Below are 57,671 nucleotides of genomic sequence, written 5' to 3'. Positions count from 1 at the left end.
CGTTCGTGACCATCTCGCTCAGATGCGGCGCGCTGTGGGCCATCAGCCCGGGCACGATCATCAGCGTCCGGCCATGGCGCTGGCCACGCCGGGCAGGTATCGCCTGCAGGCCCGGCAGCGGCGCGGGCAGTGCCCGGCCATTGCCTCCGATGATTTCCCACGTCAGCAGATTCGATTCGCCAGGCCGCTGCAATTGGGCGACGCCGGCCGCTGTGCGCAGCACGTCGAGCGCGCCGAACAGCGTGCCGGGCATCGCATCGGGCAGCCATAGCAGCTTGACGTGCAGCGGGTGATTGGACGTGGTAGCGGGATCGGCCATGCGTGGGGGCGAGAAGGACGAGAAGGACGAGAAGGACGAAAAAGGGAGAAAGAAGGGGAAAGGCGAGGAGCGAACGGGCTGTGGCGGGATCGGCTTTGGGAATGGCGATATTGAGCCTCCCCGCGAGATATCGCAAGGGCTACATTTGAGACTTCCATCAGAACAGGAGACGTCATGCTGCTTTCCCTTCGCCACCTTGCCATCGCCGCTGCTGCTGCCGTGGTCTGCAATGCCGCCGTGGCTGCCGGCGCCGATACCGGGTTGCTCGATGCCGCGCGATCCGCCCAGCCGGCCGTGGTGCAGTCCCTCAAGGACATGGTGTCGATAGAGTCGGGCAGCGCCAATATCGAAGGGCTCGACCGCATGGCGGACTACACGTCGAAGCGGCTCCAGGCGTTGGGCGCCAAGGTGGAGCGTGTGCCGGCAAGCTCGGGCAAGAGCCCGATCGTCAAGGCGACGCTGACCGGTACGGGCAAGCGCAAGATCATGTTGATTGCCCATATGGATACGGTCTATCCGGCCGGTATCCTCAAGACGCAGCCGATCCGTGAGGACGGCAACCGCCTCTACGGTCCCGGCATCGCCGACGACAAGGGCGGCATTGCGGTGGTCCTGCATTCGCTGGAAATCCTCAAGGCGCAAGGATGGAAGGACTACGCGCAACTGACCGTGCTGTTCAACGCCGACGAGGAAGTCGGTTCGGGCGGATCGGGCGAAACGATTGCGGCGCTGGCCGATCAGCAGGACGTGGTGCTGTCCTGCGAGCCGAACGTGGCCAAGTCTGTCGCCAAGTCGGAGTCGCTGCTGCTGGGCGCTGCCGGCACGGCGACTGCAACGATGCAGGTCAAGGGCCGCTCGTCGCACGCCGGCGCGGCGCCGGAGTTGGGTCGCAATGCGCTGATCGAACTGGCCTATCAGTTGCAGCAGACGCGTGATGTGGCCAAGTCGGTGCCCGGCTCTCAACTGAACTGGACCATGGCCAAGGGCGGCGACGTGGGCAACCAGATCCCCGAGTTGGCCAGTGCGTATGGCGATGTGCGTGTCACGGCCAATGGTGCCGCGCAGAAGCTGCAGACCGCGCTGCAGGAGAAGGTCAACGCGGGTCACCTGGTTCCCGATACGCAGACCACGGTGACGATGGAAGAGGGCCGGCCCGCCTATGTGGCTGACGCCCGCGCGAAGGACCTGGCCAAACGCGCGCAGCAGGTCTATGCGGAACTCGACGGCCGCTCGCTGCTGCTGATCCCCGGCACGGGTGGCGGCACGGACGCTGGCTATGCTGGGCGGTCGGGCAAGGCGGTGGTGCTGGAGAGCTTCGGCCTGTCTGGCTTCGGCTACCACGCTCGCGACGAATACGTGGAGCTCGATTCGATCGTGCCCCGTCTGTATCTGATGACGCGGATGCTGCAGGAGATCGGAAAGAACTGAGCGTATCGAATGCTGCGGCAAGGTTCCCTCTCCCGTGCTAACGGGAGAGGGAACAAGCAGGCGGTGACAACTACGCCGCTACCGCCTGCGGGGCCGCGCCGAAATGCGGATGGCGCGAGAACAGTTCCGCTGCCCAGTTCACGAAGACCCGCACCTTGGCCGACAGATGCCGGTTCTGCGGGTACATCGCCGAGATCGGCAATTCATCCGTCTGCCAGTCGCTCATCACCTCGACCAACCGGCCGCTGTTGACGTACGGTTCGGCCATCGCGCGCGAGATGCGGGCGATGCCATGGCCTTCGAGCGCGCAGGCCATGTAGACATCGGCATCGTTAGTCGAAATGGCCGATGGCAGCAACACCTCGGTGCGTTCGCCGCCGCGCGACAACGGCCAGGGCATTTCACGGCCGGTGCGGTTGGACAGGAAGTTGACCGCCTTGTGCTGTGCCAGCTCGGTCAGATTCTGCGGCGTGCCAACGCGACGCAGATAGATCGGCGACGCATAGAACGCCAGCTTCAACTGACCGATACGTCGCGCCACCATCGACTCGTCGAGCGCACCCACGCGCAGCACCACGTCCACGCCTTCCTTGAGCAGATCGATCGGCTTGCCATTGATGGTCAGCTCGAGCTTCAGGTCCGGATAGGCTTTGAAGAAGTCGTGCAGGTGCGGCAGCAGCACCATCTGCGCGAGCCCGCTCGTGGTGTCGACGCATAGCGTGCCGCGCGGCGAGTTGTTGTGTCGCGTAAGCGATTGTTCCGCTTCCTCGACGTCGGCCAGGATACGGACGCAGCGTTCGTAATAGGCAGCGCCATCGGTCGTCACGCTGATGCGGCGCGTTGTCCGATGCAGCAGCTTGACGCCCAGATGGGTTTCCAGATTCTGGATCAGGCGGGTGAGGGTGGCCTTTGGCAGGTCTAATGACTCCGCCGCACGCGCAAAGCTGCCGACATCCACCACCCGCGTGAATGCCTGCATGGAAACAAGACGATCCATGATTGAGAAGCTTTCGAAAGAAGTACGAGCTAGCTTGCGTTCAGAAGGATGTCTGGCGGGAATGGGTCCGCTGCATGTCAAGTGCGCGGCCTGGGTTTGCTGCCGGCGGTCCGCCAGTGGAGGCCGGAGCGGGGACGGGTGGAGGCTGGGGGCGTGGTGGACGCGCATGTTTCCCCAAACTGCGCGGCACCAAAGGACCGGAGTGAATCACATTTTGGGTGACCTTGCCAAGCATGTGGTTTCACTTCAGCGATTATTCCAACTCAGAAATAGTGCGTTGGCAATAGCTCGCTTTATCCCATCATCGTCAATCACCATAATTCGGTGCATCGCAACACAGTATCGACGACCCGTGCCGGTCGCCTGAACGCCATGACCAAGACCACCACAGCCCGTAGTTCCGCCGTGCAACCGGCCGCAGAACAGGGCGAACCGTACGTGGTGCAGCATATGGTCGTCAGTGGCGATCGGGAGATCAAGGTCTGCGTGTGTTACCCCGCAGGTTATTGGCCGTTGAGCGCAGGCTCGGCAACCTTGCCATGGCTGGTGTATCTCCATGCCGGTGGTTTTGTCGAAGGTGACGTCGAGGCAGCCAAGGAACTGGCGCGGGATCTGGCGGAGTCGGTCCCGGCCGTGGTGGTGACGCCGGGATACTCGCTGGCGCCCGAAAATCCGTTCCCGGCCGCGCCCGAGGACGCCGTGGCCACCGTGACGTGGGTACTGAAGCAGGCGAAGAAGCTCAAGGTCGACAAGCTGCGCTTCGCGCTGGTCGGCGAAGAGGCAGGCGGCAACCTGGCGATTGCCACGGCGCAGATGCTGCGGGATCGCGGCCTGCCGCAGCCGGCGGGCCAGTGGCTGATTCGCCCTGTCACGGACCCGTGCCTGTCGGCGATGTCTTCGACGCGTCAGGTGCCGATGGAAATGCTGCGCCGGCTGGCCTGCAACTATCGCGAATACCTGCCGACGCCGGCCGACAGCGTGCACCCGTATGCGGCGCCGGCGCTGGCATCGCGGATGTCCGGCCTGCCTGCCACGCTGGTGCAGGTGGCGGAACAAGACGCCTTGCGTGCCGAAGGTGAAGCCTTCGCCGCGAAGCTGGCCAAGGCCGGGATATCGGCCAGGGCCCTGATCATGCCCGGCGCCTGCGGCGACGGGGTGGAACAGTCCCATGAGAAGTGTCAGGCATGGGTCGAAGAAGGTGCGCGGTTCTTGCGCGATTGTTTCGCCAAGGCCGACGACGCCTCGTAACCGGTCCGAACACCGGCCGATACCGGGAGCATGACGGTATCGGATTCAACGGCCAGCGCCCTTTGAGGCTGGCAGCAGCAATCCCGTCCTGACTGGACGGGAACACCCCTGTATTCCCGATTTCCGGGCCACTCGGCTCGGCGGGCGGCGTTCGGCCTCGATTTTTGCTTTTCCAGTTGAAGAAACCCGACGAATCACGGAGTGAAGAAAAATGAATCAACAGTCTCGACGCACGCTGATTGCGATTGCCATCGTGGCGATCCTGGGCACCGGCGTGGCAACCTCGGTTCTGCGTCCCTGGCACGGCGGGGAAGCACAGGCCAATACCCCGCCGCCGGCACCGGCGGTGGAAGTGTCCGCAGCGGTCGGCAAGACCATCACCGAATGGGATGAATTCTCCGGCCGCATCGAAGCAGTGGACCGCGTGGAGATCCGTCCGCGTGTTTCCGGCACGATCGAAACCGTGCATTTCCGCGAGGGCTCGATTGTGAAGAAAGGCGATCCGTTGTTCACGATCGATCCGCGTCCGTATGCCGCCGAAGTGGCACGTGCCGAAGCCGCTTTGGCAGCGGCGCAGGTACGCGCGTCACTTGCGCAGACCGAGAAAGCCCGCGCCCAGCGCCTGCTGGACGACAACGCGATCTCGCGCCGCGAGTTCGATGAGCGGATCAACGCCGCCAGCGAGATGTCGGCCGACGTGCGCGGCGCACAGGCGGCGCTGGAAGTGGCGAAGCTGAACCTGAGCTACACGCGCATCGTCGCGCCGGTGTCGGGCAAGGTGTCGCGCGCAGAGATCACGGTGGGCAACCTGGTGGCCGCCGGCGCGGCGTCCCCGGCGCTGACCACGGTGGTGTCCGTGTCGCCGGTGTACGCGAGCTTCGACGTCGACGAGCAGAGCTACCTGCGCTACACGGCGCCGGGCGCCAGCGGCGGCAAGAATGATCTGCCGGTGTTCCTGGGGCTGGCCAACGAGGACAACACCCCGCACGAAGGCAAGATCCACTCGGTGGACAACCGGCTGGATACGCGCAGCGGGACGATCCGCGTGCGGGCGATCTTCGCCAATGAAGATGGCCGCCTGCTGCCGGGCCTGTACGCGAAGATCAAGCTCGGTGGCGGCACGCCGCATCCGGCTGTGCTGATCAACGATCGCGCCATCGGCACGGACCAGGGCAAGAAGTTCGTGCTCGTGGTGGATCAGGCCAACAAGCTCACGTATCGCGAAGTCGAACTCGGGCCGACGTATGAAGGGCTGCGTGTGATCCGCAAGGGCTTGAAGCCGGGCGAGAGCATCGTCGTCAATGGCCTGATGCGTGTGCGGCCAGGCGACACCGTTGCGCCGAAGCCGGTATCGATGGCCTTCCGCAGCGAGCTCGAACCGCGAGGCAACGCGCCGGACCGCAAGCAGGCAGCGGAAGAGAAGGCCGACAAGCCCAACGTGAGCTAAGCAACCCAGTCTAGCCAGACACAGACAATTTCCCCCCTTCGTGGCATCGAATGGCGTCCGCTTGCGAGCGGACCGCCAGGGGGGGCTGTTTTCGCCGAGACCAAGATGAATCTCTCGAAATTCTTTATCGACCGCCCCATTTTCGCGGGTGTGCTATCGGTGCTGATCTTCCTGATCGGCGCCATATCGATGTTCAAGTTGCCGATCTCGGAGTACCCGGAAGTGGTGCCGCCGTCGGTGGTGGTGCGCGCGCAGTTCCCGGGCGCCAACCCGAAGGTGATCGCCGAGACCGTGGCCACGCCGCTGGAAGAGCAGATCAACGGCGTCGAGGACATGCTCTACATGAACTCGCAGGCCAACAGCGACGGCACGCTGACGCTGACGGTGACCTTCAAGCTGGGCACGGACCCGGACAAGGCCCAGCAGCTCGTGCAGAACCGCGTCTCGCAGGCCGAGCCGCGCCTGCCCGAGGACGTGCGTCGCCTGGGCATTACCACGGTCAAGAGCTCGCCTGACCTGACCATGGTGGTGCACCTGGTCTCGCCGAACAATCGCTATGACATGACGTATCTGCGCAACTACGCGCTGATTAACGTCAAGGACCGCCTGGCGCGTATCCAGGGCGTCGGTCAGGTGCAGATGTTCGGCTCGGGCGACTACTCGATGCGTGTGTGGTTGAACCCCGACAAGATCGCCGAGCGCCATCTGGCGGCCTCGGACGTGGTCAAGGCCATCCGCGAGCAGAACGTGCAGGTGGCAGCCGGCGTGATCGGACAGTCGCCCTCGCTGCCGGGCACCGATCTGCAACTGTCGGTCAACGCGCAGGGCCGTCTGCAGACGGTGGAAGAGTTTGGCGACATCATCGTCAACACCTCGCCGGACGGCGCGGTGACGTACCTCAAGGACATCGCCCGCGTAGAGCTGGGTGCCTCCGAGTACGCACTGCGTTCGCTGCTCGACAACAAGTCCGCCGTGGCGCTGCCGATCTTCCAGGCGCCGGGGTCGAACGCGATCCAGATCTCGGACGATGTGCGCAAGACGATGGCCGAGCTGAAGGCGAACATGCCGGAGGGCGTGGACTACAGCATCGTCTATGACCCGACCCAGTTCGTGCGCCACAGTATCGAGGCGGTGACGCACACGCTGTTCGAGGCCATCGCGCTGGTGGTGCTGGTGGTGATCCTGTTCCTGCAGACCTGGCGCGCGTCGATCATTCCGCTGCTGGCCGTGCCGGTGTCGATCGTCGGCACGTTCGGGCTGATGCACGCGTTCGGGTTCTCGATCAACGCGCTGAGCCTGTTCGGTCTGGTGTTGGCAATCGGTATCGTGGTGGACGATGCGATCGTGGTGGTGGAGAACGTCGAGCGGAATATCGAGGAAGGGTTGTCGCCGAAGGAAGCCACGTACAAGGCCATGCGCGAGGTAAGCGGCCCGATCATCGCCATCGCGCTGACGCTGATCGCCGTGTTCGTGCCGCTGGCATTCATGACTGGCCTGACCGGGCAGTTCTACAAGCAGTTCGCGCTGACGATCTCGATCTCGACGATCATCTCGGCGTTCAACTCGCTGACGCTTTCGCCCGCGCTGTCCGCGCTGCTGCTCAAGAGCCACGACGCGCCGAAGGATTGGCTGACGCGCGCCATGGACAAGGTGCTCGGCAAGTTCTTCGTCCGCTTCAACCAGTTCTTCCGCCGCAGCTCGGACAACTATGGCCGGGGCGTGAAGGGTGTGATTCGTCGCAAGGGCTCGGTGTTCGGCGTGTACGCGCTGATGCTGGTGGCAACCTGGGGCGTGTTCCAGATGGTGCCGAAGGGCTTCGTGCCGGCGCAGGACAAGCAGTACCTGGTGAGCTTCGCCAAGCTGCCTGACGGCGCGACGCTGGATCGCACGGAAGACGTGATCCGCCGCATGTCGGATATCGCGCTCAAGCATCCGGGCGTGGAGTCGGCGGTGGCATTCCCGGGCCTGTCGATCAACGGCTTCACCAACAGCCCGAGCGCCGGCATCGTGTTCGTCACGCTCGATCCGTTCGACAAGCGCAAGAGCAAGGAGCTGTCTGGCAATGCGATCGCGGCCGATCTGAACAAGCAGTACGGCTCGATCCAGGACGCCTTCATCGCGGTGTTCCCGCCCCCGCCGGTGCAGGGCCTCGGTACGATCGGCGGTTTCAAGATGATGATCGAAGACCGCGCCGCGCTGGGCTATGACGAACTGTTCAATGCGACCAACGCGTTCATGACCAAGGCGCGCGCCACGCCCGAACTGGCCGGCATCTTCAGCAACTATCAGGTGAACGTGCCGCAGCTCGACGTGAAACTGGACCGCACCAAGGCCAAGCAACTCGGCGTGCCCGTGACCGACGTCTTCGACACGCTCCAGACCTACCTCGGCTCGGCGTACGTCAACGACTTCAACAAGTTTGGTCGCACGTACCAGGTCAAGGTGCAGGCCGATGCGCAGTTCCGCCAGCATGCAGAGGACATCCTGCAACTGAAGACGCGCAACGTGAGTGGCGAGATGGTGCCGCTGTCGTCGCTGGTGCAGGTCAAGCAGAGCTTCGGCCCCGACAGTGTGATCCGCTACAACGGCTTCACGGCTGCCGATATGAATGGTGGTCCGGCTCCTGGCTTCTCGTCGGGTCAGGCGCAGGCCGCCGCCGAGCGGATCGCCGCGGAGACGCTGCCCAAGGGTATCGGCTTCGAGTGGACCGAGCTGACGTACCAGGACATCCTGGCCGGCAATGCGGGCGTCTGGATCTTCCCGCTGTGCGTGTTGCTGGTGTTCCTGGTGCTGGCCGCCCAGTACGAAAGCCTGACGCTGCCGCTGGCGGTGATCCTGATCGTGCCGCTGAGCCTGCTGGCTGCCATGACCGGTGTGTGGCTGACCCGTGGCGACAACAACATCTTCACCCAGATCGGTTTCATCGTGCTGGTGGGGCTATCCGCGAAGAACGCGATCCTGATCGTCGAGTTCGCGCGTGAGCTGGAGCATCACGGCCGTACGGTGGTGCAGGCCGCGATCGAGGCCAGCCGCCTGCGTCTGCGCCCGATCCTGATGACGTCGTTCGCTTTCATCATGGGTGTAGTGCCGCTGGTGGTGTCCACCGGCGCCGGCGCGGAAATGCGCCATGCGATGGGCGTGGCCGTGTTCGCGGGGATGCTGGGGGTGACGTTCTTCGGCCTGTTCCTGACGCCGGTCTTCTATGTGGCGCTGCGTTTGCTGGCCACGCGTGGCCAGCGCCGGAAGGTGGCTGAGCAGCCTGCAACGGCGTCGCAGCCGGTGGTATCGGCAGAATAAGGGTGAACAATATGAATAACGCAATGAAGCTGGTCTTGCCGAAGCTGGGTATGCTGGCCGCCGCGCTGGTGCTGGCGGGCTGCTCGCTGGCACCGACTTACAAGGTGCCCGAGACGCCCACCGCATCGACGTTCAAGGAAGCCGAAGCCGCCGCTGCGGAAGGCGCGCAATGGAAGACAGCGACACCGGCCGAGGGCCTGCATCGCGGTGAATGGTGGAAGGTCTTCGGCGACGCCGATCTCGATCGCCTGATCGACGCGGCCAACACCTATAACCAGGACCTCGCTGCGGCTGCGGCGCGCCTGAAGCAGGCGCGTGCCTTCACGGGGGCGACCGAGGCGGACCTGTACCCGCAATTGAGCGCGGGGTTCAGTCCGACGCGCGCGCAGCTCTCGGCAGCCTCGCAAGGCTTGCCCGATGGCACGCGGGTGCCGCCGCAGACCGTGTACCAGGCGCGTCTGATCGCCAACTACGAGCTTGATCTCTTCGGCCGCGTGGCCAACAGCGTCAATGCAGCACGCGCCGACGAGCAGGGCGCCGAAGACCTGTATCGCTCGGTGCAACTCGCGCTGCAGGCCGATACGGCGCAGGCGTACTTCGCGCTGCGCACGCTCGATAGCGACCGGGATCTGCTCAACGCGACGATCAAGCTGCGCGAGGACGCGCTGACGCTGCTGCGCAAGCGCTACGAGGCGGGCGAAACGACCGATCTCGATCCGGCCCGCGCCGAGGCCGAGCTTGGCACGGCCCGCGCCGATCTGGCTGGGATCGAGCGCCGTCGTGCCAACCAGGAGCACGCGCTGGCCGTCCTGACCGGAGTGTCGCCGTCGCAGTTCGCGCTGGCGGCGCGGCCGTTCGACACGCCGCCGGTTGCGGTTCCCGCCGGCTTGCCGTCGGAACTGCTCGAACGTCGCCCCGATATCGCCGCGGCGGAACGCCAGATGGCGGCTGCCAACGCGCGGATCGGTGTGGCAAAGGCGGCGTTCTTCCCACGCATCTCGCTGACGGCACTGTTCGGCTTCGAGTCGTCGGATATCTCGAACCTGTTCAAGTGGTCGTCGCGCGCATGGTTGCTTGGGCCGCTGGTGGGTTCCACCGTTGCCCAGACCGTGTTCGACGGTGGCCGCAACAGCTCGAACCTGGCCGGCGCGCGCGCGGCGCACGAGGAAAGCGTGGCGCGATATCGTCAGACCGTGCTGGTGGCGTTCCGCGAGGTAGAGGACAGCCTGGCCGACGTACGCTGGCTGAGCCAGCAGGGCACGGCGCTGGACAGTGCATTGGCCGGCGCGAAGCGCGCGCAGCGCACTTCGCGCAGTCGCTATGACGCGGGCGCGGTGGACTACCTCACTGTGATCGACGCGGACCGCACGGTGCTGCAATCGCAACGCGATGCCAACGCGGTGGCCGGTCTGCGGGCGGCGGCAACGGTGTCGCTCGTGCGTAGCCTCGGTGGCGGTTGGGGCCCTCTGCCGGAGAATGTGGCGAAGAACTGAGAGCCGTACGCCGCAGGTAACATTTGGCGGCAATTTCACGCTGGCGTGGCGTTTCCGGAGCACTACACTGGAAACGTCGCGCCAGCTTTCGTTTGGAGGGCCCATATGCGACATCGAACAAGATCACATAGCGGTACGAATCCGCTTGCGATGGCGGTCGCCGTTGTCGCCGTTGCCGCCGTTGCATTTGGCATGACGGTGTCATGGCCCGCCGACGCGCAGCCGGCGAACACTGGCCCGATCATCGTCGGCGGATCGGCGCGGGTCGAAGGGCCGGCCACCATCATGGGCACGCTCCGCGTTGACGGCAACGTCTTCGCCAATGGCCCGCTCACCGCAGACTGGTTTGCCTCGCCTGGCGGCTATGGCCGCCCTTCCTCCCAGGGCTTGCTCAAGGTGTTCCATGGTCCGCTGACCGTGCAGGGGCCAATGGCGGTGCACGGCGACCTATACGTCAACGGCCCCTTGACCGTGAATGGCGCCCTGGAGGCCGCCGGCAATATCAACGCAAACGGACCGATGGTCGAACGGCAGGGCGGACGCTAGCGCCGCCGCCCGGATGACAGCACAATGGCGGCTTCGCACATTTCATCGATTCCGCCATGGCTCACTCCGGCTCGCCACTGGGGCTCAAGGGTATTGCACTGTTCGAAGCCGCCAAGGGGGCGCTCGTCATCCTGGCCGGTGTCGGCCTGATGGCGCTGCTGCACCATGATGCGCAGGAAATCGCCGAGACCATCATCCGGCGGATACACATCAATCCCGCCAGCCACTATCCCACCATCTTCCTGTCCTTGCTGGCGAACCCAGGCGATGGCCGTCTCTGGGCCATCGGCGGGTCCGCGTTCGTCTACGCGCTGATGCGGTTTGCCGAGGCCTATGGCCTGTGGCGGGGGCTGGCGTGGGGTAACTGGATCGGTGTCTGGTCCGGTGCCATCTATATTCCAGTGGAGCTTTACGAGGCGATCCGGCATCCCACATGGCTGCACGGCGGCCTGGCCATTGCGAATGCGCTGGTGGTCGTTTATCTTGCGCAAGGCCTGGCCCGGCACAAGGTCAGTGGCTGAGCCAGCCATGCGAATCTGCTAAGGTAGACGCCATGTGGCGCACGCCGGCGCCGCGCACCGTATCAGACTCCCGTCGACGAAGAACCTGAAGAGAGATCCATCATGATTCACGAAATCGCCCAGATCACCATCAAGCCCGGCATGGAAGCCCAGTTCGAGGCCGGCGTGGCGCAAGCCAAGCCGCTGTTCCTGCGCGCCCGCGGCTGCCACGGCCTGAACCTGCAGCGTTCGATCGAGGAGCCGTCGCGCTACACGCTGGTGGTGGCGTGGGAGACCGTGGAAGACCATATGGTCCATTTCCGCGAATCGGACGACTTCCAGACCTGGCGCAAGCTCGTGGGCGACTGCTTCGTCGCGCCGCCGCAGGTGCATCACGTCAATACCGTCATCTGATCACTGCTTCAACCGGACCGATTCCATGTCGACGCCTCAACCGCGCCCCCGGCATTTCTCGATGCTGCGCGATCTGCAACTGGCCGATTTCTTCACGCTGGCCAACGCGGCGTGCGGCATGGGTTCGGTGTTCTTCGCCATGTTCTTCGTGGCGGAGCCTTCGCTCCGGACCTTCTATATCGCGGCGGCGCTGGCGCCTGCCGCGTTCATCTTCGATGTGCTCGACGGACGCATTGCCCGCTGGCGCCACGCGCATTCGGCGCTCGGCCGGGAGCTAGACTCGCTCTCCGACATCATCTCGTTCGGCGTCGGCCCAGCCACGCTGGCGTTTGCGGCCGGCATGCGCGGCGGCTGGGATCTGGTGGCGCTGATCTACTTCGTCTGCTGCGGCGTGAGCCGTCTTGCCCGATTCAATGTCACCGCCGAGTCGATGGCCGAGGGCACCGGCAAGGTCAAATACTTCGAGGGCACACCGATTCCGACCAGTGTCGTGCTGACTGGCGTGCTGGCCTGGTGCGCATCCCAGGGCGGGATCGGCGATGCGCTGTTCGGTGGCGCGTGGGAGATTGGCCCCGGCACGCTGCATCCGATGGCGCTGCTATTCGTGCTGTCGGGCTCGCTGATGATCTCGAAGACCCTCCGTATTCCTAAGATCTGATCGTCTTTCTCCCGCGAGTGTCGTCAGGCCGCCCATGGTGGCGGTATCGGTGGCGGTATCGGCACGCCATCTGGCGGGATAGGCTCTATCTGTCGCCCCCCGGTTTGCCTGACCATTGCCGATGGCTCGCGGTGCGCGAGATTGCCCGCCGCAGCCACGACAACAACAAAGCAAACAGGAGAGAGACAGATGACCCCACGCATTGCGCGCGGCGCGGTCGTGCTTGGCACGGCCACGCTGGCGGCTGCGGCCTTGAGCGGTTGCGCCACTGGCAACGGTAACTGGAGCGAGCAGGGCCTCAGCGCCGAAATCCGCCGCACGTCCTACGGCATTCCCCACATCCGCGCCAACGACTACGCCAGCGTCGCCTTCGGCATGGCGTACGCCTATGCGCAGGACAACGTCTGCCTGATGGCCAGCCAGGTGGTGACGGTCAGCGGTGAGCGCTCGGCGACGTTCGGGCCGGATGGCACCACCGAGGTGTCCTTCAAGCCGATGCGCAATGCGGACGCCGATGCGTTCTTCCGCGGCATTCTCGACGACGATGCCTTGCAGGCCAGCGCGGCGAAGCAATCGCCCGAAGCGCATGAACTGCTGCGTGGCTATATCGCCGGCTACAACCGCTACCTGCGCGATACGCCGCCGTCGAAGCGCCCGGCGGCCTGCCGCGATGCGGCGTGGGTTCGCCCGATCACGGCACTCGACATGGCGCGGCTTGCCGAGGAAAAGAGTATTCAGGCCAGCGCCGGCGCGCTCGCGGCAGGCATCGTCGCGGCAGCGCCGCCTCAGGTCACCAAGTCCGCCGCCAAGTCCACCGCGTTGACCGCACGTGTCGATATCGCCGCGATCGATTTCGAGGCGGTGAACCGCGACCTGCAACTGCTCGATCCGCCGATCGGCAGCAACGGCTGGGCGTTTGGCAAGGCTGCCACGGCAGATGGCTCCGGCCTGCTGCTCGGCAACCCGCACTTCCCCTGGACGACCACCAACCGCTTCTATCAGGCGCACCTGACGGTGCCGGGCAAGCTCGACGTCATGGGCGCGTCGATTGCCTCGTTCCCGATCATCAGCATCGGCTTCAACAAGGACGTGGCCTGGACGCATACCGTTTCCACAGCGCGCCGCTTCACGCTGTTCGAGCTGAAGCTGGCCGATGGAGATCCGACCACCTATCTGATCGACGGCAAGCCGCGCAAGATGACCACCAAGACGGTCAGCTATGCGGCAAAGCTGGCTGATGGCCGTACCGAGCAGCGTTCGCATACGTTCTACATGACCGAGTACGGTCCGGTCGTGGCCATGCCGCAGGCAGGGCTGCCGTGGACGGCGCAGAAGGCTTACACGCTGCGGGACGCCAACCAGAACAACACGCGCTCGATCGACACGTGGCTCGATATCGCGCGGGCGCATAACGTGGGCGAGATCCGCACCGCGATCGGCAACCTGGGCATTCCGTGGGTCAACACGATTGCCACCGACCGTTCGGGCCGCGCGATGTTTGCCGATGTCTCGGTTACCCCCAATGTCTCGACCTCGATGCTGGAAAGCTGCGCGCCGGCCGGAGACGGTGCCGTGCTGGCGAAGAAGCTGATGGCCGGCACGGGCATGGTGTTGCTCGACGGCTCGCGTGGTGCCTGCAACTGGACCGTCGACCCGGCGTCACCGGTGCCAGGTCTGGTCCCGCCATCGGCCATGCCGGTGCTGGAACGCGACGACTTTGTGGCCAACAGCAATGACAGCTCGTGGCTGGCGAATCCCGCGCAGAAGATGGAGGGCTTCTCGCCGGTGCTCGGGCCGCAGGCGGTGCCGCAGCGCTTGCGCACGCGTGTTGGCTTGATGGAGATCGGCAAGCGCCTGAACGGTGTGGACGGCCTGCCGGGCAACCGATTCGACATCCAGAACCTGCAGACGGTGCTGTTCCGAGATCGCAATCTGGCTGCAGAGCTTGTGCTGGACGACCTGTTGCGGGCCTGCCGCACCAAGGCTGTTCAGGGCGACAGCGATCTGCGTGACGGGTGCACGGCGCTGGGCAAGTGGGATCGCCGCAGCAATCTGGAAAGCCGGGCCGCGCCGCTGTTCCGCGAGTTCTGGATGCGCGCGCACGTCATTCCGAATGTGTATGCCATCGCCTTCAATCCTGCAGATCCGGTCAACACGCCGCGAGGCCTGCGCATGCAGGACGCTGCGGTGAACGAGGCCGTGCTGAAGGCGCTCAAGGATGCCGTGGGGGCCATGCGCAAGGCTGGCTTCGCGCTGGATGCCCCGCTTGGCGAGGTGCAGGCCGCGAAGTCGCCCAACGGTCTGATTCCGCTGCACGGTGGGGAGGAGTACGAGGGCGTGCTGAACAAGCTCCAGAGCCAGCCGGTGTCGGCCGATGGTCTGAAGGTGTACTTCGGCACGAGCTATGTGCAGACCGTGGGTTTCGATGCCAATGGGCCGGTGGCGCAGGCGCTGCTGGTCTACGGCCAGTCGATCGACCCAGCTTCGCCCCATGCCTGGGACCAGATGCGGCAGTTCTCGGCCAAGCGCTGGATTTCGCTGCCGTTCTCGGAGCAGGCCATCGCGGCGGATCCGCAACTGAGCGTCACCAAGCTGAGCCAGTGACGTAGCTCGGTGACGTAGCCGTATGCCGGCGGCATAAGGTGATATGGGGGCGGCCAGGGCCGTATCCCATGCCGCCGGCAGGGTCAGCAGGGTTTTTCAGTGGCGACTACAATCGCCCGGACCAGAACACCCCCGCAAGGATGGCCCTCATGCCTCATCTCTTCGATCCGTACCGGATCGGCAATCTCGAGCTTGCCAACCGCATCGCCATCGCGCCGATGTGCCAGTACTCGGCACAGGAAGGCAATGCCACCGACTGGCACATGATTCACCTCGGCCAGATGGCGCTGTCCGGCGCGGGCCTGCTTATCATCGAAGCCACCGCGGTATCGCCTGAAGGCCGCATCACGCCGGCCGACCTTGGCCTGTACAACGATGCCAATGAAGCTGCGCTGGGCCGCGTGCTAGACGCCGCGCGCAACCATTCGCCCATCGCGGTGACCATCCAGCTTGCCCATGCTGGCCGCAAGGCATCGAGCGAAGCGCCGTGGGACGGCGGTGGCCAGATTCGGCCCGACCAGCCGCGAGGCTGGCAGACCTTCGCGCCATCGGCAGTGCCACATGCGGCGGGAGAAGTCCCGCCGGCCGCGCTCGACAAGGCCGGTATGAAGAAGATTCGCGACGACTTCGTCGCGGCTGCCAAGCGTGCGGCTCGCCTGGGTATCGAAGGCATCGAAGTGCATGGCGCTCACGGCTATCTGCTGCACCAGTTTCTTTCGCCCATCGCCAATCACCGTACGGACGAGTACGGTGGCAGCCTCGAGAACCGGATGCGCTTCCCGCTGGAAGTGTTCGAAGCCGTGCGAGAGGCGTTCCCGGCCGAACGTCCGGTCTGGATGCGCGTCTCCGCCACCGACTGGGTGCCGAACGGATGGGACATCGAGGGGACGATCGCGCTATCGCACGAACTGAAGGCGCGTGGCAGTGCGGCGGTGCATGTGAGCACGGGCGGCGTGTCGCCGCAGCAGGCCATCAAGATTGGCCCGGGATACCAGGTGCCTTACGCGCAACGCGTCAAGGCGGAGGTGGGGTTGCCGACGATGGCGGTCGGGCTGATCACCGAGGCCGAACAGGCCGAAGCGATCATCGCCAACAATGAGGCGGACATTATCTCGATCGCCCGCGCGATGCTGTACGACCCGCGCTGGCCGTGGCACGCGGCGGCCAAGCTTGGCGCTAGTGTCAATGCGCCGAAGCAGTATTGGCGCTCGCAGCCGCGCGGGCTGGAAAAGCTGTTCAGGGACGCGCACTTCGGCCAGCGTTGATGAACGGCCGTTGAGCGCCTGGCCGGGAACGTAAAAGCGGGAAGGTAGATGCTGCCTTCCCGCTTTGTTCTTTATGGTTTTTGGATCCGACGTGTCAGATCAATATCAAGGGCGCGTCTTGCGCAGAATCGCGTAGAGCTCGTCCTTGATCCGCAGTTTTTCCTTCTTCAGCCTCTCGATCTCCAGCGGTGTGGCGGGGTCCAGACCCGCCTCCATGTTCAGGATCTTCTGGTCCAGATCGTTGTGCATGTCGAACAGCCGGGCGAAATGGGCGTCATGCACCTTGAGCATGGAAATCTGTTCGCGATATTCCGGAAACATTGGCAACTCTCCTGCGATGGATCAATGGATGGGCAAGGCTATGTTTGATTCTAGGCATGTCGCGACGGATGCTGTTTGATATCGGTCACGCCACACCGGGCGAACTGTCGCCGCTGCGCGCCCGCACAATGCCTCCTTGACTTTTCCCGACGCGGAAAGCGGTGATTCCGGCGCCACGAAGTGCCGCGCCGCAACATCGAAAAATGCCAGAAACGAAGGGATTACCATGATTGTCGCCCCAGGGCGACAAGCGCGACCATGGCCTTAATAGATTGCGTTGGGCAGTAGAGACGGGCTCCCCCCCACGTGCAGGCCCGCCTTCACAGAAGTAGTCGAAGAACGAACTCTGGGAGACATCCATGCAAGTCTATGACGGCCTCGTCTTCGTTTGCGCCATGCTGCTGATCTGCATGTACGCCTATCTTGGCGTGCAGTCGCAGAGCATCGCGCTGAAGTATGTTTCGCCGGCGGTGGTCGGCGTGCTCACGGTCGTCTACTCGCTGTTGCCAATGCGGATGATTGGCTGACAGCCGCGTATCTGCGACAAAAACCCCGCCCATGTGAATCGGGCGGGGATGCGTCATGCGCACGCGCTACTTGTGCGCTACTGCGGCGTGCGCTGCTGTGTCAGCGCTCGTCTTATCGCAGCGAAAGCCAGATTGCCTTCGGTTCGGTGAAGTTCTCGATGGCGGCGTCACCGTGCTCGCGGCCGAGTCCGGAGTCGCCGGCGCCGCCCCAGGGCAGACGCACGTCGGTATAGCCGTACGTGTTGATCCACACCGTGCCCGCCCGCAATTCCCCGGCTACCTTGTGCACGCGCGCGATGTCCGCGCTCCATACCCCAGCGGCCAGGCTGAACGCGGTGCCATTGGCGATGCGCACGGCATCGGCGTCGTCTTCGAATGGAATCACGCTGGCCACCGGGCCAAAGATCTCTTCCTGCGAGATCCGCATTTCGTGCTCGACGTTCGCGAACACGGTCGGCTCGACGAAGAAGCCGCGCTGTCCGATGCGCGCGCCGCCGGTCACCGCGCTGGCGCCTTCTCGCTTGCCGATTTCCACATAGTCGAGCACGGTCTTCATCTGCGCCGCCGAGACGACGGGGCCCATCGTCGTGTCCGGCGAGGCCGGATCGCCGACCCGTATCGCGCGGGCGCGGGCAGTCAGCCGTTCCACCACTTCGTCGTACACCTTGCGCTGCGCCAGGATGCGTGACCCGGCCGAGCAGACCTGCCCCGAGTTGAAGAAGATTCCGGATGCCGCGGCACGCGTGGCCGCATCGATGTCGGCATCGGCAAAGATCACGTTGGCGGACTTTCCGCCCAGTTCCAGCGTGACGCGCTTGAAGTTGGCGGCCGCGCCCTGCATGATCCCGCGCCCGACCCCGGGCGATCCCGTGAACGTCACCTTGTCGATTCCCGGGTGCGCAACCAGCGCATTGCCCACCACGCTGCCCTTGCCGGTGACGACGTTGAAGACGCCCGGCGGCACGCCGGCCTCCAGCGCCAGTTCGGCCACGCGCAGGGCCGTCAGTGGCGTAATCTCGGCGGGCTTCACGATCAGCGTGCAACCGCAGGCCAGGGCGGGTGCGATCTTCCACATGCCGATCATCAGCGGGAAATTCCACGGGATGATGGCCGCGACGACGCCGACAGGCTCGCGCACCGTGTAGGTCAGCGCGTCCGGCCGCGTTGGAATCACCGCGCCGTGGATCTTGTCGCACCAGCCCGCGTAGTACCGCACGGTGTCGATAACCGCGGGCAGATCCTGCCGACGGACGGCCGCCAGCGGCTTGCCGGCATCCAGGCTCTCCAGCGTGATCAGTTCCTCGGCATGGGCTTCCAGCAGGTCGGCGAACCGGTTGAGGATGCGGCCGCGATCGGCGGCGCGCATGCCCGCCCAGCCCTTGAGTGCCGCGCGGGCGGCCTGCACGGCGGTGTCGACGTCAGCGGCGCTGCCTTGCGCCACCAGCGCGATGGGTTCCTCGGTGGCGGGGTTGATGTCGGTGGAATACTCACCGCTGCCGGGGGGCAGCCGCTTGCCGTCGATCAGCAGATCGTGCTTCGGCAAGTCGGGGCGTGTGGCGGTCATGGAAGGCTCCTCGCTTGAGTCATGGTTTGAAATGACGTGCGCGTTGGCCGAGGGAATCAGGCCCGCAGTGCCTTGCAGTGTGGTGGGCCGCCAGACCTAAGTCCAATTAATAGGACTGATCTATTCATGCTTTTAATGCATGAATATGGCTGATGCTTATTGTTGGACCCGATACCATTCGGAGCCCCGGAGCAGGGCGCCAATGGCCGAATGGAGTTCGCCCGGGACCACGGGCTTGTGCAGCAGCGCGGTGCCACCCGCGTGGACGTTGCGGAGCTGATCTGCCGCTGTGTCGCCGGTGATGATGATGGCCGGCAGCGCCTGGCCGGTGCGCTCGCGGATCGCGGCGATGGCTTCGTGGCCGGTGCGATGGCCGCGCAGCCGGTAGTCGGCCAGGATCAGGTCGGGGGGGAAGGTGTCGAGCAGGGCCAGCGCCTCGTCCTCGGATTCGGCGGGCCGGCAGTCGCAATCCCAGGCCGCCAGCAGTTCGGCCATTGCCTGGCGGATTGCCGGATCGTCGTCGATGACAAGCACGCGCAGACCATCCAGGCGGATCACGCTGCCGGGGAACGTGACTTCCTCGGGCGCGCCCCAGGCCAGTGGCAGTTGCAGACGGAATACCGAGCCGCGTTCCGCTATCGAATCCAGTGTTACGCGGGTCTGCATCGTGCGCGCCAACCCGTCGACAATGGCCAGGCCTAGCCCAAGCCCCTTGCGCTGGTCGCGCTCCGGGTTGCCGAGCTGGTGGAACTCGCGAAAGATCTCGCGGTGCTGCGCGACGGGAATACCGATGCCGGTATCCCAGACCTCGATCGAGGCATGGAAGCGCCGGGGCCGGCAGGCGATCAGCACGCCGCCGGTGTGCGTGTAGCGGATCGCGTTGGCGATCAGGTTACGCAGGATCAGTTCGACCAGCGCCGGGTCGCCAAACAGCGTGGCAGTGGTGTCGCGGGTGCGATAGACCAGTCCACGCGCATTCGCCTGCGGTGCGAACTCGTTCTCGAGCTTGTGCAGCATCGGCTGGAGCCTGAACGGGCGCGGCCGCGCGGTGATCACACCGGCCTCGAGCTTCGAGAAATCGAGCAGCGTGTTGAGCATCTCCCGCGCCGCGCCGGACGACGCCTCGATGTGGTCCAGCAACTGGCGCTGGTGCGTATCCAGCGGCGTGCGCCCGAGCGACACGAGAAACAGGCCCAGCGCATGCAGGGGCTGGCGCAGGTCATGGCTGGCCGATGCCAGGAACACCGACTTGGCGCGATTCGCGTTCTCGGCCTCGCGCAAAGCGTGACCGGCGCGCGCGGTCTGGTCGCGTAGCTGCGAGATCAGTTCGACATTCTCGAAACGCAGCGCAATCGAATGACGCGCCACGCGCGAGTAGTTGCGCGCGAAGATCAGCAGCACCACCAGATACAGCGGCGTGCCAAAGAACATCGGCAGGTAGGCAATGTCGCGCGTGAGCAGGAATACGATCCACACCGGCAGGATCGCGGGAATGAAGAAACCGATGGCCACCGGCAAGCAGGTGGAGAAGACCGCCAGCGCCGCCGCGCTCATGCCGGCAATCAGCGACAGCACGCAGATCACCACGGCGGGCGACCGGATATCAAGGTAGAGCCAGGCCACCAGTCCCCACAGGCTGCCGATCAGCACCAGCATGACGGTCATGGCGCGCGCGTAACGTCCCGCGCGAGCCTCGGTCAGACGGTCGGGCACGGCCAGCCGGCCGAAATGGGCGATGGCGCAGAGCACGACCATCGACGCGGCCCAGGGCATGGCGCCGGGGTGTCCACCCGTGACCGTCAGGCCAACTGCCAGGATGATCGCCGCAAGCGAGCAGCCAAGCATCGCGATGCCGAAGCTCTGGTCGATCAGCTCCATCTGCGCCGCAAGCAGGCGCGGCTCGTCATAGTGAGGCAGCAAGGAGGGCCACATGCCGGGCGTGGGCGTCAGCGTTGTGCCTGCACCAGACCGCGGCGCTGGGCTTCGAGAATGGCTTCCACGCGGCTGACCACGCCGAGGTGGTCGAGAATCGCCGCCACGTGCACGCGTACGGTGTTTTCCGACAGGCCGAGGTGATACGCGATGACCTTGTTCGAACGCCCCAGATTAAGCTGGTTCAGGACCTCGAGCTGGCGCGGCGTGAGCTGGCTGGGCCTGTAGGCCCGGGTCTGTGGGAGGCAGTCGCAGGGCTGTTCGGTCGGAAAGTACGTGCCGCCCGCCAGGCAGCAGGCAATTGCTTCCTCGATTTCGCGCGGGTCGGCGGATTTCGGCAGGAAACCGGCGACTTCCTTGCGCGCCTCATCGGGGATCGCGTCGATGCCCGACGTGCCGGAGACGATCACGATCGGTGCGCGGGAGAAATGCCGACGGAGCACCTTGATGCCCTCGATGCCATTCAGCCCGGGCATCTGGATATCCAGCAACAGGATATCGACGGGCTTGTCGCCATGCGCCTCGGTGGCCTCCATGACCGACCCCGCCTCCATGATCGACGCGACATTCGGGCTGGCGGCCAGCAACAGCTTCAGTCCGGTGCGGAACAGCGTGTGGTCATCGATCAACAGAAGCCGGGCTTGCGACATGAGAAAGTGCGGGGGGCGACAGACAAGGACGATTGGACTCGATTCCAGCATGCTTGTCCATGATGCTTACCCCCCGGCCGTCTTTCCGGCGTTGCCCCGCATTTGGGGTAGTCCGGAAAGATTATTGGCAACGCGTAAAGTCGCTGCCACGATGCTGACATGGACGAATTCCGCGACTTGTCCATACCACTTTGAGTACCCGCTCCACCCGGCAGCGGGTATTTTTTTGGCCTCGGCGAAATATGCCGATTGGAATCATTCGTCGGCCTTCGCGCCGGAGCGATGCACGATCTCCGCCCACTTCTTGCCCTCGGAGACGTTGTACCGCGCGAAATCCGCCGGCGAGGACCCGACGGGTTCGGCGCCCATGTCGGCGTACTGCTGGCGCACGTCAGGGCGCTTCAGCGCGGCAGCGGCATTCGCGGCCAGCTTTTCGACGATCGGAGCCGGCGTGCCGCGCGGCGCCCACAGGCCATACCACGTGCTGATGTCGAAGCCCGGCAGGCCCGATTCGGCGACGGTGGGCACGTCGGGCAGGGCGCTGGCGCGGTGCGCGGTGGTCACCGCCACGGCACGCAGCTTGCCCGACTTGATGAACGGCATGGCCGACGGCATCGAATCGAACATCAGCTGAATCTGTCCGCCCATCAGGTCAGTCAATGCCGGCGCGCTGCCCTTGTACGGCACATGCTGCATCGGCACCTTGGCCGCCAGCTTGAACGATTCGCCAGCCAGTTGCTGTGCCGATGCATTACCGGCCGAGCCGAAATTGAGCGCGCCACCCTGGCGCTTGGCGTACGCGATCAGGTCCTGCACGGTCCTGACCGGCGAGTCGTTGTTGACCACCAGTACCAGCGGCACCTCGGCCAGTTGCGTGATCGGAACGAAGTCCTTGAAAGCGTCGTAGCGCATCTTGGAGTAGATGCTCGGGTTGATCACGTGCAGCGAGGCATTGGCCAGGATCGTGTAGCCATCGGGCGTGGCGCGTGCGACCGCTTCCGCGCCAATCATGCCGCTGGCCCCCGGCTTGTTGTCGACGACAACGCTCTGGCCCATGCTCTCGCCCATCTTGACGGCGACCACGCGCGCGAGCAGGTCGGTCGGTCCGCCGGCAGGGTAGGGCAAGACCATGCGTACCGGATGTTGTGGAAACGTCTGCGCGGACGCACCGACGGGCAGCATGGCGATGGCCGTTGCCACGACTGCCAGCGCAACATGCAGCCGTGACCATGCCGGCTTCGTTGTAGATGGATGATTCATGTCTCTGTCTCCTTGATTTTTATTGCCACCTTGCCAACAACCTTGCGGGATTCCAGCGCGGCGAGGGCATCCCCCAGGCCGGTGATCGGATAGACAGCGGACACGGTCGGCTCCAGCTTTCCTTCCGCAGCCCACTGAAACAGGGTGGACATGACCTGCTGCAACGCCGGAGCGTGCTCGGCGCGCTCGTCGGACGGCGTCCAGCCGATGTATCGGCCGAAGAAGAAGCCGTGCAGCGTCAGGTTCTTGACCAGCAGCAGGTTGACCGGCGCCTGCGGGATGGACCCGCTGGCAAAGCCGATGCTGAGAATTCGCGCGTTCGGCGCAGCCGCGCGCAGCGCCTGGGCGAACAGGTCGCCGCCGACCGGGTCCACCACCACATCCGCGCCACGGCCACCGGTGAGTGCCTTGACTTGAGCGGCGAGGTCCTGGGGCGCAACCGCGTGCGTGGCCCCGCGGCGCAGCGCGTCGGCGCGTTTTGCCTCGGTGCTGGCGCAGGCAATCACGGTCGCGCCAAGTTGCCGCCCGACCTCCACCGCCGCGAGTCCGACGCCAGCGCCAGCGCCGAGCACCAGCATGGTGTCCTGCGGCGTCAGCGCGCAACGCCAGACCAGGCCGCAATAGGCGGTGCCGTACGAGAGTGGGATCGGCAGCGCGACCTTCGGCGGCAGCGAGTCGGGGACAGGGTAGACGGTGTACTCAGGTACCGTGAATCGCTCCGCGTAGCAGCCCCAGTCGGCGATGGCTACGACCCGGTCACCTGGGCGCAGCCGCGTGACGGCCTTGCCGCAGGCCACCACGCGTCCCACCGCTTCCGTGCCGGGCACGAATGGCAGCGGGGGGCGGCGCTGATACTGGCCGGCGATCATCAGGCCGGTGGCATGGCTGACGCTGGCGAACTCCACTTCGATCGTGACCGCATGGGGGTCGGCCAGGGCGGGCTCGGACACGGTCGCGAGTTCCACATCCTCGACGCCGCCGAACTGCTTGCATACGAGCGCCTTCATCATGCCATCGCCTTCGCCGACGTGACGGTTGCCTGTCGCACCACGCCTAGCCGCAACCATTCGTCGATGGCGTGGCTGCCGAAGCCGGCTTCCTGCAGCAACGCCACAGTGTGTTCGCCATTCTCGGGTGCTGGCCCGGCGGGCCGTCGCATGTCCCGGGCGGGGATCCCGGCGAAGGGCAGAGCGCCCAGCCCTGGTTGCTCGATCGACTGGAATGTCTGGCGGTGCGCCGCCTGCGGGTGCTGCAGCACGTCGGCATAGCCGCGGACCGGGGCGTGAAGCACGTCGTGGCGGCTCAACTGCTCCTGCCACGCACTGGTCGTGCGGGTGACGATGATTTCTCCGACCTGCCGGTTCAGCAGCGCCGCGTGTTCCATGCGACTGGCGTTGTTGACGAAGCGCGGGTCAGCCAGCCAATCGTCGCGGTCGAGGGCGTGACAGAGTTTGGCGAACTGCGCATCGTTCAGGGCCAGCAGCGTCACACTGCCGTCACGGGTGGCAAAGACCCCGTTGGGCGCGCTGACCGGGCCGGCAACGGCCTGGCCCGCGATGGCGTGCTCGAGGAGATTGTTGGCCTGCAGCGCGCAGCAGGCGTCGAACAGATTCAGTTCGACATGACCGCCGCGCCCGGTGCGGTACCGCCGGCACAAGGCGGCGGCGCAGGCCTGGGCCGCGTAGAGGCCGGTGGCGGCGTCCGCCAGCAACATGCCGATGCGGCGGGGCGTTCCGTCGACGCCACGGTTCGCGAACATCAACCCGCTGTCGGCCTGCATCACCGAGTCCGATGCCGGGTAGTCGGCGTAGGGGCCATCCGGGCCGTAGCCGCTGATCGAGACATAGACCAGTTCGGGGCGCAGCGCCGCCAGCGTGGCATGGCCCACGCCAAGCCGATCTGCCACCTGCGGGCGAAAGTTCTGCACTACCACGTCGGCCTGCAGCGCCAGTTGGCGCAGGACATCCCTGCCAGCTTCGACCGTGGCGTCCACGCAGATGCTGCGTTTGCCGCCGTTGTACGCAATGCTCAGCGCGCTGGTATCACCGCGCACGACACCGACCTTGCGCCCCCAGTCTCCGGACGGCGGCTCGACCTTGATGATCTCCGCACCCTGCTGCCAGAGGATATGCGCGCAGTACGGGCCGGCGATGCCCTGGCTGATGTCCAGCACACGCAGGCCGGCAAAAGGTAGGTCAGGCAGATCGGGCAGGCCGGGCAGGCCGTCATCGGTTGGATGGGTGGGGGCAAGGGCATTCGACATGGGCGGTTCGCATGATTTAGCGCGATGCCTATGCTAGGGTTACGCCTCCGCCGTGACAATCCATCGTTTTGTGCCAGTGGTGTTGACTCATGATTGACAATAGCTTGGACCTCAACCTAGTACGGCTGTTCGTGACGATGGTGGAATCGCGCACGTTGACGGCGGCCGCCGAGCGCAGTGGCATGACCCGCTCCAATGTGTCCCACCGTCTGAAGGTGCTCGAACAGCACCTTGGCGCTCAGTTGATGCGGAGGACAACCCGGCACGTCGAACTGACGGAGGCCGGGCAACTGCTCTACGCCCACGCACTGCGGATGCTCGATGAACTGCAATCGGCCAAGACCGCGATCGACAGCCTCGGCACGGTGGTGCGTGGCGACGTGCGCATCCGCCTGCCGACGGGGCTCGGCCATCTCTACCTGACGCCGCTGCTGCTGGAGTTCGCCCGCATCTACCCGCAGATTTCGCTGCGCGTGGTCATCAACGACAACATCGGCGACCTGATTTCCGCGGAGGTCGACATGGCGCTGAAAATCACGTCCCAACCGCCAGATGACCACGTGGCGCGACGCATCTGCGACGTTGGCTGGTGCTTGTGCGCGACGCCGTCTTTCCTGGACAGCCGTGGCCCGATCCTGAGCGTGGCCGATCTGGAGAGTTGCGACATGATCGCGCCCGCATCGCTGGGCCGACGCTTCACGCTCAAGGTGTGGATGGCAGGCACCCCGACGACCTTGCGCGTGTCACCACGTATCCAGTCCGGCGACTATCCGTTTCTGCTGGAATCGATGATTGGAGGCCTTGGTGTGGCACTGCTGCCGCGCTATGCCGTCTGGCGGCAACTCCAGACAGGACAGGTCCGCGAGGTGCTCGCCGAATGCGAGGCGGAGGGTGTGGGGGACAGCGTTTACATGCTGACGGCATCGAATCGCTACCCGACGCTGGCGACCCGCACGCTGATGGATTTCATCCGCGTGCATCTGGAGCGGCAGGCGGAGAGTTGGCGGCGGAGCGGCAATCCGCAGTTGGTGTCGGCGTAGCCGGCATGGTGGGAATGGCCGAGCAGATGTGGCGCTTCCAATCCCCCTACCGCCGCTGCGCCAACCAGATCCCCACCCCGATACAAACAAGGCCCACCCCGTGATACCAATGCGGCGACTCGCCCAGTAGAACGGTGGAAAGCACGGCCGCGAATAGCGGGGTGAGGGTGATGAAGAAAACCGGCAATTGCGCCCCAGCGCGCGAGATGGCGCGATCCCAGACGAAATACGCCAGTAGCGACGGCACGGTGCCCACATACAGCAGGATCCACGCGACCTTGCCGCTCCACTGCAGGGGTTCCGTCAGCCGGCCGAGTTCCCACGCGGCGACGGGAATGCTGGCGATGACGCCTGCAACGATCTGCGCAAGCAGAAGTACCGGCAGCGGCAGGTCGGGGCGGTGCTTGCGCAGTAGCCAGGTGTAGAAACTCCAGGTGATTGTCGCGGCGAGCATGTACAGGTCGCCTGGCACGAATTCGAGATGGGTCAGCCGCTCGGGCTCGCCGCGCATCAGCACGAACGACACGCCCAGCAGGCAGAGCAGGGCGCCCGCCACCTGCCACGGCCGGAAGCGCTCATGGAAAAAGCAGGCGCCGATCAGCAGCAGGAAGAGCGGGGTGGATGCGCCGATCAGGGTGACGTTGATCGGCGTGGAGGTGGTGAGCGCCAGGTACTGGAACGCGTTATAGCTGGCGATCGACAGCAGGCCCATGGTGGCGAGCATGGCGAGATGCTGTCGCAGCGCGGCGCGATGCGTCATGACGCCCCGCCACGCGTAGGGGGCCAGCAGCAATGCCGCGATGATCCAGCGCACAAGATTCAGCGTGATCGGTGGCACGGTGCCCGCGGCGAGGCGTCCGACGATGGCATTTCCGGCCCATGCCAGCGGCGGGAATGTCAGCAGGAACAAAGTGGTCGCGTCGATGCGGGTGGTCTTCATCTTGTGTGAGAGCGCGGCTGACGGGCCCCGCGAGTGAACGGGACAGAGACGTTGCGGGAGCCGGCAATATACGTCCGATACGGTGATCCGTGTTGTATCGGACGGTAGCCATCATGGGTACTCCCGTTCGGAGAGCGCTGGCCGGGAGGAGGCCGGGCGTCGCAGTATACTTCCCGCCTTTGTCACGCCATTCAGGATTCCCCATGAGCGCATTGCCCGCCTGCCCGAACTGTCATTCCGAGTACACCTACGAGGATGGTGGCCTCTTTATCTGCCCGGAATGCGCGCATGAATGGTCGGCGCAGGCGTCCGCGCCGGCCGAGGCGGAAGTCCGGGTTCATCGTGATTCGGCGGGCAACGTGCTGCAGGACGGGGATACCGTCACCGTTATCAAGGATCTCAAGCTGAAGGGATCTGCCGGCACGATCAAGATGGGTACCAAGGTGAAGAACATCCGCCTGGTCGACGGCGATCACGATATCGACTGCAAGATCGACGGCTTTGGCGCCATGAGTCTGAAATCGGAGTTCGTCCGCAAGGTGTGACGGTCTACGAATTCCTTCCCGGGGCAGCGGCTGAGCGCACGCATCAGCCTCCGGAATGATGCCCCGGCGCCTTGCTCAATAGATGCGTTCTCTGGTCCGCGCTGAGCGACAGGTGCCGCTCGTAGTGCCGCAGGATGTCGGCAATGATTTCCTCGTCGCGCAGATACTGTATGTCGTAGCCCTCGCGGCCATCCTCGAAGAACGTGATTGGCTCGAAGACATGAGCGCGGCGATTCTCGGGTTCCGCCGCTTCGCGCACCAGGAACGCGGGCAGGGTGCGGCGGACAGGCCGGGCCCCGTAGAGGAAGTCGCGCACGCCCTCGAATGGAATGGACAGCCAGACCGCGCCGTCGGCCTCGTTGTGCTGCACGCTTGATGCAATGCCGCGGCGCTCCAGTTCCTTGCTGACTTCCTGCATGGCGGCCTGCACCGGGCCGGCAAGGAAGCGGCGCACGTCGGTCTCGGTGGATTGATGGACGATCTGCGTCAACCGGCGGCGCCAGTGCTGGCCGCTCCAGAACGTCGTGGCTGGTGCAAGCTCCTGTGAATAGTGCGCGCGGTCGGCAAGCAGGCCGAGCCAGAGCCCGTAGCAGAGCGCCATCATGATGATGGCGACCGGCAGGGCGGCCACCAGCGTCATCGCCTGCAGCGCCTTGAGCCCGCCTGCCACCATCAGGACGGCGGCCGTGATGCCCAGCACGAGCGCCCAGAACAGCCGTTGCCAGACGGGCGAGTTGACCGCGCCTCGCGACGCGATGGTGTCGATCACAAAGGCGCCCGAGTCCGCGGAGGTGACGAAGAACACCGCGATCAGCACGATGGCCAGCGCGGCCAGACCCTTGGCAAGCGGAAAGAACTCGAAGAAGCGGAACAGCAGCGCGTCGACGTTGCCGGCTGTCTGGGCTAGCGCGCCCATGGCCTGATGGGTGTCGACCCAGATCGCCGTATTGCCAAAGACCGTCATCCACAGCAGGTTGAACGCTGTCGGCACAAGCAACACGCCAAGCACGAACTGACGAATGGTGCGTCCGCGAGAGATCCGCGCGATGAACATGCCAACGAACGGGGACCACGAGATCCACCACGCCCAGTAGAGAATCGTCCAGCCGCCATACCAGCCGGACTCCTGCGGAGGTACGTAGGCATAGGTGCGGAACGACAGGCTGACGATATTCGACAGATAGTTGCCGATGTTGTCGGTCAGCGCGTCGAACAGAAAGCTGGTCGGCCCCTCCACGAGGATAAAGAGCAGTAGCAGGATGGCCAGCATCAGGTTCAGTTCGCTCAGCCGGCGAACGCCTTTGTCGAGACCCGATGCCGCCGAAATGCCGGCCAGGGTAATCACCACTGCGACCAGGCCGATCCGGAAGCCGGCGGATTCCGTTTCCCAGCCCGCTACCTGATGCAGGCCGGCGCTCAGTTGCAGCACGCCGTAGCCGAGCGTCGTTGCGATGCCCGCGATCGTGCCGACCAGCGCGAAGGCATCCACCGCGTGGCCGGCTGGCCCCTCGATGCGATGCCGCAGCACGGGGTACAGGCCGGACCGCATGGTCAGGGGCAGGTTGTAGCGGAATCCGAAGTAGGCCAGCACCAGTCCCATCACGCCATAGACAGCCCATGCATGAAACCCCCAGTGAAAGAAGGTCATGAGCATCGCCTCGCGTGCCGCGAGCGGGGTTCCGCCCTCGACCGTGGGTGGTTTCAGATAGTGTTGCATCGGCTCGCCAACGCCGAAGTACATCAAGCCGATGCCCATGCCTGCCGCGAACAGCATGGCGGTCCAGGACAGGAAACTGAACTCGGGCTCGGCATTGTCCGGGCCGAGGCGGATGTCGCCGAAACGGCTGGCTGCAAGCAACAGCAGGAAAAGGAGGAAGCTGGTGACGGCCAGGGTATAGAACCACCCGAAACGCAGTGTGACCCAGGCTTGGGCGACGGAGAATGCCTGGTCGGCGATCTTCGGATACACGCCGCAAAGCACAAGCAGACCACCGATGATCAAGAGGGATGGCACCACGACCTGTTTGCTGAGCGTGGTGCGAAGCCAGCCGGACGAGGATTGGGCCGCTGGCTCGGGATCAGGTTTGTCCGATGGGGACGCCTTGGGGTCAGGAACTTGCGCTTGCGCCATCGAGGACTGGTCAGGCGCGGCGCGATCGTTTGGGCGTGGTGTCATGACATCCACCTGAGGGCAGCAACACGCCCGTTATCGATCACATGCCGCCAACGCGATATGCGAGGGCCACGATAATGGGCCCAAGCACCGGCAGCATCACGTTGGCGATGGCATACGTCACCGTGTAGCCGAGCAGCGGCACCGAACTCTGGCTGGCGGCCAGCACGGCACTGATCGCCGGCGTGCTGACGTGCTGCCCCGCGATGGCGCCGACCAGCAGTGGCCCCTGGATTTTCAGGAACTTGTGGCCGATCCAGAGTGACATGCAAGCCGGCGTCAGCGACACGGCCAGGCCGACGAGCGGCAGCACGGCGCCATGCTCGCGAATCAGCGTGACGGCATCAGGTCCGGCAGACAAGCCGACACAGGCCACGAACATCGCCAGTCCCAGGTCTTTCAGCAACTGGACCGCGGCGCTTGGCATGTCGCCCACGCCGGGCCGTTTGAAATTGATCCAGCCGAAGACAAGACCGCTGAGCAGCGCGCCGCCGCCGCTGCCGAGCGAGATCGGGATGCCGGCTGCCTTCAGGGTGACGCTGCCGATCAAGAGGCCAATCAGGATGCCCGCGCACAGGAAGACGAGTTCGGTGGTATCGGTGGTGCGTAGATCCCTGCCCAGGTTGCGGGCCGCTGAGGTCAGTGTCGGCTCCACGCCCACCAGGCTTACCCGGTCGCCATGCTGCAGGCGTGTGGCGGGCGTGATCGGCAGGCTCATGCCGGATCGAACGATCTGCTGGACCCAGACGTAGCGGAGATGTTGCTGGGCGGCTTCCCGGCCGAGTTCGGCCAGTGAGCGGCCATTGACAGCGGGATTGTTGACGATCACCTGGTGCTCTTCGAGCCGCAGCACGTCGGACTGGCTCAACGGCAACGACACCTCCTGGCCAATCACCTCGCGAGCCGAGACGAGTTTGTCGCGCACGCCGATCAGCGCCACGATGTCGTCCCGTTCTATGGTCAGATCAGGCACCGACTCCATGAGCTTGCCGTCGCGCACCAGCCCCATCACCAGTGTCCGCCCGCCAAGCGCGGTTTCCAGTTGGCGCACGGTCAAACCGGCCGCATGTTCCACGCGGTGAGCACGTCCCACCAGGCGGGGCAGCACCGGCTGCGTGGCGACGTCATCGTCGGAGGCGGCCTGCAGTTCCTTGGCCAGTTCGCTCGATGCCTCGCGCAGGTTGAAGCGAAGCAGGAAGGGGGCCACCTGGCTGGTGAAGAACACGATGCTGATCAGGCCGACGAGGTAGGTCAGCGTATAGGCCGTGGCGATGTTCGATTGCATCCGGGCCAGTTCCGTCGGGACCAGGTTCAGATGTTTGAGCGCCTCCGCTGCCGTGCCGACCACTGCGGATTCCGTCGCCGCGCCGGCTGCGAGGCCCGCCGCCGTGCCAGGGTCCAGATCCAGCATTCGCACGGCCACCAGCACGATTGCCAGCACCACGAACGCTTCGATGAGCGGCAGAACCATGAACCGCAGGCTGGAGCGGTTCAGGTTCGCGAAGAACTGCGGCCCGCCCGAATATCCCATCGCGAAAATGAAGAGCGCGAAGGCAACGTCCTTCAGCTCGCCGTGCATCTGGCACCCGGTCTGCCCGACAAGCAGCGCCACGATCAGCGTGCCACAGACACCGCCGAGCACGATCGGGCCGACGCGAAGCTTGCCGATGGCGTAGCCAAGGCCGACGGTGATGAACAGCACCGCCGTGGGCATCTGGTTGAAGAATCCGATCGAGCATTGCATGGGCGGGAGATCCTGTAGACACGAGGGTCGTGCGCAAACGCCTGCGGATACCGGAAGAGCCTGACTCGCGGCCGGGGCCGTGGCTGGCGCCCCCTGGCAAGGCCGGACTCTCCCAGTCTCGACAGCATATCAACGCGAGTATCGGCAACCCGGAGGTTGGGCGCCATTGGCACAAAGGGTAATCCCGCTGCCCTAAAGGGCAATCATTCGGTCGCCCACCCACGCCGCAATGCTCAGCGGAGCCCAGCCTCCGCGCTGAAATAGGTCTTCAGCAAGGCGGCGCCGCGCTCGCCCACACGCGTCTGCCAGACGCCGACGGCGCTCAGCCCGGCGGCTTGCAGGGCCTGTTGCACGGCGGGCGCTGGATTGTCGTCGATGGTCACACCGTTGGTGCGCATTCGGGCGGTGTTCTCGGTCAGGCGGGTATTCAGCCGCGACCATTGCTTGTCTTCGGTCGCTTTGGCGGCGGCGGTCACGGCGTCTCGCTGGGCGGATGTCAGGGATTGCCAGGCGGCTGCGTTGACGGTCGTGAACGACAACGGCATGGCGTAGCCGATGGCCGTGAAGTGGGGCAGGTAGTCCCAGAGCTTGCGGCCCGCACCGCCATCGCCCGACGAAAGCACGGCATTGACCGAGCCATCCTTCAGACGCGGCATGGCATCGGCGAACGACAGGTTCTGCGCCTTTGCCCCCGCGGCGCGCATGACGTCGGCGGACGTCTCGTCATAGGCGCGCACGGACAGCGAGCGCAGGTCGTCCAGCGTGCCCACGGGCTTGCGTGTCCATAGGCCCGTTGGCGGCCACGGGGTGATGTAGAGCAGGTGCTGGCCCTGCTTCTCGAATGCCTGCGCGTAGTCCGCGCGGGCCAGATCGGCGAGGCGATGGGCCTTGTCCACCGACGTCGCCACGAATGGCAGCGATGACAGCAGGAAAATCGGATCGACCTCGCCCAGCGCGCCGCCGAATGCATCGCCGGCCTGCAGTTTGCCGTTGCGGATGGCGGCCGGCATCTGGGCGGACTTGATGCCCGCGCTGGCGTCGAAGGTTGGCTGCGGCGCCAATGTGCCTTGCGTGCGGGTGGTGACTTCCTGGGCAAACGTGGTCAGTCCTTCGCCGGGCATCGATGTGGCCGGGTACTCGGTCGCCATCTGCCAGACGACGGGCGCGGGCTGCGCGTGCGCGATGGGTGCGACGAGTGGGAGCAGGGCGGAGGCTGTGTAGCCAGTGGCAATGGCAAGCGTCAGCGTGGCCAGGGATAGACGATGGCGAAGAGGATGCATGGCGGGGCGAAGGATGGGTGGGCGATGTCGGCAAGCCGGGCTTCGCCTCTGCGGGCGACGCCGGCTGCCAGTGCATTATAGGCATCGCCATGGCGGGATGCCGCGTCGTCTCCCCGTCCCCCCCCATCCCGTACCGGGCGCGCCGACTGGGCAAGCGCGGCCTATCGCTTCAGCGAAGCCTGAAGACTGAGCAGATTCTGCGGCAACACACGGATCAGGCCGCCGCGCGGGCTGTCGATATCCGAGATCAGCGCCAGCGACAGCGACACCGTAAACGGAAGCACCAGCATCAGGATGATCTTGGCGTTCTCAGATCGGGCGCCGTAGCCCTGCATCATGCTGCTGAAAAAGGCGATGACGATCATCAGGCCCCAGGCCGAGACCGGAATCCGATTGATCCACGCGGCCTCGGAGTAGCCCTGGCTGTTGATAACGTCGTTCATACCGGACACCACCAGGCCCGTGATCGGCGTGGGTTTCGCGCGTGCCGCCGAGCGCATCAGCTTCCACATCTCGTCCTCGATCTGCGAGGTGGCCGCTTCGATTTCCTGCATTTGAGCGCTGTCGCGCGTGCGGTAGTAGAGAATGCGCTGGTCCAGGTATCGGACCAGAAGCGCCTTGACCTGTTCGGCTTCCGGCCCCTCGATCAGGTCCGCCCGCAGATACTCGGTGCCGATCGCATTCGCTTCTTCTTCCTCGAGGTTCTTGCGCTGATCGTACCGTCCCACGGCCATCGACAGCGTGAATCCGATCAGCAGGGCCAGCAGGGTCAGCGTGGCGCCCTGGACGATGCCGAAGTCGTCCTTGACTTCGGCAGGGAGTGGCCGAATCCGGCGCAGCACCAGCGCGCCAAGCGCCGTGGCCGACGACATGACCACCAGCATGACAACAAAAAGGACGGCTGGATGATTGATGAGCGGGTTCATGGGAATCTCTGCTCGTCGCATCGACGTCGCGCGGTTGCGGGAGTCCTACTTTGGCACGATCCGGGCGTTTTGGCGCGGCTCTTGTTTCTCTTTCATGCGTTTGAATGTGGCGTACCGAACGCGGCATTCCGGCCGGCCACCCCATCAATCAATCAGTTTCCCGTTCGCGTCGAAGAACGGATGCAGCGCGCCATAGTCGCCACTCGCGGCAAGGTGCGTCACCATCCCGTGCACGGGATGCCACCAATGCAACAGGTACCCCGGCGGCTCCATGCGGAAGCGCGACGCGGCCTGGGGGTCGAGATCGAGGGCAACCTGATGCGCGGGCCCCGGCGCGGTCATGGCGATGGTGCCGCCGAAGCGGCGCGTGATATGCCGGTGCAGATGGCCGCAGACCACGCGCTCCACTTGCGGGTGCCGCGCGATGACCGCCTCGAACGCCGGCGCGTTCTCCAGCCCCTGGTCGTCCATATGGCCAATGCCGGTGTGGAACGGCGGGTGATGCAGCATCACCAGCGTCGGTTGCTTCGGTGCCGCCGCCAGTGTGGCATCGAGCCAGGCCAGCCCGGCATCTTCGGCCCGGCCCCCCGGTTTGCCCGGTACCGTGCAATCGAAACCGACCAGCCGCAACGGTCCGGCGTCGATGGCGTAGTGAACCGGCGCGTCGCCATCACCATACGCGAACAGGTAAGCGTGATCGGCGAACACGGCACGCAGCGACGGACGATGATCGTGATTGCCGGGCAGCAGCCTGACAGGCATCGGCAGGGGCTGCAGGAGATCGCGCAGGAAGCGGTACTCCGATTCGCTGCCGAAATCGACCAGATCGCCGGTGACGATGACGATGTCGGGCTGCTGCGGCGCGGCCAGCAGGGTGTCGATGGCGGTGCGCAACGCGCCGGCGGTATCGACTCGGCGGTACGACAGCTTGCCGCCCGCCTTGATATGGAGATCGGTCAGTTGCGCGACCAGATAGGGAGCGGCGTTCATGCTGTCTGTCCAGGTCGTGCGGGTCATGCCGCCTCGTGAAGCGTGATCAGATGATCCGTGTCGATCCGCAGGCCGACACGTTCACCGGCCCGCCATGCATCGCGGCGGGCGGTTTCGACAACCATCGGCTGGCCGGTCCCCACGTCCACCAGCAGGCGGGTGTGGTTGCCAAGAAAGAGCGCGGTGACGACGGTGCCTTCCACATGGGCTTGATCGGCCTGAACCAGCACCACGTCCTCGGGGCGGAACATCAGGCGTGCCTGCGCCGAGACCGGGGCGTCGTTCGAGGGGGCCATCGGCACCGTACCGCCCGGCACGCGCCAGTGTCTGGCTTCGGCCACGGCGGGCAGATGGTTCATCGTGCCGATGAAGTCGGCCACGAAGGCATTCGCGGGCGCGCGGTAGATCTCCTGCGGCGTGCCGGCCTGCGCAATGCGGCCCTTGTCCATCACGATGATGCGGTCACCCAGCGCCATGGCTTCGGCCTGGTCGTGTGTCACATAGACGGCCGTGATGTGCAGGCTGCGTAAAAGCTGGTTGATGTCGGCACGCAGCGCGTCACGCAGCTTGGCGTCGAGCGCGGTCAGCGGCTCATCCAGCAGCAGCACGCGGGGCTGTACGGCGATGGCGCGTGCCAGCGCCACGCGCTGGCGCTGGCCGCCGGAGAGCTGGTCGACGCGCCGGTCAGCGAAAGGCTCCAGGTGCATCATCGCCAGCATGTCATTGACGCGGCGCTTGCGCGTGGCCGCGTCGGTGCGACGCACCCGCAGGCCATATGCGATGTTCTCGGCCACGGTCATGTTCGGGAACAGCGCATAGTTCTGGAACACCATGCCGACGCCGCGCTGTTCGATTGGCTGGTCGGTGACGGCGGTGTCCCCGAACCAGACTTCGCCCCCGGCATCGGGTTGCTCCAGGCCGGCGATGATGCGCAGCGTGGTGGTCTTGCCACAACCGGACGGACCGAGCAGTACCACGGTTTCCCCCGCGCCGATATCGAGGTCGAGTGGCTGCAGGGCGGACGTCCCATCGGCAAAGGTCTTGGCGCAGTGGCGCAGGCGGATGGCGGTGGGCTCATGCATGGCGGGTCTCGGCGGATTGGGGTACGGCAGTCACCGGCAGGTCGGCGGTGGTTTCAGGTTGGGGCGCGTGGCGGCGGGCACGCGCGCCAAGCGCGCTCAGCGCCTGCATGAACACCAGCAGCGGAATAATCATCACGAAGAAGACGATGGTGTAGGCCGAGCCGATTTCCAGTCGCATGGACGCGTAGCTGTCGGCCAGCCCAACCGGAAGCGTTTGCGTGGTGGGCGTATGGAGCATCCATGTCAGGTTGAATTCGCCCACCGACAACGTCACCACCATCAGCGCGCCGGCCAGGATGCCCTGGCGGCAATTGGGCAGCACCACCGTGAAGAAGCGCTGCAGGCGCGTGGCGCCCAGACTGGCGGCAGCATCCTCGAGCGTGCGGATGTCAATGGCGGAGAGAATCGCCAGCACCGATCGGACCATGAACGGCAGCGTGAACAGCACGTGTCCGATCAGGATAAACACCCAGCTCGTCCGCAGTGCCTGCCAGCCGCCGTACAGCAGGATCAAGCCCAGCGCGGTGGCCAGCCCGGGCACGGCGACGGGCAGCATCAGCAGTTCCTCGATCAGCCGGGTCACGCGGTTGCGCCGCAGCGCCATGTAGTACGCGGCCGGCACGCCGATCACAAGGGTGCAGGCCAGACAGGCCAGCGCGATACCCAGCGAAAGAAAGATCGTGTTGCGGTAGAGCGACCAGACTTCGACCAGCCAGCGGGTAGTCAGGCCGCTGGATAGCCCGACAAAGATGTTGTTGGTCAGGCCGGCCAGCACGGACAGCACCACGGGCACCGTCATGAACGCGCAGACCGCGAGTGTGAGTGTCAGTTGCAGCCAATAGGCGGCGCGGCGGGGTTTTGAGATCATCGGACATCCTCGGCAGGCCTGGAGGCGCTATCAACATGCAGCGAGGCGGTTCTGGCTAGACGCGCGGCCGCAGACAGTACAAGTGGTACGGCAAGGCCGCGCAACGACGCCAGAATCATTTTGATAGGGCCTCTCAGGCGGTAGCGGCGACCGCATCGCCGGAGTACCAGCGGGCCAGCGCCAGCAGCATCCAGGTGACAGCACCAAGCAGGATCGACAGGGCGGCGGCCATGCCGAAGTTCGCGTAGTTGGTGAACTCGTTGTAGATCGTCAGCGGCAGCACGTCGAGCTGGGTGGCCAGCGTGAAGGCCGTGCCGAACGCGCCCATGCTGGTGGCAAAGCAGATCGCGCCGCTCGACAGCATGGCCGGCATCAGCGCGGGCAACATCACGTCGCGCACCACATGCCAGCGGCTGGCGCCGAGCGATCGCGCCGCTTCCTCCAGCGAGGTGTCGAGCTTGTCGACGGCGGCCATCACCGTCAGGATCACGCGCGGAATCGAGAAGTACAGGTAGCCAACGAACAGGCCGGCGAGTCCATAGGCGAAGGTCCAGCGTTCGCCGGTCAGCGCATCGCCAATCGAAGCCAGCAGGCCGTTGCGGCCTCCAAGCATGATGACCATGAAGCCGATCACCACGCCTGGGAAGGCCAGCGGAAACGTCAGCATTGCCACCAGCACCGGTTTGCCCGGCACCGGATGGCGCTGCAGGAACGTGCCCGATATGCCCGCGATCACCAGCGTCGCCAGCGTGACCAGCGCCGAGAGCAGCACGGTCACCATCAGGCTGTGCAGGTAGCGGCCGCTGGTCAGCACGGTCCAGTAGACCCCCGCGCCGTCCTTGCCGGTCAGGCTGACTTCGATCAGCCGTGCCATCGGCAGGCAGAAGAACGCCAGGAACACGACGAGCGCGGGCAGCGCGAACAGGAAGAGGGCGGGGGATCGTCTGGTCATGATGGAGTCTGGCGGCGCCTGGATCAGCGGACTTCCTTCAGGTACTGCTCGCTGAAGGCTTTCTGCACCTGAGCCATCTTGCCGAAGTCGACCGGCTTGGCGCGAGCGTACTCGGCGGCGGGCAGGAAGCGCGACTGCACGTCCTTCGGCATCGGCACGTTACGCACCGGACGAAGGTAGGCGTTGGCCCACAGCGCCTGGCCCTGGTCGGACAGCACGAAATCAAGCACCTTGCGGCCTTCGGCGGCATGGGGCGCGTTGTTGACCAGGCTCATCACGTAGGGCACCACCAGCGTGCCTTCCTTCGGAATCACGAACGCCACGTTGGCGTGATCCTTGTACTTGGCGCGATAGGCGTTGAAGTCATAGTCGAGCAGGATGGGAATCTCGCCGGACAGCACGCGCGCATAGGCGGTCTGCTTGGGCACGATCGGCTGGTTCTTCTGCAGCTCGCGGAAGTACTTGAAGGCCGGGCCAAAGTTGTCCAGCGTGCCACCCATTGCCTGGTTCACCGCCACGGCGCCCACATAGCCGACGAAGGCGCTGGCCGGGTCGAGGTAGCCGATCAGGCCCTTGTACTCGGGCTTGAGCAAGTCAGCCCACGATTGCGGCACGGGCTTGCCACGCAGTGCGTCGACGTTGACCATGAACCCGAGCGTGCCGGAGTGGATCGCGAACCAGTTGCCCTGCGGGTCCTTGAGGCCGTCGGGAATGTCGTTCCAGTTGGCCGGCTTGTACGCTTGTGTCACGCCATCGGCCTTGGCCTGGATGCCGAATGTCACGCCCAGGTAGGTGACGTCGGCCACCGGGCTGGCGCGCTCGGCAACCAGCTGCGCCAGCGACTGGCCGGAGTTCTTGTTGTCGAGTGGCACGGTGATGCCGGTCTTCTCCTTGATCGCGCGAATCTGCGCGGCCCAGTCGGCCCATTCGGGCGGGCAGTTGTAGCAGATGGCGGTTTGCGCGGCCACGCCCTGGCTGAAGGCCGCGGCGGTTGCGGTGATGGCCAGCCAGCGCAGCGGACGGCGCCAGAAGGATTGCGTCGACATGTGAAGCTCCCTGGTTGAAGGTTGAGACGGCAAGTGGTGCGTATGGCGCTTGTTGGCAGGTTTTATCGCGGCGCGCTGACGGTACCGTCAAGGCGCAGCATGTGTGGCAGCAGGAAAGCGCCTTCCGCTGCGTCATCGTGGTTCAGGTTGCGATGCTGGAGCCGTTGCAGAAGCTGGTGAACGGCTTGCGCGCCGATCTCGGCGTTCGGCTGCATGACGGTGGCCAGCGGCGGCTCCACCAGCGCGCCAAGCGCGATGCCGTCATAGCCGAGCACCGATACGTCGCCCGGCACGCGGCGGCCCAGCCGCTTGAGATCGGAAATCACGCCGATCGCCAGCAAGTCGTTGGTGCAGAAGAATGCGGTGGGGGCGTCGGCACGCGCCATCAATTCACGAATCTGTGTGGCATTGCTGGCCGTGTGCGAGGGCAGGCAGACCGGCTCGAGCGGCGTCAAACCATGCGCGCGCATCGCGTCCTCATAGCCCGCGAAGCGCTGCCGCGCGCGATCGGAGGCCATGAAGGCGCCGGAGATCACGGCGATGCGCCGGTGGCCCGCGGCGATCAGCGCCTTGACGCCCTCGCACGCGCTGACGCGGTTGTCCACGGACACCGAGTGCCGGCCTGGGACCGATACCTGGTTATAGGCCAGCACGTAGGGCACCGACTCCTTGTCGAGCTGGTCGAGAACGAGGCTCTGGGCGGCATCCGCAACGGTCAGCACCATGCCGTCGACACGGTGACGCAGCAGATACTCGATCCGCTCGCGTTCGCGTTCGGTGTTGTAACCGCTCGTGACAAGCATCAGCGAGTAGCCCGCGACCATCGCCGATTCCTCGATGCCGCGCCAGCATTCGGCGAATACCGCGTTTTCCAGCGTGGGCAGCATGACGCCGAGAATGCGGGTCTGCTGCGCGCGCAGCTTGGCGCCGAGCAGGTTGGGGCGGAACGACAGCCGCTGCGCGGCCTCATGCACGCGCTTGGCGGTGGTGTCCCTGACGAGCTGGGGATGGCTGAACGCACGCGAGGCGGTGGCCAGCGATACCTTCGCCGCGAGGGCGACGTCGGCCAGTGTCACACCGTGGCCGGGCTCGGCGGAGGCAACGCTTTGCGGCAACACGGTTCGGCGGGACGTCGGCATGGGCTTCCTCGTCGGGGGTTGGGGGCACGCAGCGATGAAAACGTTTTCATTGAAGCGCCGAAAAATCAGGCGTCAAGGTTTTCCGTTGCTGCGATGCCGCATTGTCGATGCGGTTCGCCCGGGCCCTGCGCCTGTGATGAACCCGGATTCTGGGATGCGAGTGTGACCGGGCGATGACAGGCCCAGACGGAAAGCTCTCGTAACAGACTCGGTACCTTTGGCCGTCAACCAACCGCATCGTCCAGGCGTCAAACCGGCATTCCCATCTGTATCTGTCATAGAAGAGGGTGTCCACATGGTTAACCCCAAGTCGAACGCGCGGAAGTGGCAGCGCCTGCTGGCGCTACTGGCCACGGCAACGTTCCTGGCGGCTTGCGCCCAGACGCCGCCATCGGGGGCGACGCAGCCCGGCAGCCTGTCGTCGGCCGACTTGCGCTGGCTGAATACGGTCAGCTTCGGCGCTGACCAGGCCAGCGTGCAGCGCCTCCAGGCGATCGGACGTGAGCGTTATCTGGAAGAGCAGTTGCACACGCCGCTGGCAGACCCGCAACCGGTGGCGGTGGCAATCGCGGCGTTGCCCGTCAGCCAGGGCGACGCCGTGCAGCGCCAGCAGGCCGTGCGCGCCGAGCGGGAGCGCATCAACACGCTTACCGACGAAACCGAGAAACAGCAGGCGCGTCAGGCGATCAACCGCCAGACGCGGGAGCTCGTGCTCGACACCGAGCGTCGCCATCTGCTGAGGGCGTTGTACTCGCCCGGCCAGCTGCGCGAGCAGATGACCTGGTTCTGGATGAACCACTTCAGCGTCTATGCGGCCAAGGGGCAGGTCGGGTCGATGTTGCCCGAATATGAGGAGCGCGCGATCCGTCCGCACGCACTGGGCAAGTTCCGGGATCTGGTGATGGCGACGGTGACGTCGCCGGCCATGCTGGTGTATCTGGACAACGCGCAGAGCGCGGCCAATCGCATCAACGAGAACTACGCACGCGAGCTGATGGAGTTGCACACGCTGGGCATATCGGGCGGACCCAGCGGCTCGCGCTATACGCAGCAGGACGTGCAGGAGCTGGCACGCGTGCTGACCGGGCTGGGTGTGAACCTGCGCGGAGAGCCACCGAAGCTAGGGCCGGCGCGCGCGGCCATGTATCGCGGCGACGGGCTGTTCGAGTTCAATCCGAATCGCCATGATTTTGGTTCCAAGGTGCTGCTGGGGCAGCGCATCGAGCCCACTGGCTACAGCGAGGTGGAGCGGGCCGTGACCATCCTGTCGCGCGATCCGGCCACGGCGCGCTTTATCTCGGCGAAGCTGGCCACGTACTTCGTGTCCGATGCTCCGCCGCAAGCATTGGTCGACCGGATGGCCGCCACGTTCACGCGTACCGACGGCGATATCGGCGCGGTGCTGCGGACGATGCTGTTGTCGAAGGAGTTCGACAGTGCCGCGGCCCACGGCGCGCGCAAGTTCAAGGACCCGATGGTTTTCGTGGTCTCGTCGATGCGCCTGGCCTATGACGGGCGGCCGGTCACCAATCTGCGTCCGGTGATCAACTGGCTCAATCAGTTGGGCGAGCCGCTGTATGGCCACGTGACGCCGGACGGCTACCCGGCCGCTGAAAGCGCGTGGGCCAGTTCGGGCCAACTGGTGCGGCGCTTCGAGATCGCGCGGACCATCGGCAACGGCCCGGCGGGGCTGTTCACCGGCGAGGATGGCCAACCCACGCAGCGGCGCGGTTTTCCGATGCCGAATAGCCGCATGTTCTACGACACGATCGAAGCCACGCTGGGCCCCGCCACGCGCGGCGCGCTGGCGCAGGCTGGCTCCCAGCAGGAATGGAATGCCGTATTGCTGAGTTCGCCCGAATGGATGCAACGTTGAATGCGCAAGGAGCATGTCATGAATCGACGTGATTGGCTCAGGACCCTGGGTGGCGCGGGGCTGGCCCTGACGCTGCCGACGATGTCGTCGCGCGTGTTCGCGCTGCCCGCGCAGGCCGATGCGCGCTTCTTGCTGGTGTTCCTGCGCGGTGGCTACGATGCGGCCAACGTTCTGGTGCCGGCGGGCAGCGACTTCTACTATGCGTCGCGGCCGACGATCGCCATCAAGCGTCCGGTGGCCGACGGCGCGTCGCCCGATCCGGCTGCGGCGCTGCCGCTGTCGGCAGACGGTTGGGCGCTGCATCCGGTACTGGGCGCGACGATGTTGCCGCTGTGGCAGCGCCAGCAACTGGCGTTTATCCCGTTCGCAGGGACCAGCGACATGTCGCGCAGCCACTTCGAGACGCAGGACGGTATCGAGGCCGGACTGGCGGGCGATGGACATGGCGGCAGCCTGCCACGCGGCAGCGGTTTCCTGAATCGACTGGCGCAGTCGATGGGTGGACAGGCGGCTCCGGTCGCGTTTACCGATGGCCTGCCGATGGTGATGTCGGGCGCGCTCAGCGTGCCGAACGTGTCGCTGAAGGGCACCGGGCGCACACCATTTGACGCGCGCCAGACCCAGATGCTGGCGCAGATGTACAAGGGAACGCGGTTCGAGTCGCTGATCGCCGAGGGCTTCGAGCTGCGCCAGACGGTTGCCGAGCAGGCCGAGGCGATGCGAAAGCACGAGGCCGCGATGCGCAGCGCGGAAGGCGAGTCGATGTCGGGCCGCATGGAGGAAATGCAGGCGGCCAACCGGCGCGCGCTAAGTGCCCGTGGCTTCGAGCAGGAAGCCCGCCGCATGGCCGGGCTGATGCGCGATAAATTCAATATCGGCTTTATCGACGTGGGCGGCTGGGACACCCACGTCAATCAAGGCGGCGCGCAGGGCCAACTGGCGAACCTGCTCGACAACCTGGGGCGCGGCATTGCCGGATTCGCCGAGGAGATTGGCCCGACCTGGCGCAATACGACGGTGGTGGCGATCTCGGAGTTCGGCCGAACGTTCCGCGAGAACGGCACGCGCGGCACCGACCACGGCCATGGCACGGTGTACTGGGTGGCAGGCGGCAATGTACGTGGTGGCCGCATCGTCGGCGAGCAGGTCGCGGTGACGCAGGCCTCGCTCAATCAGAACCGGGACTATCCCGTGCTGAACGACTACCGCGCTGTGCTGGGGGGTGTCTTCCGTCGTCTGTATGGCCTGGACGATGCGCGTCTGGCGCAGGTGTTTCCGGGGACGCGCTCGCGGGATATCGGTCTGGTGTAGCGCAGCGGTTGTGGTGGAAAATGCGGTGGCAGCCGGGGGTAGGGGGGGCGAAAGTAGGGGGTGATGCCCCCGTCAAGTAGGGTGCGTTGTGGCTCAAGTGGCAGCGGGGTTATGCCGATAGCTGCGGTGGGAGCGGACTCTTCCGATCACAAGATCCGCATGAACCAACGCCAGTTTGAGTGCAAGCCTTGTCGCCACCATGACGCCAACCATCGCCGATTGCCTCGAACAAAGGTACCTGCGACCGGTTTTCCAGCCGATCGGGTCGCTCGCCACTGGCGACATCCTCGGGTATGAGGCACTGATACGCGGGCCGGTGGGCACGCCGCTGGAGAACCCTGTCGCACTGTTCGCGGAAGCGGCCAGGGCGGGAGCGCTGGTGCGCATGGAGCGGCTTGCCGCGCGCACCGCGATTGCCGCATTCATGCAGGTGCGCCTGCCCGGCAAGCTATTCCTGAACTACAGCGCGGACTCCCTGCGTGATATCGAGGACACGCGGGAAGATGTGCGCAACTTCCTGCAGCGTGTGGACATACCTTCGGACCGCATCGTGCTGGAGTTGACCGAGCAGGCACCCCTGGGGCCGCTGGAATCGCTGACCAAGGCGGTCTTCTCGATCCGCGCGCGCGGCGCGCAGTTCGCGCTCGACGACTACGGCACTGGGCATGCCAACCTGGGCCAGTGGATTGCGATGAAGCCCGATTACGTGAAAATCGCCCGCGTCGTCATCGACGGTATTGCCACGTCGACGTTCCAGCTCGAAGCCGTGCGCGCGCTGTGCAAGCTGGCGAAGCTCAGTGGCACGAAGCTGGTGGCCGAGGGCATCGAGCGCGTGGACGATCTGCTCGTGTGCCGCGAACTCGGTATCGACTATGCGCAGGGTTACCTGTTGGCACGTCCCGCCGAGGTACCGGCGCTGACGTTGTCGGAGGAGGCGCTGCGCGCGTTGCGCGTGGCGCCCTGAGTCACCAGCGTCTGGGTGTCTGTGTGGCTGTGTCAGTGCGCTGTAGCTGGCGCAGCATCCGACTGAGCCGGCTCGCCGGCCACCGAAGGTGCCACTGGCGGTGCGGGCGAGACCACCGGCACGGACTGCGCTGATGCCGGGATGGCAGGCGCGGTTGGAGCGGCCGGGGCGGCCGGGGCGCTTGCGGAAGACGACGGTGGCGTGGCTTCCACCACTTCACCTGGGTCGAGTGCCATACCGCCGTCGGCGATTGCCGCCGATGCGCTGGCCGGTGGCAAGGCGTCGTTATCGGTCTCCGGCAGTGCCGGACGGCGCGGCGCCGGACGTGGAACGGGCGCGGCCTCTTCCTTCTTGCCGGCACCGAACAGCTTCTGGTACCAGCCCTTGATCTGATCGGTAATCGCGGAGTACCAGGTCTTCTCGTCGGACTCCGCGAAGCGTACACGCGGGTCGATGATCCGCGCGCGCAGGGCCCGCTGGTAGAAGTCACCGACGATCGGCAGCGCGCTGTGTGCGCCCTGGCCCCAGTAGTCGCTACGTAGCGTCACGCGGCTGTCGTTGAAGCCGACCCATGCGCCGGCCACGAGCTGGGGATGCATCAGGATAAACCAGCCGTCGGCATTGTCCTGGGTGGTGCCGGTCTTGCCCGCCACGTCGGCGCGGATGCCGAAGCGCGTGCGGATCGCCGTGCCGGTGCCGCGGTCGATCACGTCGCGCATCACGTCGACGAGCGTCTCGTTGGCCGAGGTCGATAGCGCGCGTTGCGGCGACGGCTCGCGGAACTGCGCCAGCACATTGCCTTGCTGGTCTTCGATCCGCGTGACCATGGTCGGCGCGAGGTATTGCCCGCCATTGGCGATGGTGCCGTAGGCGCTGACCATTTCCTTGAGCGTCACCGGACTCGTGCCCAGTGCCAGCGATGGCACGGCTTCGAGCTTGCTGTCGCGCACGCCCATCGCGCGGGCCAGTTGCGCCACGCGGTCCGCGCCAATCGTCTGCACCAGTTGGGCGGTGATCGTGTTCTTCGAATAGACCAGACCGTCACGCAGGCTCAGCGCGCGGCCCGTGGGCGGCGATTCGTCGGTGGGGCGCCAGATTTCGCCACCGGCCAGCTTGATCTCGACCGGCTGGTCGATAAAGGTCTCGTCGGGACTCTGCCCGCGCGCGAACGCGGCGCCATAGACGAAAGGCTTGAACGTGGATCCGGGCTGACGACGCGCCTGGGCCACGTGGTCGAACGCGTCGACCGTGAAGTCGCGGCTGCCGACCCAGGCCTTGATTTCGCCGGTTGTCGGGTCCATCGCCATGAAGCCGGCCTGGACGCGCGTCTTCTGCTCTCGCAGCGCCTGCATGAAGGGGCGATCGGCCATCAGGTGCTTCAGCGCGTCTTCCTCGCTCTGGCCGCCAGCCACCGCGGCGCGGAACTCCGGTGTTTCGCGCACGAATGCCTGCACCAGACCCCGGCTCTCGGACCATCCCGCGCGCGGTGCCCAGGCAGCGTTGGCGATCGATTGCAGCTGGTTGCCCTGGCGCGTCAGTGCCTGGGTGGCGATGGTCTGCAGGCGCGAATCGATCGTTGTATGGATGACCAGGCCGTCGGTATAGAGGTTGTAGTCGTTGCGGTCAGCCCAGGTAATCAGCCATTTGCGCAGTTGCTGGGCGAAGTGGGGCGCGGGGCCGGGTGCCTCGATCTGGCGCTCGAAGTCGATGCGCAGTGGCCGCTTCTTCAGCGTCTCGAAGCGGGCCGGGTCGAGCTTGCCGCGTTTCACCATCTGGGCCAGCACCGTGTTGCGGCGATCCAGCGCGCGCTCGGGGTTCAGCACCGGGTTGTAGTAGCTGTTGCCCTTGAGCATCCCGATCAGCGTCGCGGCTTCCAGCACGTCGAGCTTGTCGGCGGATTTGTCGAAGTACGTGCGCGCGGCCATCTCGATGCCGAACGCGTTGTACAGGAACGGCACCGTGTTGAGGTAGGTCTCGAGGATCTCGTCCTTCGAGTAAAGCGCTTCGATCTTCAGCGCCGTGATCGCTTCCTTGAGTTTGCGCGTCAGCGTGGGCGCGCGGCCGATCTCGTCCGGGTAGCGGTTGCGCGCCAGCTGCTGCGTGAGCGTGGAGCCGCCCTGGCGGTCGCCCGAGAACGTATGCAGGGCGGCCGAGGCAGTGCGCCGCCAGTCGAGCCCGTGGTGCTGATAGAAGCGGTGGTCCTCGGTGGCGATCAGCGCGTCGACCACATAGGGCGAGATCTCGGAAAGTTTGACCCAGTCGCGGTTGGCCCAGCGGTAGACCGCGATTTCCTTGCCGTCGGCCGACAGCACCTGCGCGGGCTGTTCGGACTTGGCCTTGCGGATGTCGCTGATGCCCGGCGTGAAGGGGATCAGCAACAGGATATAGAGCAGCACCAGCGCCGGGATGGCGGCCACCGCCAGCACGACCTCGCGCCGCGTGGGACGGCGCAAATGCTGACGAATCAGCGACAGGCGTGAGGCGATGAAAGTCTTGATGGAATCCAGGCGCATTGACACAGGCACCGCGGTCCCGTTGCGCGTTGTCATCGGGGCGTCAAATGCCGTTCTCGGAAAAGTGTGAATGCTACCAAATTGTGGGCAGGGAAAACCCGGATCACGCATCGTCTGAAAGCACAACCCTCTATGAGGGTGGATTCCTGATATGGCAATAACTCTAGTTGCGACACAAGAATTTCATACTGGATTGGAATAATTGCGATGCGCCCCCATCGGTCGCCGCTCGACGGCGTTGTGTTGCAAGCACTTTCCGGACGACTGCGGAGCGGGGAAGCATCTCAATGTCTTAAACAAAACAGAGAAATTTACAGTGAAGAAAGCTCTATTTGCCTTGGCGGCTGCGGGTACGTGCGCCCTGTCCGGCGTTGCATCGGCACAAACCGCCTCGAACGTGACCCTGTACGGCATCGCCGACGCAGGTATTGAATTCGCTACCCACTCCCCGGGCGGCAACGGTGGTACCGCGGTGCGCGTGAGCTCGGGCAACATGTCCGGTTCGCGCTGGGGCCTGCGTGGCGTGGAAGACCTGGGCGGTGGCCTGAAGGGTATCTTCACGCTCGAGTCGGGTTTCGACATCGACACCGGTTTGTCCGGCCAGAGCAGCCGACTGTTCGGCCGCCAGGCCTTTGTGGGCCTGCAGGGCGGCTTCGGTGCCGTGACCCTGGGTCGCCAGCAGAACGCGCTGTATGACCTGTTCGGTGCCTACGACCCGATGGGCGTGGGTCCGAAGTACTCGCTGAACTCGGTTGACTCGGGCTTCAATGGCCGCGCCGACAACTCGCTCAAGTACACGGGCAAGTTCGGCGGCCTGACCGGCACCGGGTACTACAGCACGGGTGCCAACAATAACGGCGAAGTGCCGGGCAACTACAAGGCTGGTCGCGGATTCGGCGCCGGCCTGGCCTACACCGCCGGCGCCTTCTCGGTCGGCACCGCCTATGACCAGACTCAGAGCGGCACGCCGGCCATTTCGGACCGCGCCATCAAGCGTCTGGCCGTGGGTACGTCCTACGACTTTGGCCCGGCCAAGGTGTTCGCCGGCTATCGCTGGATGCGTGACGATGGCGTGGCCACGGCTGCTACTGCCGCCGCGCGCAACAATGTCTACTGGCTCGGCGGCCTGTACCGCGTGACCCCGGCCCTGTCCCTGACTGGTGCCGCGTACTACACTGATGCGCATGAGAGCAACAACGATTCGTGGATGTTCGTGCTGTCGGCCGATTACGCCTTCTCGAAGCGCACCGATGCCTACCTGAACGTGGGCTACGTGACCAACAAGGGCGCATCGAACCTGGGCCTGAACGGTGCTGGCACGGCTATCGCCGGCGCCAACCAGACCGGCGCCATCGCAGGTATCCGTCACCGCTTCTAAGCAACTACGATCCGGCTAAAGGGAGGCACCGACAGGCGGGGCCTTTCCCCCCGTCCTGCCGGATAAAAAAACGCCCCTGGGCCGACTTGGCGGCCCAGGGGCGTTCTTCGTTTTCAGCGGGGGCTTTTACTGGGCGGGGGGCAGCGCGGCGCGCGCATCATGATCGCGCAGGCGCTCCAGCGCGCGTGTCAGGCGGGCGCCTTCCTCCACGTCTGTGGTGGTGTGTAGCGTTTGCACCGCGTGCAGCAACTGCTTCTTGTCGGTCGCATTCATCTTGCCACCGGCTTCCATCGCTTCGAGTTCCTTGTCCACGCGTTTGCCAAGCTTGCGTACGAATTCGGGATCGAGCTGCCCCTGACTGGCACTGTGGGCAATGTGATAGATCAGGGCGGCCAGCCCCTCTGGAGTTGTCTCGGTCACGGCAACGGCATCGCGTTTCATACGTACTCTCCGGGAAGCAGGTTGTTTCATTCTAGCGAGTGGATGGCCCCACGATAACGGACGCAACAGAAATAAGCCTGGACCTGATCCGCGTGTGCAGTAACAAGCATTGCAGCGTCTTATTTCCTAAATATTGCAGCGTCAGAATGACATCCGTTGTTGGCCCGCTGAATAAGTCGGGAATCCAGATGCGACCGGAGGGGTTGCCGCGGGCCGACTTCGCCATCGCCGGTATCGTCCATGGAGGCCCGAAGAGGCACCAGGATGGGCAGGTGGCGAATTGACACAAAGTACGCGGGGCATGGAGCCGTCTTCCGAGACGGCTCTATTTGTTTCGGGGCCGCCACAGCCGGCTCGGCACTCTCTTTTCAGGGCGTTACCAATGCCCACCTCCTTTCGAGATTCCCCCCTCAGCAATCTGCTGGCGCGTCCACGCCGCCAGCTTCATGACGGACGCTTGTCGTTGTCGTGCATCTGTCCACGCTGCGCTTTGGCGTGATTGAAGCCAGTCCGGTCGGTCTTCGAATTTGATTATCGTCAATTGCACGATGACATTTTCGTAATGAATGAATTCTTGATTTCATGATGTGAGTGTGCTTGCGATCTTTCACTGTATTTCATTTTTGGTGCCTATCTCCAATGAATACAGGTGCCTCCGTCGTCAGTAGGTGGTCGTGGAAATCAGGCGGGACGAATACTAGTGATTTCAAATTGCGTTGACTATCGGCTCAATTTAAATAATTGAATTATCGCAATGCCAATCTCCACGTAGAGTGCAAGGCACTTCAGTTCGATGCATTACCGAGATCGAAAAGGAAGTACGCGAGAGAAGCCAACCTATCTGCCCGGATGCAAGGAATCGGGACGACCTGTTCCGTCAAGACGCGCTAGCGGCGGTCTAGGAGTCCCGTTCTCGGATTCCTCGGGTCTCCATTTGATCGTGCGAAATCCCCACCTTCACATCCATTCATTTGCATGGCGGCAGCGGTTTTTGCAACCAATCACAAGGAGTTATTTGTTCCATGAACATAGTAAAAACTTTAAAACGTTCCGTGCTGGCTGTTGCGGTATCTGCTGCTATGTCAACCAGCCCACTGATGGCACAAACGAACACAACGCCGAATAGCTTCTGGTGGCCAGAACAACTGGATCTGCGGCCGCTGCGATTCAATTCAGCGGAATCCGATCCCATGGGTAAGGCCTTCAACTATGCAGAGGAATTCAAGGCGCTGGACCTCCAGGCCGTGAAGCGGGATATCGCGGCTGTCATGAAGACCTCACAGCCCTGGTGGCCGGCTGACTTCGGCAACTACGGGCCGTTCTTCATTCGCATGGCCTGGCATGGCGCGGGTGTCTATCGCGTCCTCGACGGCCGGGGCGGTGCTTCCGGCGCCCAGCAGCGTTTCGATCCGCTCAATAGCTGGCCAGACAACGTTGGCCTCGACAAGGCGCGGCGTCTTCTGTGGCCGGTCAAGCAAAAGTACGGCAAGAAGATTTCCTGGGGCGACCTTATGGTCCTGGCCGGTAACGTTTCCCTGGAAGAGATGGGATTCAAGACCTTTGGCTATGCCGGTGGGCGTGTGGACGACTGGGAACCCGAAATGGTGAACTGGGGGCCGGAGAAGAAAATGCTGGCCCACCAGCGCGGTGATGCGAAAGGTGCGCTGCAGAAGCCGCTCGCGGCTACGGAGATGGGTCTGATTTACGTGAATCCTGAAGGGCCCGGAGGAAAGCCTGACCCCTTGGCCTCGGCGAAGGAGATCCGTGAGACCTTTGGTCGTATGAGCATGGATGATGTGGACACCGTGGCGCTTATCGCCGGCGGGCACACGTTCGGCAAGTCCCACGGCGCCCACAAACCGGCGGACTGTGTGGGCAAGGAGCCAGCCGCCGCGGGTATCGAAGAGCAGGGGCTGGGCTGGGTCAGCAAGTGCGGCACGGGCCATGGTGTGGATACCGTCAACAGCGGTCTGGAGGGCGCATGGTCGACCAACCCGACGCGCTGGACTCATGAGTTCCTGACATGGCTGTACAGCTTTGACTGGGAAACCACAACTGGCCCGGGCGGTGCGACGCAGTGGGTGCCCAAGAACAACGTCAGCGCCAATTTCGTTCCGGATGCCCACGATCCAAAGAAGCGGCACAAGCTGATGATGTTCACGACCGACATCGCGCTGAAGATGGACCCGGAATACCAGAAGATCTCAAAGCGCTTCCTTGAGAATCCGAAGGAATTCGAGGATGCGTTCGCGAGGGCGTGGTTCAAGCTCATGCACCGTGACCTGGGGCCGAAGTCACGCTACCTCGGTGCCGACGTACCGCAGGAAGATCTGATCTGGCAGGACCCAATCCCCAAGGTCGATCACAAACTGGTGGACGACAAGGACGTTGCCAAGCTGAAGGCCACCATCCTGGCGTCCGGCCTGACCACCCAGGAACTGGTCCGGACTGCGTGGGCGTCGGCGGCATCCTTCCGCGTGACGGATATGCGCGGTGGCGCCAACGGGGCGCGTATTCGCCTGGCACCGCAGAAGGACTGGGGGGTGAACGATCCGGCGGAGCTTGCCAAGGTACTGGGCCGTCTGGAAACCATTCAGAAGGACTTCAATCAGGCACAGAAGGGCAGTGGCAAGAAGGTCTCCCTCGCTGACCTGATCGTGCTGGGTGGCACGGCTGCCGTGGAAGAAGCGGCTAACAAGGGCGGTCACAAAATACAGGTGCCGTTCACACCGGGCAGGATGGACGCGTCAGCGGAACAGACGAGTGTCCAGTCCTTTGCGGTGCTTGAGCCGGTTGCGGATGGCTTCCGTAATTACTATGGCAAGCAGAGTCCCCGTTCTCCGGCCGAAATGCTGGTCGAACGTGCGAGCTTCCTGAACCTGAGAGTGCCCGAGATGACGGTGCTGCTCGGTGGCATGCGGGCGCTGGACGCCAATGCGGGAAGCTCCCGCTACGGAGTGTTTACGGATCGCCCCGGTACGCTGAGCAATGACTTCTTCGTCAACCTGCTCGACATGTCGACCAAATGGTCGAAGTCTTCTTCGGATGAGGGCATGTACGAGGGGCGCGATCGTGCGACCGGCAAGGTCAGGTGGCAGGCCACACCGGTCGACCTGATCTTCGGTTCGAACTCGGAGCTGCGTGCCGTCGCGGAAGTCTATGGCTCGGACGACAGCAAGGAGAAGTTTGTCCAGGACTTTGCCAAGGCATGGGTCAAGGTCATGAACCTGGATCGCTTCGATCGGCTGTGATCGGCTTTGATCGGATCGGCGCTGATAGTTGAACCGAGGGGCCCGATTCGACGCAATCCGCCGAATCGGGCCTGCGAACAAGTTGCTCCCGCTGATCATCGGGTCACTTGCCAGCGTCTTTTTGTTCACCCGCTGTAGGAGATAGGCCGATGGCGGTGCGCCAGTGCCGCTATCTATACTGGCCGCGTATTGTCTTTTTGCACATCCAGGAGGGACACACCATGTCCAGACTCATCGTGATCCTGATGCTGCCGATCTGCCTTGCCGGTTGCGTGTCATTCAGCAGCAGCGATCCCAATCCTCCACAGAAGACCACCGTGGTGACACCGGCCCCGGGTACCACGACAACGATCTGCAGCCCGGCGCCGTGCTAGTGGTCTAGCGCGCGGGCTGCGCAATCTGCCGGACTTGTCGCATGACACCGTCGGCGAACAGCACGGGACCAGAAATCGGGATGCCGGCCGCACGCAAGGCGTCGGCGGTCCAGGTATTGCAGGTATAGAAGCCGTCATAGTCCGCCGTGGCGCCGAAGTAGAGGCCACCTGGATAGGGACCCTCTCCAAGGCTGATCGGGGCGCCGGTACCGTCGGTCTGCACGGCGTTGCCCAGGAATTCCCGTAGCCGTTCCATGCCGGGCTCGCCGACGTCGAGCCGCACCACGTTGTCCGCGCCGAATGCGGCGGCCGGCGTATCGCGCAGGACCGTCAGCAGGATGGCGCCTGCGCCTGGGAGCAGCGCCGACAGCAGCGTCATCGGGCCGCGCTCGCGACTGAGCAGGTAGTGTCGATCGCCAAAGCCGAAGCACAGGTAACGCGAGCCCTCGTACCCGACCACCAGCCGCATCAGGCGCGTATCCGCATCCTCGGTGCGGATGCAGACGTCGGTGTGCCAGTCGCGCTCGACCACGTCGATGGTGGTGGCCGGGTCATTCGCAGCAGGGGTTTCGGTGGAGGTGGCGCAGCCCGACAGCAGCGTGATCAGCGCGGCGATTGCCACGCGGGCGCAAGGGCGAGCCAGCCCCGCGCGCTTCATTGGCTCAGGCCACCCCGCCCACATGCATCCCCCAGCCCGCCAGCGCGCAACCCGTCACCACGGCCCACGGCGGCACGCGCCACACGGTCAGCGCAGCCAGCGCGAGCAGTGCGAGCGCGAAATCGGCGGGGGCATGGATCGCGCTGGTCCAGACCGGCTGATAGAGCGCGGACAGCAGCAGGCCCACCACGGCCGCGTTGACACCCGCGAGCGCCGCGCGTGTGCCCGCGTGGCGGCGCAACCGCTCCCAGAACGGCAGGGCGCCAAAGACCAGCAGGAAGGAGGGCGCGAAAATCGCCAGCAGGCACACGATGCCGCCGATCCAGCCAGTCGGCGCGGGACCACCGGCTGCGCCGAGGAACGCCGCGAACGTGAACAGGGGGCCCGGTACCGCCTGCGTTGCGCCATAGCCGGCCAGGAAGGTGTCGTTGTCGACCCAGCCTGTGGGTACCACTGCCGCCTGCAGCAGCGGCAGTACCACGTGTCCGCCGCCGAACACCAGCGCGCCGGCACGGTAGAACGCGTCGACCAACGCCAGGGCATGGTTCGGAATCATGCTGGCAACCACTGGCAGGCCGGCCAGCAGTCCCGCGAACAGCAGCAGGAATCCGATTGCCGCGCCATGCCCAACGGGTATCGACAGTGGTTCGTGTGGCGGGACCTGTGCGGTGCGGAAGCGCTGCGCGCCGACCATCCCGGCGACCACCATCACACCGACCTGGCACCACGGCGAGGGGATCAGTGTCACGGCCACGGAGGCGAGAATCATCAGCGTGATGCGCGGAGCGTCGGGGCACAGCGAGCGTGCCATGCCCCAGACCGCCTGCGCGACCACCGCCACTGCCGCCACCTTGAGCCCGTGCAGCGCGCTTGGCGGCACCAGATTGCCGTAGTGCGACAGGCCCAGCGCGAACAGGATCAATGCGATGGCCGATGGCAGTGTGAAGCCGACCCATGCGGCCAAGGCGCCGGGGTAGCCGGCCCGCGACAGACCGACCACCATGCCTACCTGGCTGCTGGCGGGGCCGGGCAGGAACTGGCACAGCGCGACGATATCGGAGTAAGCGTGTTCGCTGAGCCAGCGACGGCGCGTGACGAAGGCGTCGCGGAAGTAGCCCAGATGGGCGACCGGCCCGCCAAAGGAGGTGAGACCGAGCCGCAGGAAGACGAGGAAGACCTTCCAGGCGCTTTGGGTGGCGCGATTGGTTTCGGAGGCGCGGAGCGTGCTCATGCCGGAAGCTGGTTCTGACGATTTCCAGTCATTGTGGGCCAATGCCGATCAATACATGCCATTGAGCCGGATGGCGGCCACCAGTCCACTGCCGTCGCCATCCTGACGGTTGGCGAATTCCAGCGCGAGCCCATGCAGCACGGCCACGCGGCGCGCGATCGAGATCCCGAGTCCGTTACCTTGCTCCTGCTGGCCTGCCGCGCGGAAGAAGCGGTCACCGAGCCGCCGCAGCAGTTCCGGTGCCACGCCGGGTCCACGATCGGACACGGTAATCCGGTCCGGTTCGAACGCCAGCGTCACCACCGTGCCAGCCGGACTATAGCGAATGGCGTTGTCCACCAGATTACGAAGCATCGTGCCGAGCAGTGTCGGGTCGCCGTTGACAGGTAGCGGTTGCTGGCCTGCCGGCGGCCACAGCACTTCCATATCGACGTTGCGCCGTTCGGACAGCAGCAGGCAATCCGACAGCACCTGCCGCGACACCTCCCGCCAGTCCACCGGGCCGCGCGTGGGCGGTGCCTCTTCGTCCTCGAGCCTGCTCATCGTCAACAGTTGCGAGACCAGCCGGCTCATACCGTCGATGCCGGCCTCGACGTTGGCGGCGGCGCGGGACCGCTCGGCCGGATCGTCGGAGCGGCGTGCGACTTCCCACTGGGCCTTCAGGGCCGCCAGCGGCGTGCGCAGTTCGTGGGCGGCATCGGCGGTCAGGCGGCGTTCATGCTCGAGCAGCGCCGTGGCGCGGCTCAGCAGCTTGTTCATCTCCGTCACCAGCGGCACGAGTTCGCGCGGCACCTCGTGCAGTGTCAGCGGGGTGGGATCGCCTGGCACGCGCGCGGCAATGGCCTTCGACAGCGTCAGCACGGGATGCAGGGCGCGGCTCACGCCCCAGAGCAGCAGCGTGGTCAGTAGCGGCAGCCCAAAGACCCAGGGCAATACCTGCGCCTGCAGATACGCGACGATCAGTTCGCCGCGCTCGGCCTTGACCTGACCGACGCAGACGCGCCAGCCTTGTGCCGGGTCGTTCAGGTAGTAGAGCCGCCAGGGCACACCGTCGATCTCGCGCTCGGTGAACCCCTGGACGTCGGGCAGCAGGGGCAGGTGATCGCCGTCCGGGTCGATGTGCAGGGGCTCCCCGTCGGGGCGCCATGCGGCGATCGCCAGATCGCCAAGCCCGGCCGACCCCTCGTCGACCAGATCGGCATCTCCGGGGATCGGCCCGTTCCCCGACGGCGGCGCTGGCGAGGTTTGCGTATGCACGCGCGGCAGCAGCGCCTGCATCTGCTGGGCCATGCGGACCATCGCGGTGTCATAGAGCTCGTTGATTTCTTCCTGGGCGCTCAGGTAGATCAATGCGCTGGTCAGTACCCATGCAAACGTCACGGCGGCCAGGACGGCCAGGATCAGCCGCCGCCGCAGCGTCATGCGCGATCCCCGCCTTCAGGTTCCGAGGTGCCGATCTCGATCGCCTCGAGCGTGCCCAGGGTGTAGCCGGCCCCGCGCAGCGTGCGCACGATGCCGGGATGGAGCTTCTTGCGCAGGTGATGGATGTGGACTTCCAGCGTGTTGCTCTCCGAGCCCTTGTCCCAGTCATAGAGCTTGTCGCGCAGGAATTCGCGCGTCAGCACGCGGTTGGGGTAGGTCAGCAACAGTTCCAGCAGCATGGATTCCCGGCTGGTCAGGTCCACGGCCTTGCCGTGCCAGAGCGCCAGGCGCGCAGCGGGCTGGTACTCGAGCGGGCCATGGCGCCAGACGGGCTCAGGCATCCCGGCCGCGCGGCGGGTGACCGCGCGAAGGCGGGCGGCCAGTTCGTCCAGTTCCACTGGCTTGACCAGGTAGTCATCGGCGCCAGCGTCTAGCCCGGAGATCCGGCTGGCCACGGCATCGCGCGCGGTCAGCACCACGACCGGCATCTGTCGGCCCTGCTGGCGCCAACGGCCGAGCAACGCCACGCCATCGTCGTCTGGCAGGCCAAGGTCCAGCACCACGGCGTCGTAGTGCATCATGCCGATGGCACGGTCGGCTTCGGCGGCGGTGCCGAACCAGTCCACGGCATGACCTATCAGTTTCAGGCCGCGCTGGAGCCCGTCGCCGAGCATCGGGTCGTCTTCAACAATCAGGATTCGCATCTTATAGTGACTGAAACGGCTGTTTGAGATAGTGGCACCAATCGCGCCGTAAGGTCCATATCAGCCGGTGGAAAGCGTAGCATCGCAGGCAGTGTGTCGCATTATTAATCTGACGTTAACGTTTCTCTCATAATCTGCGCGCTATTTTTAGCCGGTGTCATCGCGAACGCCGGCTTTTCTGGGCATGGCGTCGCGCCAGAGATTTCCCTGATAGCCCACCTACCCATCCCTCCCTTTCATGCCGCAACCCACCTCTCAGCAACGCGCGTCCGTCGCATCCTCGCAGTCGACCCAAGGGGCGGTCGGCTGGTCGGCCGCCACAGGCTGGGTCGCGCTGTTCGTCGCCGTGGCCCTGGTGGTCTGGTTCGTCTCGCTGGACATGCGCCATCTGGTCGGGCCCGACGAAGGCCGCTATGCGGAGATTTCGCGCGAGATGTTCGCCTCGAGTGACTGGGTGACGATTCGTTATAACGCGCTGAAGTATTTCGAGAAGCCGCCATTCCATATGTGGGTGACGGTGGTGGGCTATGAACTGTTCGGGCTGGGCGAGTGGCAGGCACGGCTGGCCGTGGCGCTGTCCGGGTTGCTCGGCATCGGCGTGTCGATGATGGCCGCGCGTCGCTGGTTCGGCGCGCGTGCCGCGGCCTTCACCGGCCTGGCCCTGCTGGCCGCGCCGATGTGGAGCGTGGCGGCTCATTTCAATACGCTCGACATGACCCTGGCGGGCGTGATGTCCTGCGTGCTGGCCTTCATGCTGATGGGCCAGCATCCGGACGCCTCCGTGGCGGCGCGGCGCGGCTGGATGGTCGCCTGCTGGGCCGCGATGGGCGTGGCCATTCTGACCAAGGGGCTGGTGGGCATCGCGCTCCCGGGGCTGGTGCTGGTGGTCTATACGCTGGTGACGCGGGATTGGGGCCTCTGGCGCCGCCTGCATCTGGCGCTGGGCGTCGTGGTGATGCTCGTGATCACGGTACCGTGGTTCTATCTGGTATCGGTCAGTAACCCCGAATTTCCGAACTTCTTCTTCATTCACGAACACTGGCAGCGCTACACGTCGAATATCCACTCGCGCTCGGGCTCGGTTTTCTACTTCCTGCCGCTGGTCATCGGCGGGTTCCTGCCGTGGGCGGGCATCTTCCCGAAGCTGTGGACCGCCATGCGCGCGCCGGTCGAAGGCACGCAGGCACGCTTCCGTCCGGCGCTGATGGCCGGCATCTGGGCCATCGCGATCTTTGTGTTCTTCAGCATTTCCCGCTCGAAGCTGCCGGGCTATATCGTGCCGGTCATCCCCGCGCTGGGCATTCTCGCTGGGGTGGCGCTCGATCGCCTGAGCCCGCGTAGCTGGGGCAAGCAACTCATCGGCATGGCGATCGTGGCGGCCTGCGGGCTGCTGGCCAGTCCCGTGGTGGCCACGCTCAATGCCAACCACATCCCCAATTCGTTCTACCGCGCCTACGCAGTCTGGGTGGCCGTGGCCTTTGTCGTGATGCTGGTGGGCATCGCGGCGGCCCGCCTGCTGCTGCGCCGTGGCGTGCTGCCCAGCGTGGCGGTCTACGCGATGGGCATGTACCTGGGCTTCACCGTGGCGCTGCTTGGCCACGAGACGGTCGGCCGCCCGGCGTCGGGCGCCGATATCGCGCCGCAGATCGCGCAGAAGTTGACGCCGGAGATGCCGCTTTACGGCGTGCAGATGCTCGACCATACCTTGCCGTTCTACCTGCGTCATCCGCTGACGATGGTGGGGCAGGCCGACGAACTGACGTTTGGCGCGACGGTGGAGCCGCAGCGCGTGGTGCCCGATGTCGAAGGTTTCACCAGGCTCTGGAAGAACGGCCAGCCGGCCATGGCCGTGATGTCCCCGGAGACCTATCTGGCGCTCGCGCCGACCCTGTCGATGTACGTGGTGGCGCGCGACTGGCGTCGCGTGGTGGTGACTAACGTGGCATCGCTTGCCGGTCCCCAGTAAAACCTGTTCCGAATAACTCCCTGGCCGGCTTCAGGCCGGTCACTATCAATCTGGTTTCATATATATCCATGCAGCAGAAGCGAGTCCTGATTCTTGGCATCAACGGCTTCATCGGCCACCATTT

Annotated in this window: 47 protein-coding genes (1 of these 47 running past the window's edge); 21 read left to right on the top strand and 26 right to left on the bottom strand. The window is 65.0% G+C overall.

The window, feature by feature from the left end; all coding sequences use genetic code 11:
- Nucleotides 1–319: the 5' end (the start) of a helix-turn-helix domain-containing protein gene (locus D769_RS01655; protein WP_008641458.1), read on the bottom strand. Its footprint begins 767 nt before the window's first position; only the first 319 of its 1,086 coding nucleotides appear in the window; its start codon is at nt 317–319; the stop codon falls past the left edge of the window.
- A gap of 174 nt (nt 320–493) precedes the next feature.
- Here D769_RS01655 and D769_RS01650 point away from each other — a divergent pair, with 174 nt between their 5' ends.
- Complete coding sequence (locus D769_RS01650; RefSeq protein WP_008641457.1) at nt 494–1,747, top strand: M20/M25/M40 family metallo-hydrolase; 1,254 nt, start codon at nt 494–496, stop codon at nt 1,745–1,747.
- Nucleotides 1,748–1,817: 70 nt separating this feature from the next.
- Here D769_RS01650 and D769_RS01645 read toward each other — a convergent pair whose 3' ends face one another.
- Complete coding sequence (locus tag D769_RS01645) at nt 1,818–2,744, bottom strand: LysR family transcriptional regulator (protein WP_008641456.1); 927 nt, start codon at nt 2,742–2,744, stop codon at nt 1,818–1,820.
- Nucleotides 2,745–3,116: 372 nt separating this feature from the next.
- Here D769_RS01645 and D769_RS01640 point away from each other — a divergent pair, with 372 nt between their 5' ends.
- The 10 genes from D769_RS01640 (at nt 3,117) to D769_RS01595 (ending at nt 16,216) form a co-directional block, all read left to right on the top strand.
- On the top strand, nt 3,117–3,992 hold the full coding sequence (locus D769_RS01640; protein ID WP_008641455.1) for an alpha/beta hydrolase: 876 nt from the start codon (nt 3,117–3,119) through the stop codon (nt 3,990–3,992).
- 211 nt (nt 3,993–4,203) lie between these two features.
- A complete protein-coding gene (locus D769_RS01635; RefSeq protein ID WP_008641454.1) occupies nt 4,204–5,439 on the top strand; it encodes an efflux RND transporter periplasmic adaptor subunit in 1,236 nt (411 codons plus the stop codon).
- A 105-nt stretch (nt 5,440–5,544) separates the two neighbouring features.
- Entirely contained in the window at nt 5,545–8,736 is a 3,192-nt protein-coding gene (locus D769_RS01630; protein ID WP_008641450.1) for an efflux RND transporter permease subunit, read from the top strand.
- Between the two features lie 11 nt (nt 8,737–8,747).
- Nucleotides 8,748–10,229, top strand: a complete 1,482-nt coding sequence (locus D769_RS01625) for an efflux transporter outer membrane subunit (protein WP_040010823.1) — start codon at nt 8,748–8,750, stop codon at nt 10,227–10,229.
- 150 nt (nt 10,230–10,379) lie between these two features.
- Nucleotides 10,380–10,775, top strand: a complete 396-nt coding sequence (locus tag D769_RS01620; protein WP_008641448.1) for a hypothetical protein — start codon at nt 10,380–10,382, stop codon at nt 10,773–10,775.
- Between the two features lie 56 nt (nt 10,776–10,831).
- Nucleotides 10,832–11,296, top strand: a complete 465-nt coding sequence (locus D769_RS01615) for a DUF2127 domain-containing protein (RefSeq protein WP_008641447.1) — start codon at nt 10,832–10,834, stop codon at nt 11,294–11,296.
- 102 nt (nt 11,297–11,398) lie between these two features.
- Nucleotides 11,399–11,689: an antibiotic biosynthesis monooxygenase family protein gene (locus D769_RS01610; RefSeq protein ID WP_008641446.1), complete on the top strand. Its 291-nt coding sequence runs from the start codon at nt 11,399–11,401 to the stop codon at nt 11,687–11,689.
- Between the two features lie 25 nt (nt 11,690–11,714).
- On the top strand, nt 11,715–12,347 hold the full coding sequence (locus tag D769_RS01605) for a CDP-alcohol phosphatidyltransferase family protein (RefSeq protein WP_008641445.1): 633 nt from the start codon (nt 11,715–11,717) through the stop codon (nt 12,345–12,347).
- Between the two features lie 189 nt (nt 12,348–12,536).
- Nucleotides 12,537–14,951: an acylase gene (locus tag D769_RS01600; protein ID WP_008641444.1), complete on the top strand. Its 2,415-nt coding sequence runs from the start codon at nt 12,537–12,539 to the stop codon at nt 14,949–14,951.
- 149 nt (nt 14,952–15,100) lie between these two features.
- A complete protein-coding gene (locus tag D769_RS01595; protein ID WP_008641440.1) occupies nt 15,101–16,216 on the top strand; it encodes an NADH:flavin oxidoreductase/NADH oxidase in 1,116 nt (371 codons plus the stop codon).
- Nucleotides 16,217–16,321: 105 nt separating this feature from the next.
- On the opposite strand, the gene D769_RS01590 is transcribed toward D769_RS01595, so the two are convergent.
- Nucleotides 16,322–16,537, bottom strand: a complete 216-nt coding sequence (locus D769_RS01590) for a YdcH family protein (RefSeq protein ID WP_008641439.1) — start codon at nt 16,535–16,537, stop codon at nt 16,322–16,324.
- Between the two features lie 359 nt (nt 16,538–16,896).
- On the opposite strand from D769_RS01590, the gene D769_RS32180 reads away from it, so the two are divergent.
- The gene (locus tag D769_RS32180) at nt 16,897–17,064 is read left to right on the top strand and encodes a hypothetical protein (protein ID WP_008641438.1); all 168 of its coding nucleotides are present in this window, start codon (nt 16,897–16,899) and stop codon (nt 17,062–17,064) included.
- Between the two features lie 112 nt (nt 17,065–17,176).
- Here the strand turns inward: D769_RS32180 and D769_RS01585 are convergent, their stop codons facing one another.
- From D769_RS01585 to D769_RS01560, 6 genes are all read right to left on the bottom strand, one after another.
- On the bottom strand, nt 17,177–18,628 hold the full coding sequence (locus D769_RS01585) for an aldehyde dehydrogenase family protein (protein ID WP_008641437.1): 1,452 nt from the start codon (nt 18,626–18,628) through the stop codon (nt 17,177–17,179).
- Nucleotides 18,629–18,784: 156 nt separating this feature from the next.
- Entirely contained in the window at nt 18,785–20,560 is a 1,776-nt protein-coding gene (locus D769_RS01580; protein WP_008641436.1) for an ATP-binding protein, read from the bottom strand.
- A 14-nt stretch (nt 20,561–20,574) separates the two neighbouring features.
- On the bottom strand, nt 20,575–21,210 hold the full coding sequence (locus D769_RS01575; RefSeq protein WP_008641435.1) for a response regulator transcription factor: 636 nt from the start codon (nt 21,208–21,210) through the stop codon (nt 20,575–20,577).
- A gap of 255 nt (nt 21,211–21,465) precedes the next feature.
- The gene (locus tag D769_RS01570; RefSeq protein WP_008641434.1) at nt 21,466–22,470 is read right to left on the bottom strand and encodes a tripartite tricarboxylate transporter substrate binding protein; all 1,005 of its coding nucleotides are present in this window, start codon (nt 22,468–22,470) and stop codon (nt 21,466–21,468) included.
- Complete coding sequence (locus D769_RS01565; protein ID WP_008641433.1) at nt 22,467–23,477, bottom strand: NADPH:quinone oxidoreductase family protein; 1,011 nt, start codon at nt 23,475–23,477, stop codon at nt 22,467–22,469. Before D769_RS01565 ends, D769_RS01570 begins: the two co-directional genes overlap by 4 nt.
- Complete coding sequence (locus tag D769_RS01560; RefSeq protein WP_008641432.1) at nt 23,477–24,733, bottom strand: CoA transferase; 1,257 nt, start codon at nt 24,731–24,733, stop codon at nt 23,477–23,479. The genes D769_RS01565 and D769_RS01560 overlap by 1 nt, the downstream gene beginning before the upstream one ends.
- Before the next feature lie 89 nt (nt 24,734–24,822).
- On the opposite strand from D769_RS01560, the gene D769_RS01555 reads away from it, so the two are divergent.
- Nucleotides 24,823–25,773 (top strand): LysR family transcriptional regulator, encoded by a 951-nt coding sequence (locus D769_RS01555; RefSeq protein ID WP_008641431.1) that lies wholly within the window; start codon nt 24,823–24,825, stop codon nt 25,771–25,773.
- Nucleotides 25,774–25,819: 46 nt separating this feature from the next.
- On the opposite strand, the gene D769_RS01550 is transcribed toward D769_RS01555, so the two are convergent.
- On the bottom strand, nt 25,820–26,713 hold the full coding sequence (locus D769_RS01550) for a DMT family transporter (RefSeq protein WP_008641429.1): 894 nt from the start codon (nt 26,711–26,713) through the stop codon (nt 25,820–25,822).
- A gap of 203 nt (nt 26,714–26,916) precedes the next feature.
- Here D769_RS01550 and D769_RS01545 point away from each other — a divergent pair, with 203 nt between their 5' ends.
- Complete coding sequence (locus D769_RS01545; RefSeq protein WP_008641427.1) at nt 26,917–27,258, top strand: zinc ribbon domain-containing protein YjdM; 342 nt, start codon at nt 26,917–26,919, stop codon at nt 27,256–27,258.
- A 43-nt stretch (nt 27,259–27,301) separates the two neighbouring features.
- Here D769_RS01545 and D769_RS01540 read toward each other — a convergent pair whose 3' ends face one another.
- The 10 genes from D769_RS01540 to D769_RS01495 all read right to left on the bottom strand — a co-directional run bounded on the left by D769_RS01540 (nt 27,302) and on the right by D769_RS01495 (nt 39,458).
- Entirely contained in the window at nt 27,302–29,434 is a 2,133-nt protein-coding gene (locus tag D769_RS01540; protein WP_241227829.1) for a BCCT family transporter, read from the bottom strand.
- Between the two features lie 37 nt (nt 29,435–29,471).
- A complete protein-coding gene (gene aspT, locus D769_RS01535) occupies nt 29,472–31,175 on the bottom strand; it encodes an aspartate-alanine antiporter (RefSeq protein ID WP_008641419.1) in 1,704 nt (567 codons plus the stop codon).
- 233 nt (nt 31,176–31,408) lie between these two features.
- On the bottom strand, nt 31,409–32,455 hold the full coding sequence (locus D769_RS01530; protein WP_008641416.1) for a TRAP transporter substrate-binding protein: 1,047 nt from the start codon (nt 32,453–32,455) through the stop codon (nt 31,409–31,411).
- A gap of 161 nt (nt 32,456–32,616) precedes the next feature.
- Entirely contained in the window at nt 32,617–33,381 is a 765-nt protein-coding gene (locus tag D769_RS01525) for a hypothetical protein (RefSeq protein WP_008641414.1), read from the bottom strand.
- Nucleotides 33,382–33,525: 144 nt separating this feature from the next.
- Nucleotides 33,526–34,398, bottom strand: coding sequence for a phosphodiesterase (locus D769_RS01520; protein ID WP_234819048.1), 873 nt, complete (start codon nt 34,396–34,398; stop codon nt 33,526–33,528).
- Nucleotides 34,395–35,453, bottom strand: coding sequence for an ABC transporter ATP-binding protein (locus D769_RS01515; protein ID WP_008641406.1), 1,059 nt, complete (start codon nt 35,451–35,453; stop codon nt 34,395–34,397). Before D769_RS01515 ends, D769_RS01520 begins: the two co-directional genes overlap by 4 nt.
- Nucleotides 35,446–36,321, bottom strand: a complete 876-nt coding sequence (locus D769_RS01510; protein ID WP_008641403.1) for an ABC transporter permease — start codon at nt 36,319–36,321, stop codon at nt 35,446–35,448. The genes D769_RS01515 and D769_RS01510 overlap by 8 nt, the downstream gene beginning before the upstream one ends.
- A 133-nt stretch (nt 36,322–36,454) precedes the next feature.
- Entirely contained in the window at nt 36,455–37,273 is an 819-nt protein-coding gene (locus D769_RS01505; protein WP_008641400.1) for an ABC transporter permease, read from the bottom strand.
- A 23-nt stretch (nt 37,274–37,296) separates the two neighbouring features.
- The gene (locus tag D769_RS01500; RefSeq protein WP_008641398.1) at nt 37,297–38,319 is read right to left on the bottom strand and encodes an ABC transporter substrate-binding protein; all 1,023 of its coding nucleotides are present in this window, start codon (nt 38,317–38,319) and stop codon (nt 37,297–37,299) included.
- Nucleotides 38,320–38,381: 62 nt separating this feature from the next.
- Nucleotides 38,382–39,458, bottom strand: coding sequence for a LacI family DNA-binding transcriptional regulator (locus tag D769_RS01495; protein WP_008641397.1), 1,077 nt, complete (start codon nt 39,456–39,458; stop codon nt 38,382–38,384).
- A 295-nt stretch (nt 39,459–39,753) separates the two neighbouring features.
- Here D769_RS01495 and D769_RS01490 point away from each other — a divergent pair, with 295 nt between their 5' ends.
- From D769_RS01490 to D769_RS01480, 3 genes are all read left to right on the top strand, one after another.
- A complete protein-coding gene (locus D769_RS01490) occupies nt 39,754–41,334 on the top strand; it encodes a DUF1800 domain-containing protein (RefSeq protein WP_008641396.1) in 1,581 nt (526 codons plus the stop codon).
- A gap of 18 nt (nt 41,335–41,352) precedes the next feature.
- Nucleotides 41,353–42,645 carry a DUF1501 domain-containing protein gene (locus D769_RS01485; RefSeq protein WP_008641395.1) on the top strand — a complete coding sequence of 431 codons (1,293 nt, stop codon included), beginning with the start codon at nt 41,353–41,355 and terminating at the stop codon, nt 42,643–42,645.
- Between the two features lie 199 nt (nt 42,646–42,844).
- On the top strand, nt 42,845–43,609 hold the full coding sequence (locus D769_RS01480; RefSeq protein ID WP_008641393.1) for an EAL domain-containing protein: 765 nt from the start codon (nt 42,845–42,847) through the stop codon (nt 43,607–43,609).
- A 32-nt stretch (nt 43,610–43,641) separates the two neighbouring features.
- Here the strand turns inward: D769_RS01480 and D769_RS01475 are convergent, their stop codons facing one another.
- A complete protein-coding gene (locus tag D769_RS01475) occupies nt 43,642–46,122 on the bottom strand; it encodes a transglycosylase domain-containing protein (protein ID WP_040010820.1) in 2,481 nt (826 codons plus the stop codon).
- 316 nt (nt 46,123–46,438) lie between these two features.
- Here D769_RS01475 and D769_RS01470 point away from each other — a divergent pair, with 316 nt between their 5' ends.
- Entirely contained in the window at nt 46,439–47,500 is a 1,062-nt protein-coding gene (locus D769_RS01470) for a porin (RefSeq protein WP_008641382.1), read from the top strand.
- A gap of 126 nt (nt 47,501–47,626) precedes the next feature.
- Here the strand turns inward: D769_RS01470 and D769_RS01465 are convergent, their stop codons facing one another.
- Nucleotides 47,627–47,941 (bottom strand): hypothetical protein, encoded by a 315-nt coding sequence (locus tag D769_RS01465; protein WP_008641381.1) that lies wholly within the window; start codon nt 47,939–47,941, stop codon nt 47,627–47,629.
- 1,079 nt (nt 47,942–49,020) lie between these two features.
- Between D769_RS01465 and katG the strand changes: the two genes are divergently transcribed.
- Together katG and D769_RS32175 are read left to right on the top strand one after the other, a co-directional pair.
- Nucleotides 49,021–51,192, top strand: coding sequence for a catalase/peroxidase HPI (gene katG / locus D769_RS01460; protein WP_008641370.1), 2,172 nt, complete (start codon nt 49,021–49,023; stop codon nt 51,190–51,192).
- A 221-nt stretch (nt 51,193–51,413) separates the two neighbouring features.
- The gene (locus tag D769_RS32175; protein WP_160172204.1) at nt 51,414–51,566 is read left to right on the top strand and encodes a hypothetical protein; all 153 of its coding nucleotides are present in this window, start codon (nt 51,414–51,416) and stop codon (nt 51,564–51,566) included.
- Nucleotides 51,567–51,570: 4 nt separating this feature from the next.
- Here the strand turns inward: D769_RS32175 and D769_RS01450 are convergent, their stop codons facing one another.
- The 4 genes from D769_RS01450 to D769_RS01435 are packed head-to-tail and all read right to left on the bottom strand — an operon-like array spanning nt 51,571 to nt 55,581.
- Complete coding sequence (locus D769_RS01450; protein ID WP_008641365.1) at nt 51,571–52,224, bottom strand: DUF2459 domain-containing protein; 654 nt, start codon at nt 52,222–52,224, stop codon at nt 51,571–51,573.
- A 4-nt stretch (nt 52,225–52,228) separates the two neighbouring features.
- A complete protein-coding gene (gene chrA, locus D769_RS01445) occupies nt 52,229–53,455 on the bottom strand; it encodes a chromate efflux transporter (RefSeq protein ID WP_008641363.1) in 1,227 nt (408 codons plus the stop codon).
- 48 nt (nt 53,456–53,503) lie between these two features.
- Nucleotides 53,504–54,877: an ATP-binding protein gene (locus tag D769_RS01440; protein ID WP_008641361.1), complete on the bottom strand. Its 1,374-nt coding sequence runs from the start codon at nt 54,875–54,877 to the stop codon at nt 53,504–53,506.
- Complete coding sequence (locus D769_RS01435) at nt 54,874–55,581, bottom strand: response regulator (protein ID WP_011519254.1); 708 nt, start codon at nt 55,579–55,581, stop codon at nt 54,874–54,876. The genes D769_RS01440 and D769_RS01435 overlap by 4 nt, the downstream gene beginning before the upstream one ends.
- Before the next feature lie 238 nt (nt 55,582–55,819).
- Here D769_RS01435 and D769_RS01430 point away from each other — a divergent pair, with 238 nt between their 5' ends.
- Nucleotides 55,820–57,547 carry a glycosyltransferase family 39 protein gene (locus tag D769_RS01430; protein ID WP_008641358.1) on the top strand — a complete coding sequence of 576 codons (1,728 nt, stop codon included), beginning with the start codon at nt 55,820–55,822 and terminating at the stop codon, nt 57,545–57,547.
- The last annotated feature ends 124 nt before the right edge of the window (nt 57,548–57,671 follow it).

The organism is Cupriavidus sp. HMR-1, from assembly GCF_000319775.1.
In the GTDB taxonomy this organism is placed as follows: Bacteria; Pseudomonadota; Gammaproteobacteria; order Burkholderiales; family Burkholderiaceae; genus Cupriavidus; species Cupriavidus metallidurans.
This window is presented reverse-complemented; position numbering and strand designations above follow the sequence as displayed.

Excerpts from the sequence above, each read along its gene's own strand:
- D769_RS01650 (WP_008641457.1), top strand. The coding sequence starts at position 494 with ATGCTGCTTTCCCTTCGCCACCTTGCCATCGCCGCTGCTGCTGCCGTG.
- D769_RS01645 (WP_008641456.1), bottom strand. The coding sequence starts at position 2,744 with ATGGATCGTCTTGTTTCCATGCAGGCATTCACGCGGGTGGTGGATGTC.
- D769_RS01640 (WP_008641455.1), top strand. The coding sequence starts at position 3,117 with ATGACCAAGACCACCACAGCCCGTAGTTCCGCCGTGCAACCGGCCGCA.
- D769_RS01635 (WP_008641454.1), top strand. The coding sequence starts at position 4,204 with ATGAATCAACAGTCTCGACGCACGCTGATTGCGATTGCCATCGTGGCG.
- D769_RS01630 (WP_008641450.1), top strand. The coding sequence starts at position 5,545 with ATGAATCTCTCGAAATTCTTTATCGACCGCCCCATTTTCGCGGGTGTG.
- D769_RS01625 (WP_040010823.1), top strand. The coding sequence starts at position 8,748 with ATGAATAACGCAATGAAGCTGGTCTTGCCGAAGCTGGGTATGCTGGCC.
- D769_RS01620 (WP_008641448.1), top strand. The coding sequence starts at position 10,380 with ATGGCGGTCGCCGTTGTCGCCGTTGCCGCCGTTGCATTTGGCATGACG.
- D769_RS01615 (WP_008641447.1), top strand. The coding sequence starts at position 10,832 with ATGGCTCACTCCGGCTCGCCACTGGGGCTCAAGGGTATTGCACTGTTC.
- D769_RS01610 (WP_008641446.1), top strand. The coding sequence starts at position 11,399 with ATGATTCACGAAATCGCCCAGATCACCATCAAGCCCGGCATGGAAGCC.
- D769_RS01605 (WP_008641445.1), top strand. The coding sequence starts at position 11,715 with ATGTCGACGCCTCAACCGCGCCCCCGGCATTTCTCGATGCTGCGCGAT.
- D769_RS01600 (WP_008641444.1), top strand. The coding sequence starts at position 12,537 with ATGACCCCACGCATTGCGCGCGGCGCGGTCGTGCTTGGCACGGCCACG.
- D769_RS01595 (WP_008641440.1), top strand. The coding sequence starts at position 15,101 with ATGCCTCATCTCTTCGATCCGTACCGGATCGGCAATCTCGAGCTTGCC.
- D769_RS01590 (WP_008641439.1), bottom strand. The coding sequence starts at position 16,537 with ATGTTTCCGGAATATCGCGAACAGATTTCCATGCTCAAGGTGCATGAC.
- D769_RS32180 (WP_008641438.1), top strand. The coding sequence starts at position 16,897 with ATGCAAGTCTATGACGGCCTCGTCTTCGTTTGCGCCATGCTGCTGATC.
- D769_RS01585 (WP_008641437.1), bottom strand. The coding sequence starts at position 18,628 with ATGACCGCCACACGCCCCGACTTGCCGAAGCACGATCTGCTGATCGAC.
- D769_RS01580 (WP_008641436.1), bottom strand. The coding sequence starts at position 20,560 with ATGTGGCCCTCCTTGCTGCCTCACTATGACGAGCCGCGCCTGCTTGCG.
- D769_RS01575 (WP_008641435.1), bottom strand. The coding sequence starts at position 21,210 with ATGTCGCAAGCCCGGCTTCTGTTGATCGATGACCACACGCTGTTCCGC.
- D769_RS01570 (WP_008641434.1), bottom strand. The coding sequence starts at position 22,470 with ATGAATCATCCATCTACAACGAAGCCGGCATGGTCACGGCTGCATGTT.
- D769_RS01565 (WP_008641433.1), bottom strand. The coding sequence starts at position 23,477 with ATGAAGGCGCTCGTATGCAAGCAGTTCGGCGGCGTCGAGGATGTGGAA.
- D769_RS01560 (WP_008641432.1), bottom strand. The coding sequence starts at position 24,733 with ATGTCGAATGCCCTTGCCCCCACCCATCCAACCGATGACGGCCTGCCC.
- D769_RS01555 (WP_008641431.1), top strand. The coding sequence starts at position 24,823 with ATGATTGACAATAGCTTGGACCTCAACCTAGTACGGCTGTTCGTGACG.
- D769_RS01550 (WP_008641429.1), bottom strand. The coding sequence starts at position 26,713 with ATGAAGACCACCCGCATCGACGCGACCACTTTGTTCCTGCTGACATTC.
- D769_RS01545 (WP_008641427.1), top strand. The coding sequence starts at position 26,917 with ATGAGCGCATTGCCCGCCTGCCCGAACTGTCATTCCGAGTACACCTAC.
- D769_RS01540 (WP_241227829.1), bottom strand. The coding sequence starts at position 29,434 with ATGACACCACGCCCAAACGATCGCGCCGCGCCTGACCAGTCCTCGATG.
- aspT (WP_008641419.1), bottom strand. The coding sequence starts at position 31,175 with ATGCAATGCTCGATCGGATTCTTCAACCAGATGCCCACGGCGGTGCTG.
- D769_RS01530 (WP_008641416.1), bottom strand. The coding sequence starts at position 32,455 with ATGCATCCTCTTCGCCATCGTCTATCCCTGGCCACGCTGACGCTTGCC.
- D769_RS01525 (WP_008641414.1), bottom strand. The coding sequence starts at position 33,381 with ATGAACCCGCTCATCAATCATCCAGCCGTCCTTTTTGTTGTCATGCTG.
- D769_RS01520 (WP_234819048.1), bottom strand. The coding sequence starts at position 34,398 with ATGACCCGCACGACCTGGACAGACAGCATGAACGCCGCTCCCTATCTG.
- D769_RS01515 (WP_008641406.1), bottom strand. The coding sequence starts at position 35,453 with ATGCATGAGCCCACCGCCATCCGCCTGCGCCACTGCGCCAAGACCTTT.
- D769_RS01510 (WP_008641403.1), bottom strand. The coding sequence starts at position 36,321 with ATGATCTCAAAACCCCGCCGCGCCGCCTATTGGCTGCAACTGACACTC.
- D769_RS01505 (WP_008641400.1), bottom strand. The coding sequence starts at position 37,273 with ATGACCAGACGATCCCCCGCCCTCTTCCTGTTCGCGCTGCCCGCGCTC.
- D769_RS01500 (WP_008641398.1), bottom strand. The coding sequence starts at position 38,319 with ATGTCGACGCAATCCTTCTGGCGCCGTCCGCTGCGCTGGCTGGCCATC.
- D769_RS01495 (WP_008641397.1), bottom strand. The coding sequence starts at position 39,458 with ATGCCGACGTCCCGCCGAACCGTGTTGCCGCAAAGCGTTGCCTCCGCC.
- D769_RS01490 (WP_008641396.1), top strand. The coding sequence starts at position 39,754 with ATGGTTAACCCCAAGTCGAACGCGCGGAAGTGGCAGCGCCTGCTGGCG.
- D769_RS01485 (WP_008641395.1), top strand. The coding sequence starts at position 41,353 with ATGAATCGACGTGATTGGCTCAGGACCCTGGGTGGCGCGGGGCTGGCC.
- D769_RS01480 (WP_008641393.1), top strand. The coding sequence starts at position 42,845 with ATGACGCCAACCATCGCCGATTGCCTCGAACAAAGGTACCTGCGACCG.
- D769_RS01475 (WP_040010820.1), bottom strand. The coding sequence starts at position 46,122 with ATGCGCCTGGATTCCATCAAGACTTTCATCGCCTCACGCCTGTCGCTG.
- D769_RS01465 (WP_008641381.1), bottom strand. The coding sequence starts at position 47,941 with ATGAAACGCGATGCCGTTGCCGTGACCGAGACAACTCCAGAGGGGCTG.
- katG (WP_008641370.1), top strand. The coding sequence starts at position 49,021 with ATGTCAACCAGCCCACTGATGGCACAAACGAACACAACGCCGAATAGC.
- D769_RS32175 (WP_160172204.1), top strand. The coding sequence starts at position 51,414 with ATGTCCAGACTCATCGTGATCCTGATGCTGCCGATCTGCCTTGCCGGT.
- D769_RS01450 (WP_008641365.1), bottom strand. The coding sequence starts at position 52,224 with ATGAAGCGCGCGGGGCTGGCTCGCCCTTGCGCCCGCGTGGCAATCGCC.
- chrA (WP_008641363.1), bottom strand. The coding sequence starts at position 53,455 with ATGAGCACGCTCCGCGCCTCCGAAACCAATCGCGCCACCCAAAGCGCC.
- D769_RS01440 (WP_008641361.1), bottom strand. The coding sequence starts at position 54,877 with ATGACGCTGCGGCGGCGGCTGATCCTGGCCGTCCTGGCCGCCGTGACG.
- D769_RS01435 (WP_011519254.1), bottom strand. The coding sequence starts at position 55,581 with ATGCGAATCCTGATTGTTGAAGACGACCCGATGCTCGGCGACGGGCTC.
- D769_RS01430 (WP_008641358.1), top strand. The coding sequence starts at position 55,820 with ATGCCGCAACCCACCTCTCAGCAACGCGCGTCCGTCGCATCCTCGCAG.